The organism is Listeria marthii, from assembly GCF_014227425.1.
GTDB classification, from domain to species: Bacteria; Bacillota; Bacilli; order Lactobacillales; family Listeriaceae; genus Listeria; species Listeria marthii.
The window spans coordinates 57,672-115,074 of the sequence record NZ_JAASWB010000004.1 but is presented as its reverse complement, the minus strand read 5'-3'; the positions used below and the strand labels follow the sequence as shown (position 1 = coordinate 115,074).

Here is a 57,403-nt window from a genome sequence, read left to right as displayed (position 1 = left end):
AGAACCATCACCCATTATCCAAGCGAAAACAAAGTCGTTATTGATTTTAAACAAGAAAATTACTATGGTATAGTAGAAACCATTTTTGCGGTTAAATATAAAGTGCCAGCTGGAACCCCGGTTGGGACCTATACGGCGCCTAAAGTCCCGCATGCGGTTATCACAACATATGATGACCAAGTATTTGAAACAGATGCATTAACTAATGATTCCAACGATACAACAACTCTAGCTGCGAAAGATACGTGTAAAGTAGTCGATGGAACAGCAAATAAAATGGTTATGCTACCAAGAAATAACTACATTAATCCAGATAATGAAACTTGGGCAGGTCTTATTCAGATTAACAATAAGCAAACTGCCGGAGTGAAAACAAATCAAGTTTACCAAATTAAATTTGATGAAAACTGGGAAGCATACACGGTTAATTTACCTTTTGATGGTAAGTTAGCTGGTAATCAAGCAACAGATATACAATATAAAACCAATTTAAATTCAGAATATCGAACATATGACGGAACGCTCCCTAAAACAAATGCGAATAAAATGCTTACTCTCGAAGCAACTGCAGTCGGGCTTAAAGAAGGGGAATACTTTACAGAAGTAAAAGCGAATGTAGGGGACTTCTCTACCGGATTTACAAATATTGATACTTCCGCGCCATTCAAAGCGGCCAACAGCGCATCATACGGAATAGTGAAGCCGGGTATCACTTCGGTTCAATTTGATGTCAATATTTGGGATGCTGAAGATGAAGCAAATACCAAAGTTTCCGGTTCATCAACGTACACTACTACAACGGGTGTAAGCACGGCTGCGAATGGAACAGCTTCATTTTATAACAGTGAAGGTGCACTAATTAAGACTGCTCGTGCGGGAGATACAGTAACCACAAAAGCATCATTAATTATGCATGATTACCCATATGGAACAAGAACCGTCCTTAACAATCCAGAAATTTATTTACGTCAATTAGAAGGAACAACGGTTAAACCAGGATCTATTAAACTGACAGATCAAGACGGCAAAGAAGTCGATTTTTCTGTTGAAGCGAAATCAGCTAATAACGGCGATAAAGTATATGTTATCAAAACAACAGATGTTACAGTAGGTGAATATATCGGTTATCCCGCTAAAAAACAATATTTAAATATTAGCTATAACACAACATTCGATATGACTTTAAGTAAGAGTATCCACACAAATATTCAAGAGTTGCTTGCTTGGGGTGGAAGTAATGTTACTTCGGCGCTAGGAGCGAATGTTTTCCCGGATAATGGGCTTGATGTGAACCAAAATGGTAAAGATGCAGAACGACTGCTTTCTACTAATACAAGTACGCTAAGTGTTCCTAAACAAGATACAGTTACAGTAGAAACTTTCTTAAATGTAGCTGGAGAAGGAATCAAAGCGGCTTACGTAGAAGATGATGACAGCACGGTTTCGTATTTCACACCAGGAACTGATGCTGATTATATGGTTAAAATCACGAATACGTCTAGCGGTAGCGCCGAAAGCTTAGATATTTACATCCCAATTCCAAAAACTGGTCAAGACTTTGGCTCGAAATTCCAAAGTGAACCTTTTAAATGGGATATGAAACTAAGCGACGCACTCACAATGACAGACGCGCAAAAAGCTCAATTTGACGTGAGTTATACAGCCGAAGCAACTTCAAGTAACTATACGACAGATGCCATTTACAGTAATACACTGGCAGATTACGGAAAAGCCAACATGGTCCGTATCAAAGTGAAAACGGAAATTGAATCTGGAGAAACGCAAACCATTAAAGTTCCACTAAAAGTAGATGAAACTTTTGATTCCGCTACTGCTGGAAATAAAATTGGTGAACGTGACGTATACAACCCGTACTATGCAGTTACAACGAACACTTACTCAGGATCTATCGCAGGTACTCGAGTAGGGGCAGAATTAGTAATTGTAGAAGTAGCAGGTAAGTTATTTAAAGATAAAAATGCAAATGGTGTATATGAATCGGCGCAAACTGATACACCGCTTGCGAATGAAACAGTTGAATTATATAAATGGAATGAAGCAACCTCAAAGTATGAAGCATTTACTAAAGATGGGGAAAGCGTTACAACGACAACCGATGCTGATGGTGACTATAAATTTGATTACAATTTAGGCATTGGTTACGGAAAATATGCAGTTAAATTCCCTGATAAAGCGGGATACAAATTCACCTTGCAAAATGTTGGTAAAGATAAATCATTGAATAGTGCAACGCCAAATCTAGGCGCTGAGACTGGTTGGGTAAAAGAAATTGATCCAGCACAACCAGATGCACAACATATCAATGCAGGTTATATTTCTTACGTGCCTGAAACAGATTTAAAAGTAAACTTAAATGAAAAACTAGTTCAAGAAGGAAAAAGCTTAAAGATTACTCTGCCAAAAGTAGCTCAAACAACTGGTGAAGCAGCAGAAGACACAATTGAACCAGACTTTTTCCAAAAAATCCAAGCAACAACGGATGGCTATAAGTGGACTACAGCTAATGCGGGAATAGCGACAGCAAGAACCCTAAGCGATGGTTCCGGCGCAATTGTAGGTGTTTCTACTAACGGAAAAACAATTGCAGCTACCGACCTTACAATTGCAATTAAAGACATTTTTGGAACAGAACAGAAGTCTACGGCACCGATTTATGTAACAGCAGCGAGCGGCAATACTGCTCAGAAAGACCAATTAAGAATCGGGGCAACTAACTTCACACTTGAATACAAAGATGCATTAGCACTAACAGAAGCCCAAGCAGTGACAAAAGCAAAAACAGCAGCTTTTGAAGAAGTAAAAAATGGCGTAAATTCAAACGCCCAAGATCGTACAAATGTTGTAAAAGTTGATGAAACACAACTAAAAGCTATTCAAGATGGTCCAAACCAAGGTGGCACATACCCGCTTACCTATACATTGGAACAAGATAGCAAAGAAGTCGAAGTAGTTATTCAAGTAAAAGTTGAAAAAGATTTAACAACAGTAAACGCGCATGACTCTAAGATTTATGTCGGCGATAGTTGGAGTGCAGCTGATAATTTCGATAGCGCGCTTAATAAAGAAGGAGAAACCGTTACTTTTGCGGATATCGTAGTCACTGGTTCCGTTGATACAACAACAGCTGGAACATATCCAGTCTCTTATAAATATAACGACACAGTAACCACTGTTAATGTTACAGTTAAAGACAATGCAACCGAAGTTAATGCCCATGATTCTACCATTTATACTGGTGATACTTGGAGTGCGAAAGATAACTTTGATAGCGCCGCAGATAAAGATGGTAATTCAATCACTTTTGATAAAATTACTGTGACAAATACAGTCAACACTACACAAGCCGGCACATATTCTATTACCTATACGTATGCAGGCGAAGCGAAAACAATCACTGTAACAGTAAAAGAAAACAAAAAAGGAATCAATGCGCACAATGCTACTATTTATGTCGGCGATAGCTGGACTGCTGAAGATAACTTTGATAATGCCGTAGATAAAGATGGTAATCCGGTAGCCTTTTCAGAGGTAAGTGTTACAGAAACTCCAGCAGTAAACACGAATAAAGCAGGCACATATCAAATTAAATACAGCTTTGATGGAGCTACTAAAACAGCGACATTAACAGTGAAAAATATTCAAACAGCTGTAAATGCGCATAACTCCACGATTTATATTGATGAGCCGTGGGATGCGAAAGATAACTTTGATAGTGCGCGCGATAAAGACGGAAATGCTGTCACTTTTGCAGATGTTACAGTAGAAGGAACTGTCGATAATACGCAGGCGGGCACATACCCAATCACCTACAAATACGATGGTTTCTCTAAGACAATTCAAGTCTCCGTGAAAAACCCACAAACAGCCATTTATGCACATGATTCTGTGGTTTATACTGGAGATACTTGGACAGCAAAAGACAATTTTGACCGAGCGATTGATAAAGCCGGGAATGCTGTTGCTTATAAAGATGTTACGGTGGAAGATGCTGCTGACGTCGACTTAGCGACACCGGGCACATATTCCGTGACATATCGTTACGCGGGTATTTCAAAAGTCGTACAAATTACTGTAAAACCAAGACTGACGAAAGTAGAAAGTCACGACAGCACAATTTATGCTGGGGACACTTGGCAAGCGAAAGATAACTTCGACGCAGCTACGAATAAAAAAGGCGACAACGTGAAGTTAGCTGACGTAACAGTTACAGGTCAAGTTGATACACAAACGCCAGGCACATACGAAGTTACCTATCGTTATGATGGTGTGACAAGCATTTCCCATGTAACAGTACTACAAAATCATGCGAAAATCATTGTCCATGATAGTAAGCTACAACTAAATGAAAAATGGGATGCGAAAGATAATTTCGTTAGCGCAATGTCAAGAAATGGCAGCGAAATCCCACTTTCTAATGTAAAAGTCACAGGGAAAGTTAATACTAAAAAAGCTGGCACATACAAAGTCACTTATACAATTGATCCAAATGAAGGCACAGCGGATGCAGGTAAGAAAGAACTATCCGTTGTCGCAAACATTCAAGTAGTAGAGAAAGAAATGGTTGTCAAAGGCGGTGGTGACCCGGCGGAGATAAAACAACGCACAGCAACATACAGAGAAGCAATTCCAAGAACTGGCGATCAAATGAACTTATGGATTGTCTTACTGGGAGTTTGCTTAGTAGGATTAGCGTTATTCTTATGGATCAATAGACAAAGAAGAAGCCATAAATAAACAAAACGGGGAGGTAGGGGGTCTTAAATTAGAGGCTCACCTACCTTTTTCCGCAGAATGAAACAATTTTTTTCCGTGAACAGACAGAGACAGTTCGACCGGTAGCCCAATTTTTTTAAAAGACATGGGAGGAAAGGAAATAGAAAATGACTTTTTTAGAATTTCATAAACTAATCAGTCAAGATTTGCTGATTTATTCATGGATTAGAAAGAATTTTTCTCTTACTCACCAGGAATTGGAGGTAGGTAAGGAACTTAAATTGCAACATGGACAAGTAATTATCATGGAGAAAGGTTTAATGGTTCAAGAGAGTAAAGGAAAGAAGCCTACAATTCAACGAGTATTTGCGGGTGAACGTATTATTTACACAACGGAGACCACACTACTGCTATCCACGTTAGAAAGAACAACCTACAGTATCATTTCGACAGATGAACTATTCGAGAAGCTAGACGAACACAATTTATTATCAAATTTCTTTTTGCAAGTGGCGGAAGATTTTGAGAAGAGCTTAGAATGGCAAAGAGAGCTGATGTCGGCGGAGCCTGAAGAGCGTGTTGGAAAAGTTTTGCTAAGAATTATAAAGTGGTATGAACTAGACCCTGTGCGCAATCATGTATTTCCGCGTTGGTTAAAAATCTATGTCTTAGCAAAATTAGCACGATGCTCCGTCTCAACGACATCCATGATTATAAATGGATTAGCTGACAAAGGAGTAATTAATGTAAAAAAGACACCTTGGATTTTAATACAGGATTCAGACGTATTATGTGTCTCGTAAATATCATAAAAAAACTACTCAAATACAATTTTGGGGTAGTTTTTTTACTTTTTATGGGAATAATGATGAATTAATAGCGCTTTTTTGATATACATAGTTACTTTCATAAATACACTAAATTCTAATTCGAGTTTTTCTGTATCAGCGAATGATACACTAATTAATACCGTAATAATTTAGTAAGCGGAAATATTGATACAACAGTATTTTAAAGGCAATACTATAAAGTTGGCACGGAACTTGCAATAAATAGAGCGGGTAGCAAAATAAATGAATTATATTAGGAGGGAAAAAGATGGTAGGAATTATCCTCGCAACTCACGGTGAATTTGCTGAAGGTATTTTGCAGTCCGGAACAATGATTTTCGGCGAGCAAGAAAACGTTAAAGCAATCACTTTGATGCCAAGCGAAGGTCCAGAAGACATCAAAGCTAAAATGGAAGCTGCAATAGCAACTTTTGATAGCCAAGATGAAGTTTTATTCTTAGTGGATCTTTGGGGAGGCACACCATTCAATCAAGCAAACGGTCTTTATGAACTCAATAAAGATAAGTGGGCAATCGTAGCAGGACTTAACTTGCCGATGTTGATTGAAGCTTTCTCATCACGTTTTACAATGGAAAGCGCACATGAAATCGCAGCAAATATTCTTGCGCCAGCTCAAGAAGGCATCCGCGTTAAACCGGAAGAACTTCAGCCGCAAGTAACAGCTACTGAACAGCCACAAGCAGAAATCGCTGCAGTTGGTGACGGCAAAATTGAATTTGTTCTAGCTCGTGTTGATTCTCGTCTACTGCATGGTCAAGTAGCCACTGCATGGACAAAAGCAACACACCCAACAAGAATTATCGTCGTTTCTGATGCAGTTGCAAAAGACGATCTTCGTAAAAAATTAATCGAGCAAGCAGCACCACCAGGAGTAAAAGCTAACGTTATCCCAGTCCAAAAAATGATTGAGATTTCAAAAGATCCACGTTTCGGCAATACAAAAGCACTTTTATTATTCGAAAATCCTCAAGATGTTTTACGCGCAATTGAAGGTGGCGTAGAAATCGAACAAGTAAACGTTGGTTCCATGGCTCACTCTGTAGGTAAAGTTGTTGTTAGCAAAGTACTTTCCATGGGTAAAGATGATGTTGCCACTTTTGAGAAATTAAAAGAAAAAGGCGTTAAATTCGATGTGCGTAAAGTCCCTAATGACTCAAGCGCAAACATGGATGACATCATTAAAAAAGCAAAAAATGAATTAAAGACACAATAAAAAATTAAAATAGGAGGTTTATTATGTCTGTCATATCAATAATTTTAGTAGTACTTATTGCATTTTTAGCAGGTATTGAAGGAATTCTAGATGAATTTCAGTTCCATCAGCCATTAATTGCATGTACATTAATTGGTCTCGTAACAGGTAACTTAACAGCTTGTATCATCCTTGGCGGAACTCTACAAATGATCGCACTTGGATGGGCAAACATCGGAGCAGCCGTAGCACCAGATGCCGCGCTTGCCTCAGTAGCTTCAGCAATTATATTAGTATTAGGTGGACAAGGGGTAGCAGGTATTCCGTCCGCAATCGCAATTGCAATTCCACTTGCAGTAGCAGGTCTTTTCTTAACAATGATCGTTCGTACATTGGCAGTTCCAATTGTTCACTTGATGGACAGAGCCGCTGAAAAAGGGAATATTCGCAGCGTAGAGTGGTTACATATTTCAGCAATTTGTATGCAAGGTATTCGTATCGCGATTCCAGCAGCAGCACTTTTATTCATTCCAGCAGACAGCGTTCAATCTTTCTTAGAAGCAATGCCAGCTTGGTTAACAGATGGTATGGCTATCGGTGGAGGAATGGTAGTTGCCGTTGGTTATGCACTAGTTATCAACATGATGGCTACTAAAGAAGTATGGCCGTTCTTCGTTATCGGTTTCGTAGTAGCTGCAATTTCTCAACTTACACTTATCGCAATTGGTGCTCTAGGTGTTGCACTTGCTCTTATTTACCTTAACCTATCTAAAATGGGTGGCGGTAACTCAAACGGCGGTGGAGGCGGAAACTCTCGCGATCCACTGGGCGATATATTAAACGACTATTAATAAAAAAAGGAGGAGAATAGAATGGCAGAAAAAATCGAATTATCAAAGAGAGACCGTCTACGCGTAGCATGGCGCTCTACGTTCATTCAAGGTTCATGGAACTACGAACGTATGCAAAATGGTGGCTGGGCATTCTCTATGATTCCCGCTATTAAAAAATTATATAAAACTAAAGAAGATCGTTCGCAAGCTCTAAAACGTCACTTAGAATTCTTTAATACACATCCATATATTGCATCTCCAATTCTTGGGGTAACACTTGCACTTGAAGAAGAACGTGCAAATGGTGCAGAAGTTGATGATGTAGCAATTCAAGGGGTTAAAGTTGGTATGATGGGACCTCTAGCTGGTGTTGGTGATCCAGTATTCTGGTTTACAATTCGTCCAATGTTAGGAGCATTAGGTGCTTCTCTTGCCTTGAGTGGAAACATTCTTGGACCAATTTTATTCTTCGTTGCTTGGAACGTAATTCGTTGGGGCTTCATGTGGTATACACAAGAATTCGGCTACAAAGCTGGTTCGAAAATTACTGATGACCTTTCTGGTGGATTACTACAAGACATTACAAAAGGTGCTTCGATACTCGGGATGTTCGTCCTCGCCGCCTTGGTGCAGAGATGGGTAAATATCCAGTTTGCGCCAATTATCTCGAAAGTTAAACTTGATGAAGGTGCGTATATTGATTGGAGTCATCTTCCACAAGGCGCTCAAGGTATCAAAACTGCTTTAGAACAACAACAAGCAGGTTTAGCTCTTTCTGAAATTAAAGTAACAACCTTGCAAAATAACTTGGATAACTTAATCCCAGGACTTGCAGCAGTAGCTCTTACATTCTTATGTATGTGGTTACTTAAGAAAAAAATCAGCCCAATTATCATCATTCTAGGTCTATTCGTAGTTGGTATAGTTGGTCACTTAATCGGGCTTCTGTAAAAATAAGCTGATCGAAAAGAGGCTGGTGCAATATTCACCGAGCCTCTTTTCGTTTAGATATATGACACAGATAAACGAATACGGTATAATAAACAAAACAAGCGAAAAGAAATGGAGCGAATACAGTTGGTTCAATCGATTAATACAAAGGTAGACTTAACAATAGATGCCACCGCGTATACTGGACTTACAGATTACGGGAAAATTATGATTGGCGACAAAGGTTTTGAATTTTTCAACTCACGTGATGTGCGTAAATTCGTCCAAATTCCTTGGGAAGAAGTAGATCAAGTTATCGTATCTGTTATGCTAAAAGGCAAGTGGATCCCTCGCTACGCCATCAAAACAAAGCGCAACGGCACATATACATTTGCTTCTAAAAAGCCTAAAGAAGTTTTACGTAAAATACGAGTTTATGTCGACCCAGCCAATATGGTGAGTTCGCTCAGTTTCTTTGACGTTATGAAGCGCTCGTTTCGGTCGATATTTAGCAAGAAGAAAAACAAAAATAAATAAGCCGATTTATACCGAAAAGCATCAATGGACCTATTGTCTGTTGATGCTTTTTTTCATACATAATAATTGAACAAACAGCATATTTTGATACAATAGAAAGTATAATTAAAACGCAATCAAAGGAGGAACACCAACATGAAAAAACCAAGAATCTACACAATGTCATTCGCTAGTGTATACCCTCTTTACATACAAAAAGTGGAGAAAAAAGACCGCACCAAAGAAGAAGTGGACGAAATTATTTTCTGGCTAACAGGTTACGACCAAGCTTCCTTACAGCAAGCCATCGATCAAGAAATTGATTTCGAGACCTTTTTCAACCAAGCTCCAAAAATGAACCCCAATGCTTCCTTAATTACCGGAGTTATTTGCGGCTACCGAGTGGAAGAAATTGAAGATAAACTGATGCAACAAATTCGTTATTTGGATAAATTAGTTGATGAACTCGCAAAAGGGAAAAAGATGGAGAAGATTTTACGAAAATAAGCAAAAAGCAGCCGATTTTAATGGGCTGCTTTTTTGATTTATCAGCTTTTGGAGACTTTCTTTTTAACATCTGCCAGTGAATTAACAAATTTTAAGGTCATTTTCACGGATTTTCGATTTAAAGTCCCTTGATAATGTTTAATTTTGTTCGTTAGTTCATTATTTTTATTTGTTGTAAGTTGTAATTTTTGTTCAGTTTGTTTAAGTTCATTTTCTAAGTGTTTATTTTTTTCTTGGTGTTTTTTGTTTTGGTCCGCGGTAGTTTTTCTCAATTGGGTAAGTTGGTTATTAACGGCATTTACTCGGTATTTGGTGCTAAAATCATGCCTTTCTTTTAATAGATTGGCAGAAAATTTCACTCGATTTAGCATCTCAGTTGGATTTAATGTGGAAATGACTTCTGGGCTAGTGGGGAAATTAATGGAATGAATAAGTTCATCCATTGGGGCAGATTTTCTGTTTTTGTCGTGTTTATAGATGTGATTTAGCCCATTTGTATCTAAGAAATCAACATAGTTATCAAAATTTTTCGCTTGAACTTTCTCAGCAGATTTCAGGTCCACTTTGCTTAGTAAATCTTGAATGTTGTTGGTTTGCGCTAGTTCGTCTATTGTGACGTGAGGAAGGGCGTGGTAGGAAGCTAGTTCGCGCATTCGGGCATCTTGTACAAAAGAAATGTTAGGTGTTCCGACGATTGTAGGAATAACGTTGCCATGCAAGCGAGAACCAATACTAAAATCAATATTTTTCACAAAATCATACCAACTAGGCATGCTAGTAAAATATTTTACACGACCTTCTTGATAATATTTATGTTCGATATTTGTTGGATAACCTTTGATATCGCTAGTAATATCTGGACCACCAGCGTACATTAAATGAAATTCGTCTAAGTGTTGTGGGATAAAGTGATAGTCTTTGTATGTAGTAATCAGATTGTTTAAGAATTGAATAGCAGTTTCTGATGAGGTTGGAGATGCGTTAATCGCGATGGAGGATTGATCTGTTAAGTGTAAATCTCTTATTTTTAATTCTCGGCCGAATGTATAGAGCGAGGGACAACCAATTACTCGAAAGTCGAGGTCATCGTTAAAGCCTAGTTTTTTTAAATAATCGGCTGTGATTTGTCCGCGAACACCAATTTGAGCAGATTTTTCTAGGACAGCTTTTACAAAATTAGTAACATCTTCATCAAAGGGAAAACCTTCATTTATTTGGGGCTCGTAATTTGCTCTTAAGCCGACCCCTGTTACGACAACTGGGATTTTCAATTTGTGAATAAGCTGAGTGTAATTGCGAAGTATAGGTCTGAAGTCATCTCGGAATGCGTCTGCTAAAGGCATAACATAGAGATCGTAATTTTCATTGATTTTTTCTGCTAAATTAGGGTTAGATGAAAGCCCGTCTGCATGTATTTCCACGTCGTCGTTCCATAAGGCTCGATAAATACTGTATTGATAAGCAAGGTTGCCATTGTTAAAACCTGTCCGATCTTTTAAATAGAGGTCTTCCGGCATGTATACATTCGTGGGTCGCATGCCTGACCTAATTAATATTCTCTTCACTAAAAAACCACATCCTTAAGTAAGTTGATATTTAAATTATATCAAAATGTTAATAAGGTTAATAGTTTTTGGGGTGAAGTTATTGGTGTTTGTTTTTGCACGTATCAAAGAAGTAGCCAATTGCGTCTACTAATTCTTCGTTCACCGAATAAATATGCGTTGTCCCTTCCTTCCTTAAATTAATCAGTTTTGCCTCTTTAAGCAGTTTAATGTGGTGTGACATGGTTGATTTGGAAATATTGTAAGTTGTTCCAGAGAAGCGCTTCTCTTTGCTTTTCAGTAAGCATAGGAAAATATCGAGACGGATTGGGTCGCTTAATGCTTGGAAAATTAATAATAAATCTGATTTTGAGAGCTCATTTAACTTTTTCATATAAATATCATATCATAACTTACATTTTAATTGCGCGGAACTTGCTGCTATGTTATATTATGATAGTTCGAAATTAATCGAACTATAAAATCCGAAAGAAGTTGTTGGAAAATGTTGCATATTGAAGCGCAAATTACGATAAAAAAAGAGCAAGCCGAAGCTTTTTTGCAAGCTGCTAAGGAAGTTATTGCCGCATCACAAAAAGAAGCGGGAAATCACGGTTATGAATTAGTGCAATCGACGGAAAACGAAACAGTTTTTTATATGTTAGAAAAATGGGCAGATATGGATGCTATTCAACAACATAATGAAAGCGAGCATTTCCAAAAATTCCAGAAAGCCGCTGCCAATTTTGTTGCTAAAGAACTTGAAATTTCAGTGTTAACGCCACTTGCGCGATAAGGAGGAGAAAAATATGACTTATTTAAATAATGATTTTGAAGACTTAATGAAAAACCGCCGCTCGATTCGAGAATACGATGAAACGGTGAAAATTAGCCAAGAGGAAATGAAAGCTATTTTAGAGGATGCGGTAACTGCTCCTTCGTCTGTAAACATGCAGCCGTGGCGTTTTGTGGTTGTGGAAAGTGACGCGGGTAAAGAAAAATTAAACTCGTTAGTTCGCTTCAATACTCGTCAAAACGAATCTTCTTCCGCAATGATTTTAGTTTTCGGTGACTTACAAAACTTCGAAAACGGTGAAAAAATCTACGGAGAATCTGTTGAACGAGGCTTGATGCCAGCAGAAGTGAAAGAACAACAAATGGCGAAATTAAGCCAGTATTTTGAAGCGATTCCCCGTTCAGAAGCAGAACGTGTAGTACTTATTGACGGCGGACTTGTAGCGATGCAGTTAATGCTCGTTGCTCGTGCGCACGGTTATGATACAAATCCAATTGGCGGTTTTGAACGCACAGAAGTTGCAGAAGCTTTTAATATGGATCCAGAACGTTATGTTCCAGTTATGATTGTTTCTATTGGGAAAGCTAAAAATTCCGGTTATCAGTCTTATCGATTGCCGATTACTGATGTTACGAGTTTTGCTTAAAATGAGAATGGGGAAATAGTTGATATTTCCTTGTTCTTTTTTTACTTCTTGGTATAATTAAAGTGACATAAAGCCAAGGAGGAGAAGCAACTGTGACAATCAAAATAACTCGTAAAACAGGCATTGGCAGAAGCATTACTCCGGTGAATATTAGAATTGATAATGAAGAGATTGTGAAATTAGATAACTACCAATCGCACTTTTTTATGCCCAAGGTAGAGAAAACGAAGGTTCGGGTAACAAACTGGTTTTATGGAAGCGAAGAAGCGATTTTGGAAAATAGCAGTGATGTGATTGTGCGGATTAATAGTAAGGCACTAATATTAAATTATGCGATGTTTCCGTTTCTTATTTACGGTTTTGTTATGACTAGTTTGGTAGCTACGTTGATTGCGCTTGGTCTTTGCTTAGCATCATTTTTTTATTCGCGAAAGCATTGGTTTGAGTTTGTGAAAATAAAGAGATAATTAATCGATAGTACGGGCCAAGCGCTCGTACTATTTTTTTATCTGTGTAAGTTGACATTCTATCTGTGTAGCTTAAAAATGGTAGTTAAACCGCGTGATGACAGCGCTTTCTTTTGGCATGATAATTGCATGATATACAGATGCTCGGAATGAATCTTTAATCGGGGGGAGGAAATTAGAGAAAAGGGCATTCTGGCAACCACACGAAAAGGGGTACAGAGAGACAAACTTAGAACTACCGAAATGAGGTTTATAAATCAAAAATCGGGGTGAAGAGATGAATAAGAAGATGAAAAAGCTTTTTAGTATTACTTCTGTTGTGTTGTTGGTTTTATCGTTAGTGGTTGTATCAATTGGTGCACAGCCAAAACGGGCGAAAGCGGCTGAAAATGTACCACAGTATCGAAATGTGATGTATTATGGCGATTGGTCGATTTGGGGAGGAGAAGGGAACTTTTATCCGAAAGATATTCCGGCTGATCAATTAACGCATTTGAATTTTGCTTTTCTGGATTTTAATAGCAATGGGGATTTGGTTTTTACTGATAAAGATGCTGCTGTTGGGGCGCCTGTTGGGCAAGAGGGAGTTCAATGGGGCGGAGCGAATGCCGGTGTTTTGAATGCGATTCAAGATTTACGCGCTCAAAATCCGAATTTGAAAATCGGTGTATCGGTTGGAGGCTGGTCTAAGTCGGGAGATTTCTCTACGGTTGCAGCAGATCCAACAAAACGGGCTAACTTTGTGAAAAATGTGATGAAGTTTGTGAAATATACCAATATGGATTTTGTTGATTTGGACTGGGAATATCCTGCTTCGGTGCGGGACGCTGACCTTGTTGATAATAAAAACGATGAAGGCACTCCAAATGCAAAACCTGCGGACAAACAAAACTTTATTACACTTTTACAAGATTTAAGAACGGCTTTGGATAAACAAGGCGTTGATATTAACAAGAAATACGAATTATCGGTTGCTTTACCAGCTGCAAAATCTACATTAGAAAATGGGATTGATGTAGCGAATTTGTTTAAAGTAGTCGATTTTGCGAATGTGATGACGTATGACTTAAATGGTGCTTGGACACCGAATAGTGCGCATCATACAGCGCTTTACGGCAATCCGAAAGACCCAAATTATGATAGTGGTTTTTCCGTGGATCAAACCGTTAAATACTTAAAAGAAAAGGGAGCAGTTTCGAATAAAATTGTTGTTGGGGCAGCATTTTATACTCGGGGCTGGAATAAAGTAGCTGCTGGAACGGATACGGCATTGCCAGGACTTTTCCAAGCTGCTGAAAAAACGAATAAAGATGCGGATGGCTCGCTTACTTATGGGGCAAACAACGAAAACCCAATTAAAACTGGCGATGGGGGCCGTGCTGGCGGAGTTTGGGCGTATAGAAGTATCGATGCGCTGAAAGCTAAAACGCCAACTTTGAAAGAATATTGGGATGATACTGCCAAAGCGCCGTATCTTTATAGTAAGGAAACTGGGGAGTTTTACACATATGACAATCCACGTTCGATTGGCTATAAGGCACAATATGTAAAAGATAATAATCTTGGTGGGATGATTTCTTGGATGCAGTCGCAGGATAAAACCACGACTTCAACTAAGCGCGATGAACTCACAAAGGCGATTAAATCAGGATTATTCGGTGCTAGCGCTATCCCGCAAAATACGATCACTTATGCGAATTTAAATGTGGTAGCGACAGTGAAACCTTATAGCGAAAATGGGGTCGGATACGAAATTACAATTACAAACAATGAAAAAGCGGACGAAACCAATGAAGTTTTGAAATCAACTGAGCTATCGTTTGAAACAGTGAAATTACCTAAGTTTTATATTCCAGTAAAAGCGGGCGAAACGTTAACTGCTGGAGATTATAAAGCGGGTACGGTTACTACTTCGGGTGGCAATACAGTAGTTGATTTAGCTTCTGTATATGATGCACAGCAAATTCCGCAAGGCGCATCTTATACGTTCCGTTTAAAATCGAGTGCATCTAGTGTGGATGTAAATAATATTTCTAAAATTGATTTAACACAACGGATGGTAAAATCAAGTGTCGAATTTGGTAAACAAACTATTTTTGGCGGAGGAACTGTTGTACCTGATCCAAGTGACACAGAAGCTCCAACCGTACCAAAAGCACTCGCATCTTCTAACGTAACTGATAAAGCTGCTACGCTAACGTGGACAGCTTCCTCGGACAATAAAGCGGTGGCTGGATATAAAGTGTACCGAAATGGGACTGAAGTTGGCTCTGTTTCAGGAACTACTTTTACAGATAGTGGCTTAACTGCCAAAACAGCGTACACTTACACAGTAAAAGCGTATGATGCGGCTGGGAATTTCTCGGCGGCAAGCTCGGCCTTAACTGTGACAACGCTTGACGCGGCAACACCACCAGCAACTCCAGCATGGGACACTGCAAAAACGTACAATAAGGGAGATAGGGTTTCTTATAAAGGGAAAACATATGAAGCACAGTGGTGGACACAAGGAAATGAGCCGGGAGCTGAACAGTGGGGCCCGTGGCTTTTGATTAATTAATATACGTTGCAGGACAGGGATTCTTCTTTTAGAGTCCCTGTTTTTATTTGAAAAAGAGGACAAAATCATAGCCAGCGTATTACAATGAATAAAAGACATTAGAGAGGATGCTGGCAGATGTATTTTGTATATGATATCGGTGGAACTTTTATAAAATTTGCGTTGATGGAAAATAATGGAACGATAAAAATGAAAGATAAATTCCCTACTACTGCCAAAAGCGCGGAAGAACTTGTAGAGCAAATGGTAGAAAAATGGCGTCCTTATCAACAAGATGTAACAGGGATTGCAGTGAGTTGTCCTGGGGTGGTCAATACGGAAACTGGCGTGATCTACCAAGGTGGTGCGCTATTATTTATGCATGAAAAAAACTTGGCTGAAATGCTCGCACGTGAATGTCATGTTCCGGTCGTTTTACAAAATGATGCTAAAAGTGCTGCACTTGCAGAATTGTGGTTAGGTGTAGCGAAAGATGTTGAAAGTGCGGCGATTTTAACGCTTGGAAGTGGTGTTGGTGGCGGGATTATTATGAACGGCAAGTTGCAATCTGGTTTTAATTTAATGGCTGGGGAGGTAAGTTTTATTCAGACCTCTTTTGATACGGAAAAATTGCGAGGGAAGTTTTTTGGACAGGCTGGGTCGGCGGTTGAACTAATTAAAAGAATTGCTACCAAGAAAAATCTGGCAGATAAAAAAGACGGCGAGCAAGTTTTTGAGTGGATAAACCAAGGGGATGAGGAAGCTCAAGCTATTTTTGATGATTATATTTATGGGCTAGCCTCGCAGGTTTTGAATATCCAATATTTGATTGATCCAGAAATTATTGCGATTGGCGGCGGAATTAGCGCGCAACCCATTGTTGTTAAACGTTTAAACAAGGCCATTGAAGAAATAAAAGCTGCAAATCCATTCCACGGAGCAAGGCCGAAAATTGTTACCTGTCATTTCCGAAACGATGCTAATTTATATGGTGCGCTTTATAATTTCTTTTTACAAAGTATCGACTAATTGTATATTATTATACTAAATTTTGCGATTAGTACTAAAAATGTATTAGAATAGAGAAGAGAAACGGGAAGGGATGATGGGACTCATGAAATTTCAACTTTTTATTCAACCTAAGTTAGACGTTCTTCAGGGAAATATTGTCGAATATGAAATACTGTTGCGCGATGATAGTAAAGTTCCTAGATTTCCTCTGTCAGAATTAGAGGCAGTACTCGCGGATGAAGAATTATACTTGGCTTTTTCAGAGTGGTTTTGCGATGCTTTTTTCGATGTTTTAGCGAAATATCCAAATGATCGATTTGCTATAAATATCGCTCCACAGCAACTTTTTTATACAGAAACCCTCCACTGGCTAGATAAATTAAAAAGTGAGAGCCACCGTATTACCGTCGAAATGACTGAAGATATTTTCGATGTTCCCGCGCATAAACGCCACCTCAATGCGAATGATAAAGACGCATTTATTTTAAACAAAATTAAAGTGATTCACGGTCTTGGCTATCACATCGCAATAGATGATGTTAGTTGCGGCTTAAACAGCTTAGAGCGAGTAATGAGTTACCTACCCTACATAATAGAAATTAAATTTTCATTAATTCATTTCCAAAATATTCCATTAGAAGATCTACTATTATTTATTAAAGCATGGGCGAATTTTGCTCAAAAAAACAAGCTTGATTTTGTGGTCGAAGGGATTGAAACAAAAGAAACCATGACTCTACTAGAAAGTCATGGCGTGTCTATTTTTCAAGGTTATTTAGTTAATAAGCCGTTCCCTGTTTGAAAACTGTCCACTTGATCTAACAAGTCTTCATGAGAACTAATCATAATAGGTCTTTTAGAGAGTAATAAACCATTTTCTCGTAATGCTTCGAGCGCTTCTGTAATTCGAGCGCGACTAGAACGACAATAATCAGCTAAGAAAGTTTGATTGATATAGGACGGAAGTTTAATTGGCCCATCGGATTGATGCAAATTGAGAAGCTCGACAATTTCCACAAAAATGCGCGTCACTTTTACTATTGGTGGTTGATTGATATTTTTGTAATTTTTCGCTGTAAACAGGTATCGTACAATAACATCATCCAACACAAGATGGAAAAATTGCGGATTCGCATATAAATAATTGAGGAAAAATTCGCGGTCGATGAATAAAGCAGTGCCGTTTTCTAATGCGCGAACGCGGTATTCCGTAAGTTCGGGAGCCGTTTTTGTTTCGAGCAAACTTTCCATTCCAAAAATTGCTTTTTGCGAGATCAAAGCATTTATCATCCAGCGTCCTTCGCTTGTTGGTCCTTCTAAAACAGCAGTTCCTTTTAGAAGCACTCCCATTTGAGGTGGTTTATTTTCATAAGCTCGAAATGAATGAATAATATCGCCTTTTTTAAAAGAGACTTTACTCGAATAATCACTAGAAAAAATAGCTGAAAAATCTATAGTGGAAAGCATAATCAAAACTCCTATACTAAAGTAAAATGTTAATTACTATACTACTGTACTGCTATCTGTCCTAAAAAGATACTAGATTAAAAAAACTTTCGCAATACAGATATGAAAAAGACACTTTTTAGCAACATTTTCGATAATTTCACCACTAAAAACATACTTTTAAAAAAGAGCACAAAAAAGACCCATAAAAATGAGCCTTCTAAAACTTCTTATAAACATCAATGGAATTACCAAAATTAATCAGATAGCCACCATAATCATACATTGGACCGTATTTATCAGCATAATGAGAAACGGTGTGGCGCAAAAATTCTTCTGTTACCTCTAAAAACTCCGCTACTTCAAAATATTCACGTAAACCGAGATAAAAGCACGAGATAATATCATCAAGTGGTATCAATTCTTCGTAGCCTTTACGACGAGCAAAAATTTCTTGTTTTTTATCCATAATTGTTTCTTGTTTGGTAATATTACCTACAGTGTATTTGTAATGCATCAATTCTTCTACTAAAATACAACCTTTTTGAATAGAAGACTGATCTTTACTAATAAAAATCGTCCCGTTTAAATAAAGACCGGGTAGTTTGTAAGGCATTTTTTCTTCTCTGATGGTTACCTCGTCTTGGTATTTATTCACTAATTTTTCGTACAATAAAATCACATCCCGCGATGGAGTTTTTTCTTCATCTCTATATAAGCTAGAATATCCCGCATTTCTTCATCTGTTACATCATCATCTATATGGGCTGCAATTGTCACCAAGCGTTCATCAACAGGCGGTAAACTTCTTTCCGGGAAAAAATCATCTAATCGTTTGTTGAAGATTTTTGCAAGTTCAAATAAAACATCTTGATTTGCTTTTCGATCGCCATTTTCGTAACGGCTAATCGTTTGGCGAGTTGTATGAAGCTTTTCTGCTAAGGCTTCTTGATTTAAACCGCGTTCCTCGCGATACTGTTTTATTTTATTTCCTACAAATTTATTTAACTCCATAATAATTGTCCTCCATATGTTTATGGCTTCAGTATAGCACTTTTAGCACCAAAACGGAACTTTTTCGAACATATTTGTCGGATAAAGTTTACCAGTAACCAAAATGGTGCTATAATATTTGTAGAGCTAGAAAATAAAAGCGGCTGTATTTTACATCAATAGCACCATTTTGGTGACAACGAACTAGCATATTAACTTATGAGATGGAAGTGGGAATGGATGGATAGAAAACTTTTGAAAGAAAAGCAAATCCAACTAATTTTTCAACTAGAACAAGAAGAAAATCGATTTATTCGGAAACGTTTAATAGAAGAGTTGGAGTTTTTTGAAGCACTTGGGGATAGAGAAAAAGGCCTTTTAACGGCGGAGCAAAAGCTACTTATTTTAACACCTGATGAGTACCGTGAATATAAAAAGACTAAATCCGATGTGCAAATTAGCAAGTTGATTGGGGTATCAAGATCGTCACTTGCCGATTGGAAACGAAAAAAAGGATTAAATAGAAAAAAGTCGCAGCCGGTACAGCAGGAAATGATTGAGGTGTTAGCTTTTCATTTAGATAAAACAGAAGAGGAAATTGGTCGCTTGCCGGCAGCTGCAATTGAGTGTCAGTATGAAGCCTATGTCATTAACGAAGCTCATAATTAAGGAGTGATGGGATGCAAGTTTTAATTTTACCGGAGAATAAAGATATCAATTATATAAAGACAGTTCAAGAAGTAAAACGATTTTTTGCGGATTTTCAGCGGTTTCGAGTAATTGCTGGCTTATCGAAAAAACCATTTTTACTTAGAGGCGGATTTTTGGAAGAACCGCATTTTGGCACATTGGGATTTTCTGCTAGACATAATAAGGAAGTAATTATGGAAGCGCGTTGGTTAGTGGAGAAATATACGGCGACGTTAAATCAAATGGACGATTTATATCGAAATATTTTGCTGGAGTGTTATGTGGAACAAAAACAAGATGTGGCGGTAATGATGGATTTGCCATATGAAATAGCCCAGTTTAAACGCATCAAAAAGCGAGCAGTACTGGAACTGGCAACGATTATGGGGCTTTTAGTAAGGAAATGATGATACTTTCATGATATTTTCAAAAACCATTTTACCGTTAATATAAAAGTAAGCTAATTGTCCAGCAAGCGGATGACAATAAAAGCTGCGTCAGAATGAAGGTGCACCGATTTTCTGATAATACATGATGTTTTTACAAGAAATTTGTTTTTATTACTGGATACTAATTCCGTTGACATAAACAAATATTCTATTTTGAAAAGTAACGTTCGGAGGAATAAATTATTAAGAATGGTCTTGACCGGATGTTGCTTTTCGTTTTTAAAGGAGTGAGCGCTTGGTGAAGAGTTTGAGCTTCATGAGAGTTTTGGAAGCAGTCCGAACAATGCTCCAGGAAAAAGGCCAGCTAGATGTTTCTGTCGTAATGCGTGACCAAGTGGAAATACCCACAACGATGCTAGAAATGATCGAGCAAGAGGAAGAAGAAAGCCGCACATCTTGGAGAGAAAAATACCGTTTTGCAGTTCATCATTATACAAATGAAATGGATTTAGCGGGAGTCGAAAAAATTGATACATTAATCCAAACGGGCTTTACTTTGCCTGAAGGATACAAATTAATGGCAGTTCGACATTTTGGAAAACAAAATTTAGTTAAAGAAAATACGTTAATTCATGCAAAAACTAGTTTTGAAATAAGTATTTGTCGTGAATTAAAAGTAAAAATTTAGGGGGAATTATTAATGGCATTTGAAGAAAATTTATATTGTGATTATACACCGGGAGCTGCTAAAGCGGTCGCGGGGAAAGACGTACTTTTAGCGATTTTTAACGCAACAGGAGATAAATTATTAGCGGTGGCTGGCCAACAAGGTCTAACTATCAATCGTTCTAAAGATAGTATTGAAATTACATCTAAAGATACAGTTGGCGGTTGGAAGTCTAAAATCGGCGGAATGAAAGAATGGTCTATTGAAAATGACGGTTTATATGTCGCTGATGCAGAGTCTCATAAAGAATTGGCGAAATATTTTGAAAGTGATAGCCCGGTTTGTGTGAAAGTTATTAACCAAGCATCTAAAAAAGGCCTTTTTGGCGGCTTAGCGATTGTAGCTGACTATAGTTTTGAGGCACCTTTTGATGAAGCAATGACTTATTCTGTAAAACTAGACGGAATGGGCGCGCTTGTTGATTTAACAATTACTGAGGGCGGAGATCAAATGCCCGGCGAAACACCAGTAGCACCAGCAGAATAAAATAGAGAGCCACTGAAATAAGTGGCTTTCCCTTAGGAGGAAATTAAATGTTTGAAGTGAATAATACTAATTATATTTTACGATTTAATAAGCAAAAAGTTAAAACGGTGGAACTAACGTCTGGGATTAGCCTAGTTGCGGCGTTGACTGCGAATAAAGGGATTCTGAGCTATCAAGTGATTGAAACGTTATTTGTTTCTGGTTTAGTGGAAGAAAAAGGCCTAGTGCCTGTAAAACAAAAAGAAGCTTTGGATATTTTCGACAAGTTAGTGGAAGAACAAGGCTTGATTTCGCTTAATGTAGCAGTTATTGAGAAATTACAAGAGGATATGGGTTTTTTGTTCCGTTAAAGCAGATTGAGTTTGAGTATTTTGGAGCAGAAGATGGAGAAGTGAATAGTGAAAGCGATAATGATTTTGATCTCGAAAAACAATTCGCTTTTTTCGTAGTTAATTTTCATATGACAAAACATGATTTTGAGGAATTAACCGAAGTGGAGAAAAATTTCATCATGAAAGAATGGGAAAACAAGGTGATTTTTGAATCTACTATGCTCCGAAATGCTGTTTTAAATGCAGAACAGAATCTCAATCGAAAACGGAATTCACGTTTTATCGAGTTGCATAAAAAACGTCAGAAGAAAGCAGATGTTAATTATACAGTAAATGCACTTCAAGCAATTTCTGAGAATGAGGCGCAGGAAGGCAAAGCGTGGATTGATAGGGTTTATGGTGCAAATGGGTTGCGTAGACCTAAAAATAAAGAAGAAAGGGGGAAAATGGATGGCGGATTCTAAAAAAATAACGTTCGAGTTTAACGAGAGTGTTTTGACAGCGCAAGTTGGTAGGTTAGATGAAATGGCAGCTACTGTTCAGCAACGATTTACAGAACTGAAAATGACAATTGAAGACGTAGGAAATGCTGATCCAGCTTCCAAAATTACGGGGTCTTTGGATGATCTCCAATCTGGACTTGGTAGTATCAGTTCGGCGTTTGGTCAACTGGGTTCTAGTAGCCAAGCGATTACATCGGGATTTGGTACGGCTGTTGGCTCTGTTGGTGGGATCACGGATGCGTTTAAAAACCTAGGGTCAAGTGTCCAGAATGGTACGTTATTTTCAAGTTTGTCAACTGGGGTTGGTGGTTTGAGCACGATGCTTGGCGGAGTATCTGGCGGGGTGCAAGGAATTACGAATCTAGCTAGTGGCTTCATGGAAGTGAAGAAACATTTAGGCGGATTGATGTCTTCTATTGGTAGTGTTGGCGGAATTATGGGTAAGTTAACTTCACCAATGGGATTAGTTATTATCGGGATTGTAGCACTAGTAGCAGCATTTGTGTATTTGATGAGTACTAATGAATCATTTCGTAATACTGTAATGTCGGTAGTGACGCAAGTTGGGCAGCTATTTGGACAATTAATGGCCAGTTTAATGCCGATTATCATGCAAATTGTTACAGCGGTCGGTCAAATTGGCGCTGCTTTAATGCCAATGGTTATGCAATTTATCACCTTTTTCGCTCAGTTAGTGGCTCAATTAATGCCGTTTATTTCGATGCTGGTTTCAATGCTTATGCCAGTTATTATGCAAATTGTTCAAGCTGTAATGTCACTTGTTTCGGCAATTTTACCGAGTGTTATGGTGATTATTCAAGGAATCATGGGAGTTATTCAATTTTTGATTCCGATAATTATGCAGATTGCCACGGTTGTTATCCAGATTGTTATGACGATTATTTCTTATATAAGTAAAATTATGCCGATTGTTATGACGATTATTGGCATTATTATCTCGATTATTACTACAATTATTAGCTATGTTGTCATTATTGCGACAACGATTTCTAATGTTATTGGGAAAATTATTAGCTTTATTGCTAGTGTAATTACAGCAGTTATTGGAATTATCCAGCCGATTATTGCTTTTATTACCAATATTTTTACCACTATCGTTTCTATTATTGGTACAGCATTCGGAGTTGTATTTGCAGTCGCATCTAAAATTTGGAATTCCATTATGTCGACAATTTCAGGAATTATTGATGGTATTAAAGCAGTTATTACAGGTATTTCTGATACTGTTTCATCCGTATTTAATGGTGTGAAGCGCATTATCACAGATGTTTTTGATGGAATTAAAGGTGCTTGGGGTGGACTGACTGATTTTGTTGGCAATATTTTTGATGGAGTTTCCAGTGCAATTCAGACAGTTGTAGACAATGTAAAAGGGTTTGTAAATGTTGTAATTAGCGGAATTAACTCAGCAATTGGTCTGATTAATAAAATTCCGGGTGTTGAAATAAGTAAAATCCCACAATTAATTTCTGGGACAACAAACTTCCAAGGTGGCTTTGCTCGAATGAATGAAGGTGGCCGAGGAGAAATGGTTGTTTTACCATCTGGTTCTCAAGTCATTCCGCATGATGCAACGATGAAATACGCAAGAGAAAGCGCACGTGGTAATAAGTCCATGCTATATACAAATCAAGGAACTGATTTAGCTAGGGTGGAAAATCTTTTAGAACGTTTACTACAAAAAAATCCAGTTATCAAGATGGATGATAAAGTTGTGTCTGAAGTAGTTAGCCGTAATCAAGCTAACTCATTTGATCAATATAATTATGCAATGGGAGGTGCGGCTTATTAATGAGTGATTTGTATTTAGAACTAAATGGAAAAATTCATTCGCTTAGTGAAACGTTTCCGGGGCTTTCGGTTCAAGAAGTAGCAAGACAAAGTCCGCAATTAAGTATGGAAATTGCTGAAATTAGTGGAACTGACGGAGTAATTCCAGGAACAATTCAATTTAAACCTTTTGTTTTCAGTGCAAAATGTAATATACAGGCACTTGATATACCAGATTACCATTTAGCTGTGAGAGAAATTTATGAGTTTTTATTTCAGCGGGATAGTTATTATATTTGGAGCGATCAAATGCCGGGAATTCGGTATGAGGTACATCCAAAGCCCTTTGACTTTAGCCGAGAATCTGATCGTGTAGGAACATTAACCATTGAATTTGATGTATTTAAAGGATATGCGGAGTCGCGAGGTACATGCCTTAATCCGATGACTTTTGAGGAAGATTTATGGCAGATGGGGATGAACTTATCGAACCGAGATGATTTATTCTACGTTTTTAAAGAGAATATATTCCGTGTATATAATGCGGGAAGTGACCGAGTGAATCCATTGATGCGCCACGAATTAGATATTGCGTTGACGGCAAATGGAAAACCGACAATTAACAACCTTACGACTGGAGAATCTTTTGAGTATCGTCAGGAAATTAAGAAAACAGATGTCCTCCTATTAAACAATATCTATCCACTAGTTAATAATAAGCGGGTAGGAAAAGATACAAACCACGGGATTATCACACTAGAAAAAGGCTGGAACGATTTTGAAATTAAGGGTGTAACGGATGTAACGATCGCTTTTAATTTTCCGTTCATTTATCGGTAGGTGATAGGTATGGATTATTTAATTATTCAAAGTATGGATAAAGAAATAGAAGAGATATTAACGGATATTGATTATGGTTCATTTTCGTACGATTATGAAAAAAATACGAGCCGCTCCATCTCCTTTACAGTCAATAAAACGAAACAGAATGCTAGTACCTTTGATTTAGTAGGAAATGAAGCGATTTTGACTTATCAGGGTCAACAATTTGTCATAAAAAAATGTGCGCCAAAAGTTATTGGGAATACCATTTCTAAGCAAGTAACAGCTCAGCATATAAGTTATACGGTACAGGATCATGTTCAGTATAATGTGAAAGCTGGTCTGAAAAAATATTCGATTCAAACTGTGATGGAATTTGCGTTGGAAGGTAATGAACTTGGTTTTTCATATGAGATACAAGGACGTTTTCCGTTAGTTGAGTTAGAAGACTTAGGAAATAAAAATGGCTTAGAACTAGTGAATTTATGTTTAGAAGAGTTTGGGGCGATATTATTTGCGGATAATAAAAAACTGTATTTCTATGATGAGGCAAGCTGGTATACGAAGACAGAGAAGCAATTTCGCTATTTATATAATACAGAAGAAGTTTCCGTCGATACGAACACAGATAATTTGAAAACGCAGATAAAATGTTACGGAAAGCAAAAAGAAAATGCAGATAAACTAACTGGAGATAATAAGTATATGGCTGTTGTTACGTATACTTCGCCAAATGAGACTATTTATGGAAAGCGGATGGCGAATGCAAAGAGCGATGACAAAATTACAAACAATAACGACTTATTAGAGTTTGCAAAAAAACAAATTCTAGATGTTCCTGAAACATCTTTAAATATTACCTATAAAGGAACTGAGACAGTAACAGAGCGCGATGTTTGGTATTTTATCCATGAGCCAATGGGATTTGAAACAGAAGTGAAAGTTACGAGAATTAAATCGGGACATCCGTGGAGTAAGAAATTTCAAGATGTTGGCTTTAGTAATTCGCGCCGGGATATGGTAAGGATTCAAACACAAATCGCGAATCAAGTGAAAAAAGCTAAAGTGGAATCAAATAAAATTAATTCGTTTTCGAGCATCGCAATGAATGCTTTTGATTCGCGGATTTTAACAGAAGTAGTAGGTGTTGTAGATGGCAACTGAAATTAGAGTTTTAAAAAATACAGATGATACAGTTTTTTATCCTAAGACACATTTAAATGCTATAGACGGTCTAGGCATAGTTACTACCAGTGCTTCAGGGCTAATGGCGCCCGGTGATAAGACGAAATTAAATGGAATAGAAGAAAACGCAGAAAAAAACAATGTGACTGCAAATGATATTTCAAACTGGAATAAAAAACAGGATGCAATTTTAGTATCGGAAAATGGAGCTAATTTTAAAATAACGGTGACAAATACAGGTGAGCTAAAGGCGACTAGAGTGGAATAGGGAGGAGGTTGCATATGAAGTTGGATTTATGGAAATGGGAAATGCTTCTTCAAGGTCGAGAATTTAGAAATAAAACTAATGATAATTGGCAGAAATTAATGGATTGGTCCAGTTTTATTTCGACGGGTTTAAATGAAATTTACGTCTATGTAAACAAAGCAGATTCAATTTTAAATAAGAAAATTGATACAGTGGACAAAGCAGTTAATGCCCGAGTAAATGAACTGATTAGTGGCTCAGAACAGCTAAGTGAAGTTGTGGATTCCAGAGTAGACGCAGAGGGCACAAGGTACCCAGTTTTAAGAGAACGATTGAACCAAGAGCAGCTCATTTTTAGTAATAAAAGTACAGTGCAGTTTGATGTGGAAAATATTATAAACATGCAGAAACAAGATATCGGATTGTTAACGAGTAAAACAATTTCGGAGGCGCAAACGGTATGTTTTTCAAATGTTTCTAGTTTTAATGAAGGCGCGGATATTGTTCTTGAAAAAACCGGTGAAACGAGCTTTTCTGAAAAGTTAACTAGTTTAGTCTTTGCGAAAATAGGGGCAAACGAACGATATCAAATGGAGTCAATTGGCGCGTGAAGGAGGAGTGAATAATGACTGAAATTAAGCGAATGCTGCAAACAAAGGAAGATAATTCAAAAGAGCAATTTTATCCAGAAACGCATGTGGAAGGAATTGTTGGATTAACAGAATACGTTTCAGGGCAGCTTCCGACAGGTGTGGTCAGTGTGAATGGGAAGGCTGGAAGGGTTTTGCTAGAAGCAGATGATGTTTATGCTGCGAAAAAAAATCACGGCCATGATTTAGCCACTTATACGACTGATGGCTTTATGAGTTCATTTGATAAGCAAAAGATAGATGAATTAGTATCACCGGAAGCTGGCGTTGTCAGTGTGAATGGCAGAACTGGAATAGTCGATTTATTTGCATCAGATGTGGAGGCGGCTGATATAAACCATAGCCATCCTGATGCCACGGCAACAGAAAGCGGATTTTTATCAAGTAATGACAAAGAAAAATTAGATGCGATGCAAGTGATCGCGCTTGAAACTATTAAGGAGGTAACAGAATGACTAAAATTGTAAAAATGTCAGAGAAAAATGAACATGGAACGTTAGAGCAATTCTATCCAGAAACACATGCAGAGGCTGTTAAAGGATTGGTATCTGTTTCAGAGGAAGAGAAAACAACTTGGAATGATAAAGAAACTACTGCGGGTGCAGAACAAAAAGCAAATACTGCATTAAATAGTGCGAAGGATTATGTAGATACAATTGGCTCAGGAATTGTCATTTTTAAAGGAGCTAACCTTATGGGTGCGGGTCAGTCGTACAGATGGGATTCTGCTAAATTGAAATTTGGGATGACGCTATTATTTAGCCGTTATGACTCAACAAATAATACACCACAAGATTATTATTATCATTCTGTTTTCTTATCTAGAGCACAATTGTTGGAGATTGCAGGCGGTGGTGTTTTAATTCAAATGCCTTCAGGAACTTATGGAGATAAAAAATATTTCTATGTTTCTACAACGGGTATTTCAGGACATGCAGATAATTCGAATTATAAAGCATGGGCGCTACGCCAAATAACAATTATGTAATCAAAAAGGAGGTTTTCCATGGAAGTCGTACTAAAAATTGGGATTTTGGGATTTGGCGCGGTGTTTGGATACTTGTTTGGGGAAGTGGATATATTGGTAAAAGTGCTAGTGTGCTTTATTGTAGCTGACTATGTTTCAGGGCTACTCGCTTCAGGGTATCTAGGGGAACTTAGCAGCAAAATGGGTTTCAAAGGAATCGCGAAAAAAATTGCTATCTTAATTTTAGTGGCTATTGCGCATCAAATAGATTTGATTCTGGGAACGCATAATACGACGCGGGATGCGGTTATCTTTTTCTATTTGGCGAATGAGCTGATTTCCATCTTGGAAAATTTCGTTCGAATGGGAATGAAGGTCCCGGAAGTATTGAAAAATTTAATTTTGATTTTTGATGCGAAATCAGGGGATGAGGAGGAAAAGCATGACAAAAATATGGATTGATGCTGGCCATGGTGGCAAAGATTCTGGCGCGACTGGTAATGGCTTAGTTGAAAAAAATTGGGTGCTAGCTATCGCAAAACAGCTGCAAACGGAACTAGTGAACGCTGGTTTTGAAGTGGGGATGACACGAACAAATGATACGTTTTTAGAATTAAGTGAACGGGCGAAAAAAGCGAATCATTTTAAAGCCGATTTGTTCCTTTCGATTCATTTTAATGCAGGTGGCGGTAAGGGTTATGAAGATTATATTTATACATCGACCCCAGCTAAAACAGCAGAAATACAAAAAACAATTCACAAAAATGTCATTGCTAGAATCACTAAACATGATATGCGTGATCGAGGTATGAAGAAAGCTAATTTTGCTGTTTTACGTGAAACTGCGATGGATGCCATTTTAGTAGAAGCGGGTTTTTGTGATACGACTGATGCGACTATTTTGAAAGCAAAAACGTATCAAGATGATTTTTGCTTAGGTATTGTGGCAGGCGTGAAAGAGATTTTTGAATCAGCAGCAACAAAATACCGAGCAGGAAAATATTCGACTAGTAATGATGCGATTTCCGGTAAAAATATTAAGGGATATTTGGCGGCTGGAACAAAGGTTTCTGTTTATAAGGAAACGGAAAAAACGCTGAATTTAACTACTAATAAAGGGATTCCGGGAAGCTGGGTTCTAAAAACAGAAGTGAACACAGGGAAAAGATAGAAAAAGGAGCGGCTAACTTAGCCGCTCCTTTTTAAAATTAACTTCTCTTACGCAACACATAAAGCGCAGTAGTTGTTAAAATAATCCCAAACACAGTTGCAAATCCTGCAGTATCACCAGTTGTTGGTAAGTTTGCATTGGAGGAAGTTCCTGGTTTAGTTGTATTCGGTGTAGATGTAGTCGGATCTTCGGTAGTAGTAGTTCCGCCATTTGTGCCGGAGCCGTTACCGTTATTTGTTCCGCCATTCCCATCTGTTCCACCGTTATTGCCGTTTCCATTCCCATTGTCCGTACCGCCGTTTCCATTATCTGGAGGAGTCGTTGCGGCAGCTTGAACAGTTGCTTGGAAAGTGGTGCTGTATCCGTTCGGGTCAGTGATAGTTGTGGTGATTTGGTCGCCTTTTTTAAGATTTAAAGATGTTACATCTACGGAAAACTTGCCGTTTGCGTCTGCTGTTGCGTTAGGTCCAGCAGCGAGTGCCATTCTTGCATTAGTAGCAGCTTTTTGAACGGAAACTGTTGCGCCTGGTAAAGTAGTTCCGGTTAATGTTTTGTCTTTTTCGGCGAATTTGTTGATTTTTGTTGCGTCTTTGATTGCTTTGATGGCCGCATCTTCGGTTTCTTTGTCGATTTCAGCTTTGGATTTGTAGACTTTGCGTCCTTCTTTTTGGACTGTAATGACTTTTCCGGCAGCTTTTTGGTCTTTAATGTAGTTGATGAATGTTTCTGTGTCTGGGTCGATTGCGGTTACTAGATTTGCTTTTTTGAAGGCAGAGAATCCATCGCCGCCACCAAATAGGAAGTCATTGATTACGACTTTGTATTTTTGGTCAGCTTTTAAAGGAGTTCCGTCTTCGGTTGTAACGCTTGCCACTTTGTACGCGTGATCTAAGTCATCTGTATCTGTGAAAGTGTATTTTAGGCCAGAAATTTGTAGGAAATAAGTTTGGTTGCTTAAATATTGTTGGTTTAGTGCTTCAAGAATATCAGCACCAGTCATTTCCACTACTTGCAAAATGTTACCAAATGGTTGAACAGCTTGAGCCGCGCCCCATGTGATTTCGTTTTGACCATTTGCAAGGCGAGTAGTAAGATCGGAACGAATTCCGCCGTTATTTGTCATCGCAAAGTCGACATCGGCGCCGGCTTTGTTTGCCATGTAACGTTGCGCATCCGTAATCATGTTACCAAGCTCGGATTCTTTATCATCGATTGCTTTATTGTCTGAATTTGTGTCACGAGAAATGACGTCTTTATTTGCCAGCCCGATAGTTTCGTTGATAACTCCTTCAATGCGGCTTTTCGCATCTTCAGTTACGGCTGTAATATCGGCATTTGGTGTGACGCTTCTCGTGTTGTATGTAATTTTAGCGTCGGGTGGTGAAACGAAGTCGCCGGTAGTTTTATCAAGTTCGCCAGTTACGTCTGAAAAAGCTTTGCCATTGTTGTAACTTTGGACGATACGAGTTTTGCCAACTAATCCGTTTGTGTATTGGTGATTGTGACCAGCAAGGACTAAATCGACCGAGTTATTTGGGTCTAATTCGTTTGCTTTTGTGATCATATTAGCAGCTTCACCAGCTACATCTTGTTTTGTTCCAGTATTTGGATTTCCAGTGGAAAGTGCCGGAACGTGAGATAAAACAACGATTGCGTTAACGCCTTGGCCTCTAAGTTCAGCAGAGTATTTTACGATTGTTTCTGCTTCATCAAGGAAATCGTAGTCTTTAATATGATTCGCAAGAACTAAGTTAGGAATTTCTGTAGTAACGATACCGATGAAGCCAACTTTGACGCCATCAATTTCTTTTACATAGTATGGTAAAAAGCCTTCTGCGACTGTGTTTGTTCCTTTGTTGACAACGTTAGCTGCGACGATTTTCATGTCACTTTTAACGCGTGGATAAGCTTCTACGATTGGTCCGAATTTGTTTGTAGAAACCCCATCCAAAATTCGTTTGTATTCAGGTAATCCTTCATCAAATTCATGGTTACCTAATGTGCCGACTTCGAAATTCATTTTTTGGAGAACTTTCATCGTTGGCTCGTCTTGAAGTAAACCTGATACTGCTGGGCTTGCGCCGACCATATCACCCGCTTGAACACGAATGGCGTTATCAGCTGTAGCTCCTGGATTTGCCTGTAAAAATGAAGTAGTGGCGTTATCCAAATTGGTAGCTAAGTAATCTGCGCCGCCGATTGGTGAGCCGGATGCATCTTTGGAGGCTGTTTCAAGCGCTCCGTGGAAATCATTTATTCCCAAAATCTGAATGGGAACCGTATCTGCTGCTGCTTGTGCTGTTGTCCCGGTGAATGGTGCTGTAAGTCCGATTGTGAGCCCTGCTACGAGTAAAACATGTGTAGTTTTTTTGAAAAATTTGTTCACTTTCACACTCTCCCTTTTTTCGCCAGTGGCAATTTTGTAAGCGCTAACTCATAGGTGCCTAGCTATAATTGTAGCAAAGAGAAATCCCCCTAGCAATAGGTAATATGGATTTTGTGTAAATGTAATGATAATATTTGGCTATATTTTCATTTCGATTGAAAAAAGGGTAAACTATAGAAAAAGGAGGGATAAGATGGATATCTCTAGCACGGAAATTTGGGATGCGATTAGGAGAAATAGTTACTTGCTTTATTATCAGCCAAAAGTAGATGCGAAAACGAATAAAATTATCGGTTTTGAAGGTTTGGTTCGACTAAAAACAGCGACGGCAATTTTGACTCCAATTGATTTCTTTGAAGATATTGTCCTTTTAAATGCAACGCGGGAAATGCAAGATTTTGTTGCCGAAACAGCGATAGAACAACTCAACCAACTAGGTGGCCGTTTTTCGATTTCGATTAATATTCCGGCGCATTATGTGGTAAGCAGTAATTATATGGCTCATTTACACGATTATGTGAAAGAACATTTAAAGTATCCGGAATGCTTAGAAATAGAAATTATCGAACGGGGCGAAATTACGGAGCTTGCTGTTGCGAACAAAAACTTACTAAAAATAAAAAATCTTGGTGTCAAAGTGAGCATGGATGATTTTGGAAAGGGTTATAGTTCGCTTGCGTATTTGCGGAGCTTGCCGATTGATATTGTCAAAACGGATATGTCGTTTATTGCGCTTTTAAAAACGGATCGCAGACAGCAAATTATTATTCGCGCGATTGTGAATTTATGCCATGATTTAGGCGGAAAAGTAGTAACAGAAGGCGTAGAGGACATTGAGCAAGTCGAAAAATTACGGGAAATGAAAGTCGACTATTTCCAAGGTTATTATTTTAGCCGTCCGCTCCCAATGGAAGAAATTAAACAAAAGTATTCTATTGTGTGAAATAGAAAAATTGGTTGGTGTGAGAATGGTAATTTACCAAATTCACACCAACCAATTTTATTTTTATTTGATTAAATTGTTAGAAGCATCTTTTACAACAACGTCATGTGCGCCGCCTTCTACGATAGAAGTGGACGAAACGAGTGTGATTTTTGCTTTTTGTTGTAATTCAGGGATATTGAGCGCGCCGCAGTTACACATCGTAGAGCGGACTTTACTAAGGCTGATTGCGACATTGTCTTTCAAGGATCCAGCATAAGGAACATAAGAATCTACGCCTTCTTCAAAGGATAATTTTTTGTCGCCGCCAAGGTCATAACGTTGCCAGTTACGCGCGCGGTTAGCTCCTTCGCCCCAATATTCTTTCATATACGTGCCATTTAAATTCACTTTGTTAGTAGGGCTTTCGTCAAAACGGGAGAAGTAACGACCAAGCATGATGAAGTCAGCACCCATTGCTAGAGCTAGCGTCATATGGTAGTCATACACAATTCCACCGTCAGAACAAATCGGAATATACACACCAGTTTCTTCAAAATATTCATCGCGGGCTTTAGCAACGTCAATTAAGGCAGTTGCTTGGCCGCGGCCGATACCTTTTTGTTCACGAGTGATACAGATTGAACCACCACCAACGCCGACTTTAACGAAATCAGCGCCAGCTTCGGCAAGATAACGGAAACCATCGCGGTCAACGACATTTCCTGCGCCAACTTTGACCGTATCGCCGTATCTGCCTCGAACATAGTCAAGTGTGCGTTTTTGCCATTCGGAGTAACCTTCCGAGGAATCGATACAAAGAATGTCTGCGCCAGCTTCTACTAGAGCGGGAACACGTTCTTCATAGTCACGCGTGTTAATACCAGCTCCAACAACGTAACGTTTCGAGGAATCAAGTAGTTCTAATTTGTTTTCTTTATTGGAGTCATAGTCTTTGCGGAATACCATATGGACTAAGTTTTTATTGTCGTCTACAAGTGGTAAGGCATTTAATTTGTTGTCCCAAATAATGTTGTTAGCTTCTTTTAAAGTGGTCGATTTGTTAGCAGTAACTAATTTTTCGAAAGGAGTCATGAAATCAGCAACTTTTTCGTCTGGGCTCATGCGCGTTACGCGGTAGTCGCGACTTGTCACGATTCCTAGTAATTTACCGTGCGCCGTGCCGTCTTCTGTAACTGCAACTGTGGAATGACCAGTTTTTTCTTTTAAATCAAGAATGTCTTGAAGGGTTTTGTCTGGGCTGATGTTGGAATCGCTAATAACGAAACCAGCTTTATGATTTTTCACGCGAGAAACCATTGCCGCTTCACTTTCGATGGACTGGGAGCCGAAGATGAATGATACGCCACCTTCTGTAGCAAGAGCGATACCCATATTATCGTCGGAAACAGCTTGCATAATTGCGGAAACAAGCGGAATGTTCATTGTGATAGCAGATTCTTCACCCTTTTTAAATTTTACGATTGGTGTTTTTAAGCTAACGTTTGTTGGAACACATTCAGCGGATGAGTAGCCTGGAACAAGTAAAAATTCACTAAATGTGCGGGACGGTTCTTCAAAATAAAATGCCATTATTTCCACTCCTTCTTCTATTTTTAAATGAATTTATAAAATATCTTTATTATTTCAATAACTGGCAGGAAAGTCAATGATTGGGGGAGCTTTTTTAGGAATGTTTCTGGACGTTTTCTTTTGGGTGATGAGTGGAATAGATGAAAGGTAGAGAAACTTTGGCGAAGGAGGTAATCAGATGGACGAGGAAACGCTGCTTGAACGAGGCTACCGTAAGTATCGCGGGGCGGATATAGATATTTATTTTAATACAAATGTTTGCGAGCATTCGGGTAATTGTGTAAAAGGTAACGCAGAACTTTTTAATTTGGACCGAAAACCGTGGATTATGCCGGATAATGTATCGAAAGAAGAGGCGAAGCGGGTGATTCATACTTGCCCAAGTGGAGCGCTTCAATATATCGAGAAATAGGAGGAGATTAAATGGAATATAAAAATGGTGAAAATAGAATTTATGCTGTAAATGATGAAGGCGTAGAGGTTGGCGAAGTGACTTTTGTGCCAACTGGGGAAGATATGTTTATTATTGACCATACTGGCGTGGATGATGCGGCTCGAGGTCAAGGAATAGCCCAAGAACTGGTGAAACGCGCGGTTGAAAAAGCAAAATCAGAAGGGAAGAAAATTATTCCGCTTTGTCCATTTGCAAAAGCTGAGTTTTCTAAGAAGCCGGAATATCAAGAAGTAGAAGCATCTAAATAACAAGCGTAGACTGGGTTTTCTGCCCGGTCTATTTTTTTATAAAATAATTTTTGGGATTTCAGTTTTCTCTTCTTGACATCTGCTTTGTTTCAGTGTATCTTTAATTCACAGTAAACTTATAGGAATAATAGTATTACGTTTTCTTATCAAGAGTGGTGGAGGGAATCGGCCCAGTGAAACCCAGCAGCGGAGCGCAAGTTCTATGCTAATTCCGATCAGAAGTAATATTCTGGCAGATAAGTAGTAGCTTTTAATGAGGCGCTTCGATTCTGACCAAAAAACAGAGGAAGCGTTATTTTTTAGCGCTTAAAGAGGGGAGTTTTTGTTAGATGAAGAAATTTTTATTAGTAGCGGTTATCTCGGTTTTTGCCTTGGTGTTAACGGCTTGCGGAGGTTCTGGCGCTAGTTCAGACAAAGCAAACGGTTCAGGCAAAGCGAAAGACGGCGGCTCTCTTATTATCGGAGTTACAGGAGATCCAGAAGTTATCAATCCTAACTACGCTTCTGACCGTGTAACATTAACGATTCAACAAGCTGTATACGCACCGCTATTTTGGGAAGTTGACGGGAAACCGGCACTTGCAAAAAGCTTAGATATTTCAGATGACAACTTAACTTACACTGTGAAACTAAAAGATGGTTTAACTTGGCACGACGGCAAACCTTTAACTGCAGACGATGTAGTATTTACTGTTAATTCTATTTTAGATACAAAACAAAACAGCCCGAACCGCGGCAACTTTGTTTTTGACGATAAACCTGTAAAAGTAGAAGCAGTAGACGACACAACGGTGAAATTCACATTACCAACTGTTGCTCCAGCCTTTGAAAATACAATTAAAACTTTCTTCCCAATTCCAAAACACATTTTTGAAGGGGTAGAAAACATCGAGAAAAGTGATAAAAACAAAAATCCAATCGGCTCAGGTCCGTACAAATTTGTTGAATACAAAACAGGGGAATACGTTTCCTTAGAAAGATTCAACGACTACTTTGACGGCAAACCGAAATTGGATAAAGTTACTTTCCGAATCACAAAAGACCAAAACGCAGCTAATTTAGCACTGCAAAATGGTGAAATTAACTTAAAATCTATTCAACCTTCTGATAGAAACAAAGTAGAGAAAGCGAGCGCGGTAAACATTATCACTTACCCGGAAAATCGCTTAAGCTATGCGACATTCAACGAAAACCAACCAGCACTTAAATCAAAAGAACTTCGCCAAGCCCTTTCTTATGCGCTTGACCGTGAAGAAATCATTGATGCGGCTTACGGTTCAGATGAATACGCAAAACCAGCTTCCTCATTCCTAACAGAAAACACGAAATATTTCACTGATAAAGTAGAAACATACGACCAAGACATTGCCAAAGCGAAAAAATTAGTAAAAGAAAGTGGTTTTGATACAAGTCAAAAACTAACTGTTTACTATTTAAACAACAGTAAATCACAAGAAAGTATCGCGCTTTACTTGCAACAACAATACAAAGAAATCGGCGTGACACTGGACTTGAAACCAACAGATCCAAATGCACTTAGCAACATCACACTTGACCGTAAAAACGCAGATTACTCGATCGCGCTAAATGGTTATATCATGGGGAACGATCCGGATGCATATAAATCCCTATACCTAAGCGATGCGCCTTACAACTACTCAAACTACCACAACAAAGACCTAGACGCACTTTGGGAAAAAGGTGCTGTAACTGCTGACGACAAAGAACGTCAAGAAATCTATGAAAAAATCCAAAAAACAATTGCTGATGACGCTGTAATTTATCCAATTTCTTATGATAATGCAGTGCTAGCTCTTGATAGCCGTTACGGTGGACAAAAAGCTGCAACACCACAACCAGTAACAATGTTCCGTGATCTTTCTAAATTATATTTAACGGAATAATAATTAAAAATCATTCGTGAAAAATCTGACCTGCCATGCTTGTTTTTTGGCAGGTTCAGATTTTTACTTGTCATTTTTAGTGTTTTAGATAGGAGATAAATTATGCTAAAAACAATCATAAAACGCGTATTGCAAATTATTCCGATGCTATTTATTATTTCGATTATTTCGTTTGCCCTTATCAAATTAGCGCCCGGGGATCCCGTGAATTCCTTTGTTACGCCTGATATGAATCCTGATGATGTGGAGCGGATTAGACAGAGCTTAGGACTTGATCAACCGATTTATGTGCAGTACTTTATTTGGCTTGGAAACTTGTTGCAAGGGAATCTTGGTTATTCGATTGTGAACAGCCAGCCAGTTTTACAACAAATTTTAGAGAGAATTCCGGCGACACTTGGTTTGGTGGGAACTTCGCTTGTACTAACGCTACTATTATCAATTCCACTTGGTTTGGTTGCGGCGAATTATGAAAATACGTGGATTGATAAAGTGTTAAATGGGATTTCTTATATAGGGATTTCGATTCCGATTTTTTGGTTTGGGATGATTTTAATAGATGTATTTTCGATTCAGCTAGGTTGGCTTCCGAGTTTAGGAATGCGAACGATTGGGGTCGACTCTTTTTGGGATATGGCGGAGCATGCAATTTTGCCGGTTATAACGCTGACTTTCCAAGGGTGCGCGGCATACTATCGCTACGTCCGTTCGAATACCATTAACCAATTAAAAGAAGAATATGTTTTATTCGGTTATGCAAAAGGGCTGTCAAAAGTACAAATTATGGGGCATCACGTTTTGAAAAATTCCTTGTTGCCAGTCATAACGCTACTTGGGATGTCACTTCCGCAAGTCATTACAGGCGCTTTTATTACCGAAAGTATTTTTTCATGGCCGGGAATGGGTTCGCTTGGAATTAACGCGATTTTCCAACTAGATTATCCAGTTATTATGGCGATTACACTATTTTCAGCGCTGTTATTAATTATCGGAAACTTGCTGGCCGATTTAGCTTATATGATTGTCGATCCGCGGATTAGGGAAATGGGGTGAGGAGTTCATGATGCGATTAGATTTTTCGAAAAAAACAATGCAAGATTTCGAGCGGGATGCAGAAGTGGTTCACGCAACACGAGAGCGTAGTTTTTGGCGCTTTATGCTTGCTGACCGCCGCGCTGTTTTTGCGACGAGTGTGCTGATACTTATCACGGTGGCTTGTATTTTTGCGTTCCTTTCGCCTTATGACCCTAATGCTCTTTCCGTTCAGGACAAACTGATGCCACCAAATTCGTCGCACTGGTTTGGGACGGATGACCATGGTCGGGATTACTTGACGCGTGTCTTGTACGGTGGCCGGGTTTCGCTACTTGTTGGTGTGTTTGCGATGATGATTGCCGTTGTCGTTGGGACGCTCGCTGGGACAGTTAGTGGATACTTTGGTGGCTTCGTTGACAATATGGTGATGCGTTTTCTCGATATTTTCATGTCGATTCCGTCATTTTTCCTACTAATGATTTTAAATGCGTACTTAAAACCGGGAATTTCGAACATTATTATCATTATCGGATTGCTTTCTTGGATGGAAGTGGCGCGGATAGTCCGGGCAGAAACCCTGACACTAAAAGAACGTGAATTCATTTTGTACTCCAAGTCATCGGGTGGCGGATTTTTCCACATTATGTTCAAGCATATTATTCCAAACGCGATGCCATCCATCGTCGTTGCAGCTTCATTAAACGTCGCTACAGCCATTTTAACCGAGTCAGCACTAAGTTTCCTTGGCCTCGGCGTTCAACAACCTAACGCTTCGTGGGGCAGCATGCTGAACAATGCGCAAGGTTACGTCGGCGAAGCAACTTACTTGGCGCTTTTCCCAGGATTATTAATTTTAATGACGATTCTTTCATTTAACGTACTTGGCGACGTGCTGAGAAAAGGTTTGTCACGTAGATATTAAATTTGAAAGCACTTTGATTTTTAGTCAAAGTGTTTTTTTGTTTTTTTAAGAAAATGTACTTAAAGTAGAAGCGTAAAAAACGTGTTTCAGCCAATTTTCAAAGGATAAATTCACAAAACGCTCACAAAATAAGAATGCGTGCGATGCTATAATTAAGGGATAAGGTTTCATTATTATAGACAGAGATGAGGCGCAGAAATGAGTGAAATAAAAGTTAAAGAAGCAACATTAACAAAGTACGCAACAAAGTTAGAGTCTAAAGGGAAATCAGCCGAATATTTACCGATGAAAGGTGGCAATATGGCCTATAGCCAAGCCAATTCCATCAACCATTTTCGAACAGCATTGTTTGACTTGGTAGACGCCGTGGACAATTTTCAAAATGTGGTAGGAACGGATACCAAAAGATTGAAAGAATTAGGCGCATCATTTACTCGTAAAGACCAAGAGCTTGAACGGAGCATGGGATTGGGGGGTAAATAAATGGATGCAAAGAGCCAGCAAGCGGAGGCGCAATTGCAACTGCTGAAAAAAGAACAATCCGCGGCCGAAGATTTTTTGCAAGATTTACAACGACAACAAAATGAACAAGAGTGGTTAGCGGAAGATGTTGCGCGTGTTCACCAAGAAGAACGGGAGTCGCTGGAACTTTTGCGCGAAGTTTGGCAAGGTGCAGAATCGAGAAGTTTCGGCTACTATTTGGCAGATTTACTGGAAGAAGAGAAACAGATGTGGCATAAAAAAATCCAAGCAAATGAAGAGGAATGCCAACAAAAAATCACCGCTTGCCGAAAAAGTATTTACCAATTAGAAAATCAACAACAAGGTCTGCGAAAGGAGTTGTCACAGTGAGCCGAATTGACATCGGAGAAATACAAACCTTCGCGTACCAACTACATACAGCCAATGAAGCAGCGAGAAAAAGCATTAAAGACATCAAAAATGCCGTGAAAAACTATACCGAAGATGGCAGTTTAAAAGGAAAAGCAATTGACGCATCGAAAAATTATTACCAAATGACCTATTTCCCATTATGCGATGCGATAATCGAAGCCATGAACGAAAGTGAAGAAAGATTAGCGCAATATATAGCCGATTTTCACGCCCAAGTGGATGGTTCGGCTGATGCAAGAATTGATGCGGACGGTTTATATGAACTCGGGAAGATGATTGATTGTATTGAAGCGAAAAAAGAAGCACTAGCCCAGCGAATGAACACAGGAACGGAAGGACAGATGCAGAGCTATCGTTCCCAGCTAAGCATCGCCTACAAACAGGAAAATATCTTAGAGAAATACTTGGCTTTTGAACAAAGTCATGGCGGCTTTTTTGATAATTTAACAGATTTAGTCCAAGGAATTCAGCAAACCATTCGCGAACTCCAGTCGAACATTCAATTTAACAGTAAAACCGGCACCTATGATATGAGCAAACTGAATTTCACCACCGTGAGCCGGATGCAAAACGCCTTAGGAAAAGCATTAAACGACAACGCAAAAACATTTAATTTTGACGAATATCAAAAAACGTACCGCGGTCAAATGTGGGTGTTAATGAAAAATGGTATAGTAGATGTAGAAGCAACGAACGCTTACAATGCCGCCGTGCTTAACGGAGAATTACCACATGATGGGAATGCCCCAGAACAAGATGCGGAACAATTAAAGGCAGTACTAGAATCACTGAAAAACAAAAAAGATCCTATTACTGGAGTAGATATAAGTAGCGTACACGTTATATCTATTCTGAGTGGACTAGCATTTACATATACTGCTGGTAGATACAGAGGAAAGAAAATCAGTATTTCTAATCACGATTTATGGGAAATTAGAAACAAAAACGGCACTCAAAAAGTAATATATAGTGCTAATGGTAAACCTTATCTAAGAGCATTAAGAAGAACTCAATTTGATGAAGTTTTAAAAAACGGTTTCCCTAATGGAACAAAGTTCAATCAACATGCTTATAATTCACTTTTCAAATCTGGTAGAAAAGATATTATGCCTGATGATATCATTGAAGCACTAAGTAATAAACCAGTGCCATCAGAACCTGGAAGCGTAAAATATGTAAATGAAAAAACTGGAACTTCTGTATTTGTTAACCCTGAAACAAATACAGTTGTTGGAATATGGCCTCAAAAATTTAAACAGTAAGGAGTATAATTTTGAAAATAAAAAAAATATTACCACAAACAATAAAAAGTGAAGTTTATTTTATAGATGAAATTAAAAATTTTGATATTGTAACTGAAAAAATGAATGACAATTTCTACACCTACAGATTAGGAAGTAACGTTATGATGTGGTTGAATGATGAAGGGGTAATCGGGGAGATAGAGTGCATTTTTCCCGCACAAACAGATAATTTAATCACCTTATGGGAAGAAAAAAATACTGTAGTACAAAATGGATTTCCGATGATTGATACTGATATTATTGAGAACGAAGCTTTTATTCCAAAAGTAAGAGTTTTTAACCATGGTGATTATTTTATACTATATTTTAGTAATATGTATAAATACGATAAAGAAATTATTTCTGAAAAACTTACTTTTTATGTTAATGATACAGAATTAATTGCAATTAAAGCGGAAATAACTTGATGTTGAAAAATTATTATACAGGTTTCGAAGGGTATCCAGAAATTGACTTTTATACTTATATAAATGGTGAAAAAACAGGTATAGAAATGTGGGAAGGCTACTTTGATAATATTATGAATGAATTTAGTCCAGTTGATGGTAGATGGGCTTCCTTAGCATATTATTATCATTTATATGAAGGTTGGTATGATGAAAGCCCTTGGGTGATTCCAAACAACAAAAAAGCCTTGGAACAATTTGGAACAATCGATATAAAAGTATTGGACAATGTGACACAAGAGATTATGATGAAACTAATTAAGTTATTAAAAGATAACTTAGATGGCGAAATTTTTATAGAGTATTCTTAATAAAACAAAGGGAACCTTTAGTTTATATAAAGGTTCCCTTTGTTTTATTCAATACTTTTTGACATTTAAAGTTAACTCATTCCAATCATTCTCCATACTGTGGCCAAATGTGGGTGTTAATGAAAAATGGTATAGTAGACGTAGAAGCAACGAACGCGTATAATTCTGCTGTGCTCGGTGGGGAAATGCCGCATGAAAGCAATGAAGCACAGGAAGAAGCAGAGTTGTTGCAGGCGGTTATTCAATCGGTGAAAGAAGGGGTAGGCCCGGTTACTGGGCAAGAGATAAGTAAGGCGCAAGGGTTTAGTATTATAAGTGGCGTTATCTTTTACTACGCTGGTGGTGGGTATAAAGGGAAGAAGATTAAGATTCCTAAGAAGTGGTTGGATAGAAGAAGGAATGTCAATAGAATTGATTTTCTGCAGAGTGTTAATATTAAAGACTTTGTAGTTAAAGACAAGCATTTACGTAATTCTACGGCAAAGCGTGCAAGAAAGTTTGATGCAGAAACCTCAGAAGAGGCTAATTTGATAGTACAAGATGCATTGAAAAATGGTAAAGTCAAAAAAATTGAAGATAATGGCCTAGGAAGTCAAAGGCAAAAATCTTATTCTGCAATAATAGATACGGAAAAAAATGTTGGAACAAAAGGCGAGTCGCATATTAAAATTGTATATGATGAATTAAATAATGTGTGGACTGTATATCCAGTTCCGGCACCATGAAGAAGGTGGAGATTAATATGAATAATATAGATAGTATTATGTCTAAATACAACAAACAACAAGTTAGTAAAATTAAAGATTTTCTATTATCTGAAATAGATTCAGACAATATAGAAGAAACCATTGATTTTGTAAAAAGTAACAATCAAGAGAAAATGGGTAAATTTCAAGATATTCTGTATGATGGTGGAATTTATTCAGGTTTATTTATAGAAGGAAATCAATATTTGATTTCTAGTTCTAATCGTAAAGTCTTAATAATTGACGCAGTTAGCGAAGAAAATGGAGTGGATAAAGAGCTTACTCGAATAGAATGTTCGCTTGAAGACTTTACTTTTTTACTGAGGAATATAAAAGATGTCCTGAGATATGAGGAGTTTTAGACTTAGAATCAATGAACACGTATAGTGCAGCCCTCTTAGCTCGAGATTATCGCAGAAGTGCTAGTGTCTAATATTTTGAGTGGCATATTCTTTACTGATGATTATGGAGGTATACAAAATTGGATCAAAAAATAAAGGATATCTATCATATAGATGACTCTTTTTCTATTGATAATGAAAAATACAATAAGTGGCTAAAATCATTGTTGAATAAAACTAGAGGCGAAATTACTGAAAATGATGTATATACGATGCTTTTGCAACAAGAACTAGAGGATTTAGCTATAGAAAAAGCGATTGAATTCATTAAAATAGACCCATTAGCTGGAGAAATGTGGGATGGACAATTTTTAGAACAGCTAGCAGGAATCTCGGTCGATAAATTGGTAGCTTACAAAGAGGAGTTGCAAAAATTAATACCTTATATGGATAATCAAATTAACGAAATCTTGTGGGATTTTGAAACTGAAAAAGAGGAATTCCTATTTAGATATGCGAAGTTTAAAGATAAAGTAGCTAATTTATGAAAAGAAATAAAAACCCAGCAATTACATAATTGCTGGGTTTTTCCAAACTGCTAATCAGTCCTCTATTTCTCCACCCGAATAAACTTATAACTATAAGGCGAACCAAAAGCATGTTTCTGCACGCCCGTAATATCCGTACGTTGCAACACCGCTGTTTGATGTTGATAAAGTGGTAAAATCGCCGCGTCATCATCAAGCAGAACTTTCTCGGAAGCTACAAAAGCATTCCAACGTTCTTCTGGCTTCGTCGCAAGTGTTGTATCCGTCGATTTTACAAGCTTATCATAAGCGGGACTGTTGTAGCTCATATGGTTATTAAAGTAATCAGATAAGAATAAACTACTATACGTCCACGGATCCTTAAAGTCAGGCATCCAAGCAGCCAGTGACAAGTCATAATTACCATCAGAAGTTAGCTGTGTCGCGCTCTTCGAAGGCATATTTTTCACTTTAATTGTCACGCCTGGTAAATTATCTTCAAACTGCGCTTTCAAATAAGCGAAAATGGTTTTCGTTGTTTCTTGGTCATCGCCGAGCAGTTCAATCGTTACTTTGTCAGTGCCAAGTTCTTTTTGTGCTTGTTTCCAATATTTTAAAGCTTCTTCTTTATTATAAACTAAATGGTCGCCGCTATCTGTGCGGAAATCAGCGCCTGTTGTTGGGTTTTGGACGAAATCTTTTGGAAGAAGTCCGTTTGCTGGGAAGGAACCATCGCCGAGAATTCGGTCAGTTAATTGCTGTTTATCGACGGCTAAATTAAGTGCGTGACGCAAGGAATTGTTCGCAAGCGGAGTCGTTTTACCGTCACGTTTTTGGTTCATACGCAAATAACTTATCAGCGCATCTTTCTCAGTTAGGAAATCTTTTTTATCTTTATATTGTTTAGCGAAATCGCCTGAAAGTGGCGCGCGGTCGGCACCGTTCGTATTATAAAGGTTCACGCCGGCGTTAATATCTTTCGCGACTTGCACGTCAATTTCATTTACTTTGACATTATCTTTGTCCCAATATTGGTCGTTTTTTGCGTAAGTCCATTTATTCGTAATGTTACCGCCCCAATCCTTCATGACAAAAGGGCCATTGTATAAAGTATGCGCACTATCTGTACCATATTTATCGCCTTGTTTTTTCACATAACTTTCTTTTTGTGGGAAAAATGTTTCAAAAGAAAGGAGTGAAATGAAGTATGGAACTGGTTTTTTAAGTGTGATTTCTAGCGTCGTTGGATCTGTTGCAACGACACCAAGATCAGTTACAGGTAATTTGCCTTCATTAATTTCAGTGGCGTTTTTAATCGAATCTTTGAAAAGCGCGGAGTAGCCCGGTGCGGTTTTTGGATCAACGGCACGGCGCCACGCATAGACGAAATCATCAGCGGTTACTTGGGAACCATCAGACCATTTCGCGTTTTTCTTTAATTTAATGGTATATTTCGTTTGGTCAGCGCTGATTTCTGGCATTCCATCAGCAACCCCAGGAACAAAGTTATCTTTTTGATCAAGTGTGTATAATCCCTCGAAGACTTGGTTTTGTGCGGTAAAGCTAGCAAAGTCTTCCTCAGCTGTCGTATTTAAAGTCAGTAATTCACTGGTTTCAAGAAATTTAATTTTGTCCGGGGAAGTTTTTGTCGTAGATTTTTCATTGTCATTTCCGCATGCTGTGAGTAAAAGTACTGTCAAAATGGCAAAAATAGGCAATGTTTTCTTTAAAAAATGCATGATTTTCTCCCCTTCTATCTGTGTATTTATCGTTATTATAAGTATTCCGATAAGATAAGTCAAATTAATAGTTTGACAAAAAAACAGCTTGACGCAAAAAAAATCTCATGATAAGATATTGCTTGCAAATAAGAATGGTTACGTTTTACGATGCGTAATCAAATTTTACATAGCGCGGTTTTAGATTTTAAATCGTAATCATTACGAAAAAGGAGAGATTGTATGAAGAAATGGTCGTTTTTAGTTGTAACAGTGTTGGCGTTCGTTTTCGTTTTGGCGGGATGTGGCGCTGGTAGCGATAAAGTAAGTGGGGATAAGGATAAACTCAAAGTAGTGACAACTTTTTACCCGATGTATGATTTTACCAAAAATGTGGCTGGAGATAATGCTTCGATTGAAATGCTGATTGACGCCAGAACAGAACCGCATGATTACGAGCCGAGTGCGAAAGATATTGCTAAAATCGAAGCGGCAGATGTGTTCGTGTATAACAGCGAAGACATGGAAACATGGGTGCCGAGCGTACTTAAAAGCCTAGACTCGAAAAAAATAACCGTGATTGATGCTAGTAAGGGAATTGAGCTCGCGGAAGGTACGGAAGAAGAGGAAGACCACGATCATGACCACGAAGAAGGCCACCATCACGAGCATGATCCACACGTATGGTTAAGCCCAGTCCTAGCACAACAAGAAGTGGCTAACATCCAGAACGGTCTAGCAAAAGCGGATAAAACAAATGCAGATACATACAAAAAGAACGCAGAAAACTATACTGACAAATTAAAAACACTCGATAATAAGTTTAAAACAGCTTTTGAAGGCGCGAAACAACGCGATTTCGTAACTCAACACGCAGCATTCCAATATTTAGCAAAAGAATATGACTTACATCAAGTCGCAATTGCCGGTCTTTCACCTGACCAAGAGCCGAGTCCAGCGCGATTAGCCGAACTGCAAAAATACGTAAAAGAAAACAACATCAGTACCATTTATTTTGAAGAAGTAGCATCACCAAAAGTAGCAGAAACCCTCGCTAACGAAACTGGCGCAAAACTAGAAGTACTAAGTCCAATCGAAGGAATCACCGATAAAGAACAGAAAAAAGGCATGGATTACATTGCTTATATGGAACAAAATTTACAAGCTTTGCAAAAAACAATTAAATAAGGAAGCGATCAAATGAAATATATCGATATAGCCAATATTGGTTTTAAATATGAATCCGAGCCAGTGCTTGAAAATATTTCATTTCAAGTGAGTGCGGGAGAATTCATCATACTAACAGGAGAAAACGGAGCAGCTAAATCAACACTGCTCCGTATTATTTTGGGAATTTTGCATCCGGATAAAGGTTCAGTTACTTTTGCGAAAAAGAATGCAGATGGCGGGCGACTTTTAACAGGTTATGTACCACAGCAAATTGCATCATTTAATGCTGGTTTTCCAAGTACGGTTCTAGAATTAGTGAGATCCGGGCGCTTTCCAAATGATAAATGGTTCAAACGGCTGACTGCAAAAGACCATGCGCATGTCGAAAAAGCACTGAAATCTGTAGAAATGTGGGATTTCCGTCATAAACGTATCGGCGAGCTATCTGGCGGTCAAAAGCAGCGGATTTGTTTGGCGCGAATGTTCGCAACTGACCCGGATATCTTGATTTTGGATGAACCGCAAACTGCGATGGATAAAAATAGTAAAATTCGCTTTTATGATTTATTGAAGCATGAAGCGCAAGTTCATAATAAAGCGATTTTGATGGTAACACATGATAGCGAAGAAATGGAAGATTATGTTGATAAGCATATTCGCCTGATTAGAAAGGAGGATGTATCATGGAAATGTTTCTCTATGGATTTATGCAAAGAGCCTTCCAAGCATCAATGATTATTGCTATTATTGCACCTCTTTTAGGCGTTTTCTTAATTATACGCAGACAGTCACTTATGGCTGACACGTTGTCGCATGTATCGCTTGCGGGCGTTGCTTTTGGGTTGATTTTAAATGTGAATCCAAGTATCACGACGCTGATTGTAGTTGTGATTGCGGCGCTTGGAATTGAGTATTTGCGAGGGGTTTATGCAACTTATTCGGAGTTATCGATTGCGATATTAATGGCTGGGGGACTTGCTGTCGCGCTTGTTCTGATGAGTTTGGATCAAGGTGGAATGACAACGAGTGTGCAACAATACTTATTTGGCTCGATTGTGACAATAAGTAAGGCGCAAGTGCAGTTGTTGGTCATTTTAGGAGTGGCTATTGTAGTGTTGTTCTTAGTGTTTAAACGGTTTATGTTTGTGCTTACTTTCAGTGAAGATGTGGCGGTTGCAGAAGGAGTTCCGGTGCGTTTGATTTCGCTGTTATTCAGTGTAGTGACTGGGATTGCGATTGCGGTCATTATGCCAATAGCCGGAGCCTTACTAGTATCAGCGCTCATTATACTGCCAGCTGCAATCGGTATGCGCATTTCAAAAGGGTTCCTGATGTGTGTCATTAGTGCTATTCTAATTGGTTTAGTTGGAATGTTTTCGGGTCTTGTTTCCTCTTACCAATTAGGAACCCCACCAGGCGCAACGATTACACTCATGTTTATTGTGCTTTTCGTTATTTCAACACTTGTTTTAAAAGTGGTGCGCAAATGATTTTTAGATAGATTGTAGCAATAGTGTATACAATTCTTTACTACGAATAACCCAATTCTTATCTTTCTTTTCAATCTGATTTGTTAGTTTGAGATGTTGTAAATCCTTGTAAAAACAGCTTTTCGAAAGGTTGCTATAAGAAAGTAAATGGCTTGTTTTAATTGCTTGAGGCAGTACAACGGTCCCATCTTCTTGAGGAAAACCATGAAGCAAACCCATATTCGAAAAAGTGATTTTAAGTTTTTCAGAAGCCGGACTACTTGCCATTAAACTTTTAAAGTAAACATGGGTAGTCTGGTTTTTCATTATGAAAAATTGAAATCCGAAATTCTCAGGGAACATCGAAAGAAAATAAGACATATCTGCTTTGGAATACTTATAAAGCGAGCATTTAGCGAGCGTTTTAAAATTAAAGCGATTATTACTTTGATCCAGTAACGTAAAATAATTTAAAAATGTTCCTTTGCCTTGAATAGAATAAATTTTCGAGTGCTCTTTACCATCATTCAAAAGCAAAGCAACGTATCCATCAACTATAAGATAAATGTAATTATCCACGTCATCTTTGTCGGTTAACAAGCTGGCGTTTTTTGGTACCTCTACTTTTTCATATGCAATTTTTCCTTCATGGGACAGACGAATGAATTCTTGGTAATTATATAAAGTCTTTGGCATGACGTTTCTCCAATCTTGTTCAAGTCTTTTGTAAACATAATTGTATCAGAATGCTGAAGAGGCGTTGTATGCAGTATAGTAGTGTTTTACGGATAAATGTTTCCAAAATGTGAATTTTTTCAACATATAGAAGTCTATTTTTAAGAAAAAAGTAGCATTTGACCACTGGAGTATAGGGGTTAAACTGTTTTGTTGAAAAAGTCCAAAAATAGTATTTTATATCGAATTGATACGAATGTACGTTCTGTGTTATAATTCAACTGGATTGAAAGGGAGGCTTATTGATGGAAAAAGTGCAGATTTCAGTGAGGCGTTTAGTCGAGTTTGTTCAGAGAAGTGGTAGCATTGACAGCCGAATGACCAGTTCAGACCGCGCCTTGGAAGGAACCAAAATTCATCAATTACTCCAAAAAGAAGCGGGAGAAGAATACGTTGCAGAAGTGCGGTTAAGCATTGACAGGGAAGTGGACGGGGTTACATTTTCGCTTGATGGTCGTGCGGACGGCATTATTAACGAACAAATGATAGATGAAATTAAAACTACCGAAACACCAATGGAAGAAATTACTGAAGATTTTCGCCCACTCCATTGGGCACAGCTGATTTGTTACGGTTTTATGCTCGCTGAAAAGTCGGATTTGCCAGAAGTTACGCTGCAATTAACGTATTATCAAGTGACTGATAAAGAAGTAAAACAATTTCAACGCGTGATGAGCCGCGCGGAAATGACTGATTTTGTAGATGACTTACTTTCCAAATATGCGGTTTGGGCAAAGGCGGCGGCAGCTTGGGAAATGAAGCGAAATAAAACGATTCAAGAATTAACTTTTCCATATGACAGCTATAGAAGTGGGCAAAGAGAGCTAGCGATTGCGGTGTACCGGACCGTCTCCTCGGAAGAAGGTTTGTTTTGTGAAGCTCCCACCGGCATTGGCAAAACGATGTCGACTTTGTTTCCAGGTGTCAAAGCAATGGGTGAAGGGAAGACCGATAAACTTTTCTACTTCACTGCAAAAACAATTACACGGCAAGTTGCCGAAGATGCGCTTGATGAAATGCGACGTAAAGGTTTGGCTGCCAGAAGCGTGACGATTACTGCGAAAGATAAGATATGCTTTTTAGATGAACGAAAATGTGAGCCGGACCATTGCCAATTTGCGCGAGGTTATTATGATCGTTTGAATGAAGGTTTATTTGATATGTTGCAGTCCGAAGAAGCGATTACTCGGACAGTTGTAGAGGAATACGCCCGAAAATATACACTTTGTCCATTTGAATTATCGCTGGATGTGGCACTTTTTTGTGATGTAATTGTTTGCGATTATAATTATTTATTTGACCCGGTCGTTTATTTGAAACGCTTTTTTGCGGAAGGGCCGGGGAAGTACACATTTCTAGTAGATGAGGTGCACAACTTAGTAGACCGTGCTCGCTCGATGTACTCTGCCACACTGCGAAAATCAATGGTGCTACAAGTGAAACGTGGCTTGGATAAAAAAGCAAATAAACGACTACTAAACGCCATAAACGCGATGAATAAAGAGCTGATTGCACTCAATAAAAAACTAACAGAATTAGGCGAAACCATTTACGTCGAAAAAGAAAAGTTGGCAGATTGGAACGATGCCGTAGTGAAATTCACGTTTGTAGCGAAAGAATGGCTACCGCAAAATACCCAGTCAGAGTCGCAAGCGGATGTGTTAGAACTGTACTTTGAAAGCTTGAGATATATAGCGATTGCGGAATTTTATGATGAGCGTTACGTGACACAAGTGACAAGAAGTCGTGGTGATTTAGAAGTAAAACAGCTATGTTTGGACCCGTCGTTCTTATTATCAGAAAAGCTAAAACTAGGCAGTAGCTCGGTGCTCTTTTCAGCGACACTTCGGCCAATCGATTACTATACGAATGTGCTCGGCGGGGAAAAAGATACGAGCCGAATGATGTTCGCTTCCCCTTTTAAACAAAAAAATATGCACTTGCTTGTGGCTAATTATATAAGCACAAAATATCAAATGCGCGAAGCTAGTCTAGAGGCTGTTGTCGATGCTCTATATGCTCTAGCTGCTGGGAAAACAGGAAACTACTTATTTTTCTTCCCATCATTTCTATATCTCGAAAATGTATACGACTTATTTAAAGAGAAATATCCAAATATCCGCTTGCAAAAACAAGAAAACTCAATGGATGAAGCGCAACGAGAGCATTTTTTGGAAGGGTTTCAAGCTGGAAATGAAGAAACTTTAATTGGTTTTTGCGTGTTAGGCGGCGTTTTTTCAGAGGGTATCGACCTTCGGGGTGAGCGGCTAGTTGGCGCGGCGATTGTTGGCGTAGGTCTAGCACAACTGAATCATGAATCTGATTTGATTAAAGACTATTATAATAAAACGCTTGGTCGGGGATTTGATTACGCCTACCAAATACCGGGAATGAATAAAGTGCTTCAAGCGGTTGGGCGAGTCATTCGCGGAGAATCGGACCGCGGGGTTGTGTTACTCATAGAAGAACGTTTTTCCGCCGACCGATATAGAGCACTATTTCCAGCGCACTGGAATCATGCGAAAACAGTGAAGAGCACGACCGAGATTTCCCAAGAAGTGAATGGATTTTGGCGGAATAGCTGATTTTCTAGTAGAATAGAAGTAATTAGTCATTTTTGGGAGGAAATTATGTATAAAATTATTGCGATAGATATTGATGGCACATTATTAAATGACGCGCACGAAATCACACCAGCAGTGCGTGATTCTATTAAAGCAGCAAAAGAAAAAGGAGTAAAAGTTGTATTATGTACAGGTCGTCCGCTCGCGGGAATTAAAAAAAGCTTAATCGAACTAGATCTTTTAGATGCCGGCGACTACGCGATCACATTTAACGGCGCGGTTGTTTTAGAAACAGCCTCCGAAAAAACGTTAGCTGATATTACCTTAAATAAAACAGAGCTAGAAGAAATTTATGCATTTTGCCACGCAGAAAATGTGAATGTGACTTATTTTGATGATAAAAATATGTATGTTCCTAGCCGCAAAATTACAGAAATCACTTGTCAGGACTCGTTATTATTACAAACGCCACTGTATCATTTGCCAGTTGAAGAGGCGCCTGATTCTATCCACGTCTCAAAAGTAATGTTGCTAGATTCACCTGAAAAAATTACCGATGTCATCCAAAAATTACCAGCGACAATTAAAGACAAATTTTATGTAGTTCGTAGTGTCCCTTATAATCTGGAATTCTTGCAAAAAGGCGTGAATAAAGGGTCAGCACTCGCAAGTTTAGCTGATAAATTGGGTGTGGATCAAAGTGAAGTCATGAGTATCGGCGACCAAGAAAACGATATTACGATGATTGAATACGCAGGAATGGGCGTTGCGATGGGAAATGCGACAGAGCATATTAAAGAAATTGCCAACTATACAACAACGACCAATAACGAAGATGGCGTAGCGCAAGCGATTCAAATGCTCGTGCTCAACCGCTAGAAAACAGTAGTAAAAATAGAATTTCGTCATACAGCATAAATGACGATTAACACAGAGCCTAAAGATTGCAATAAAAAGCCAAAATTTCCTATAAAGGAGTTTTGGTTTTTTTGTCTAATTAAGTACTTAATAACATATCTTCCTTTTAAATTGTCACTGAAAGTTCATAAAGAAAACGATTTATAAGCGATACTTCCGAAAAGCGATATAGCTTGGAGTTACTCAACTGTCATATGATGTGTGATAATAACAAAACTTCATTAGTAAAGGATGAATTTTTAATGGGTAAAAATGGAAACTTTCTCAAAAAAGTAGGGTTAGCATTACTAAGTATTTTAATCGTTGCTAGCACTATCTTCCAGACGACAATTGTAAAAGCAGCAACAAGTTATGGCTCACAATTTTTAAACACAGTAGAACTTTTAGATAAAGATGGTGTGCCACAAACGAATTTTGGTTACTACGACAATATGGACGTACATTACACATGGTCTATTCCTAATTCGAAAGACGTAAAAGCAGGCGACACAATGGATTTCACTTTGCCAAGTCAATTAGCTCTGGCAACTGATCTCGCTTTTGACGTGAAAGATAATAAGGGACAAGTAGTTGGAACGGCCACTGTAAAAAGAGAAACCAATCAAGTAACGCTCGTTTTCAGTGATTATGTAGAAAAACATTCTGATATTAAAGGGGAGCTAGATTTCTGGACCGCTTTTAACCAAAAAATAATTACTGGAAATGAAACGATTAATTTGGAGTTTCCTCTTGGATATGGAACAACCGGAATAGACGTGGGAATTGGCGAGAAGAAAACAGTTAGCCCAACAGAAACGCTATTCAAATACGGTTGGGTCGACGCTAGTAATCCAAGTTTAATTCATTGGGTTGTTCGAGTGAACTACGCCAAAGCGAACATTCCAAGTGCCTTTCTTATGGATACCATCGGCGCCAAGCAAATATTAAATTTTGACTCTATCAAAGCGTTTCACGGAACTTATTCAGCAGACGGAGTATTTACAGCAGGCACGCCGATTTCCAGCACCAATTTTTCTGCAACGAGCGATGGATTCAGAGTAGATTTCGGAACTCTAACTGATTCCGTCCAAATTTCTTATACAACAACCGCGACAGATGGCGGGAAGTCCACTCAGTACGATAATACCGCCACATTAATGGGAATCGATTTTGCCACGAAACAAACATCGACTTGGACACCAGCATCAGGAGGCGGCGGTGACGCGGACGGCAAAACTGGTTCCGTCACACTTACGAAAAAAGATGCGAAAACAAAGGCAACTCTTACAGGTGCAGAGTTCAAACTGGTAGATTCAAAAGGTACTATTTTACAAGAAAACATTGCAACGGATGCAAACGGGCAACTTACAATTACCAACCTGAAATTTGATACTTACCAATTAATCGAAACAAAAGCCCCGGATGGCTACAAACTTGATGCGACACCAGTAGAATTCACTATTGGCGAAAATAACAATGCGATTACCGTAACAAAAGAAAACACGCTCAACACCGGATCCGTAGAACTAACAAAATTAGATGCTACAACAAAAGCAACCCTAGCAGGAGCGACATTCGAATTACAAGATAAAGACGGAAATACATTACAAACCGGCTTAACTACGGATGAAAATGGCGTCCTAACAGTAACAGATTTAGTACCAGGAACTTACCAATTTGTAGAAACCAACGCCCCAATTGGTTATGAAATCGATACTAGCCCAGTCATTTTCGAAATCGTAGCTAGCGAGACCGACCAACCAGTAAAAGTAACAAAAGAAAACACACCAGAGACACCAACACCACCAATTCCAGTGCCACCAGTACCAAATGAACCGACTATACCACCAGCAAAACCAGAAGTACCAGTCACACCTAACAAACCAGAGCCTAGCAAAAAAAGCCCAATATCAACCAAAGTAAGCACAACCATAAAACTTCCAAAAACCGGCGATACACCACTTGTTAATGGATGGGGAATACTACTCGTAGCCATTTCAGCGAGCGGACTAATTGCCCTTAGAAGAAAATAACAAAAAACCGGAAGCACTATAATAAAGTGCTTCCGGTTTTTTACATTAAATTATTTTTTGAAGTAAAAAAGGTAATAAATCCAACGATAGCAGAAATGGTTATCAAAACAGAGCATATGATGCTGATGATAGAAAGCACTTTGGTTGTTTTATTAACAGATGTAACTTCTATTCGAATGGAACGGTTACTATAGAGAAGAGTTAGAATAGCGATAATTAATCCAAATGGTACAACAAATGAGATGATTGAAAAAACAAGAGCAAGTATGTCTTTATTTTTTTTCGTAGTTGGCATGGTGTCCTCCCGTTTGATTCACTAGTTTTCTTTTATTGTATAATTCTTAATAGTATAGTGCAAGTATGGATTTATCGTATTTTTATGCTTTGAAAATAACAAAAAACCGGAAGCACACTTTTACAGTGCTTCCGGTTTTTTCATATTGTTCTAGTCTGATCTTGCAAAACAGCCTTCAACGAATGATATGCTGTTATAGATAGGTTTAAGTCAACACGATTAATCTGTTGTGCCATCTGTGGTTGAATACCAGAAATGAACGCCTCAACACCAAGCAGTTTGAGCACGGTTACCAAATTGTTGAGCATTTCTCCAAGCGCATCGTCAAAAGATGTAATTCCCGACAAATCGATACAAAGCTGTTCCACGCCAAGTTGGACGCATTTGTTTGCTGTGATTTCGGATAATTTGTCTGCTCTATCACGGTCCACTCGTCCCATTAAAGGAAGTATCGCCAATTTGTCAGTAATTGAAATGACTGGTGTGCTAATTTCTTCAATTAAGCGGTGTTGTTGTTCTAAATGTTTAACGATGTCATTGTAGTACATTGCCGAGAAGGCCTCGTTGATTCGGTCAAATCCGTGGTTAACCATCGCCATGCTTGATGAAAAATCGCATTTAGATACTTCATCATTATGAATACAAAAGTCGCCAACCGCAGCTACAAATTCCCGGCGTAGTTTATCTAAGGTAGTAATAACTTCAGGTAAAGGCACTTCATTTTCCATGCGACGCGCGTACATGTTATCAAGCCATTTATCCAGTTTTTCAAAGAAAGCTTTTTTACCAGTGAAATAAGAAATGATTAGGTCGGCAGTTTGTTCACTATCAGCGCGCAGTTCATCTTTGTATCGCGGCGAGTAAACAAAGCTAGTATACGTATTTTCATTTTCATAAATTTTTGATAACCAATTGTTAATAATTTCTTCGGTATGAGCCCTTAAATACAGTTCCATACTTCCGTTCGATTCATTCATACCAGACAACCCCTTCAAGTCTAAGTATAATAACTACTTTTCTTATATTCTATGCTCAAAAAGGTGTACTGTCCATTTAAATTTTGGAAAAAAAGTTAATTTATTGAAATTGTAATATTAGTTAACAAAATCATCGTTATTTTTTTGTTAAAATTCCGAAGCTATTTAGGCTTGGTCATGGTATAATATTACAATATGGATAGAAAGGAAGTTTTTTGTGGGATTACAGGATGAACTTACAGTGATGCAACCAGTGGTCATGAAGATTTTTTCAAAAAGTGTCCGCGAAAATCGATTATCTCACGGCTATTTATTCGAAGGATCAAGTGGTACAGGGAAGAAACGCACAGCACTTTGGTTAGCTCAGAGCCTTTTTTGTTTAGAAAGCACTGAAACCGAGCTTGCATGTGGAAAATGTGCCAATTGTACGAGAATAGCGAGTCATAATCATCCGGATGTTCATTTGCTAGAGCCAGATGGAGCTAGTATTAAGATTGATCAGGTTCGCGCGCTAAAACAAGAATTAAGTAAACGCGGGATGGAATCAGATCAAAAGGTAGTTATCATTTACGATGCAGATAAAATGACTGTTCAATCAGCCAATAGCCTGCTGAAATTTATAGAAGAACCAGAAGGCGGTTTGTTATTATTATTTTTAACAACAAATCCCGGGCAAATTTTGCCAACGATTCAATCAAGACTGCAACCTGTCACATTTAAATCACTGACTTTTGATAGTCTACTCGCTTCGCTAACAGCAGCAGGCATTTCCGAACAAAAAGCGCGGATTTATGCTAGCATTACTGGAAGTGTAGAAGAAGCGAAGGCGTTTGAAGAGAGTGAGTGGTTTGGTGAGGCAAGAAATGTAGTCATCAAGTTGTACGAAGGAATTCACCATCAAGGGACCAGCCCATTAATTATCATTCAAGAATCATGGACGCCACTTTTTAAAGAGAAAGACAAGATGGCGCTTGGACTCGAATTGTTGTTACTGCTGTACCGCGACCGGCTACACCTTACGCTTGATGAGAACTACGAACCAATTTGTACTGCGCAAAAAGAAATGCTCGGACAAGATGCACTGCGCAAATCACTGTCCGAAACCACAGGGGAAATCGAGAAGATTCTCGCTGCGAAATCAAAACTGGATTCCAATATGAACACGCAACTTCTAATGGAGCAGTTAGTTCTGGAAATCCAAGGGAGGTAATCGCTATGCTTAAAATTGTAGGCGTCCGTTTTAAAGACGTTGGTAAAATATATTATTTCTCACCTGGCGAACTGGAAATAACAGAAAACCAAGGTGTTATCGTTGAAAATGCACAAGGAATTGAATTTGGTAAAGCAGTCATTGAGCCGCGCTATGTGGACGAAGAAGATGTTGTTTTACCACTTAAAAAAGTACTTCGTGTTGCAACCGAGGCGGATTATAAGTGCGTTGCTGAAAATGGCGATTCTTGTCAGAAAGCCTTTTTATTATGTGATGAAAAAATCCGTGAACGCGAACTTGAAATGAGTTTGGTTGATGTCGATTACACATTTGACCGTAATAAAATCATTTTCTACTTTACAGCAGAAGGTCGCGTCGATTTCCGGGAGCTCGTAAAAGATTTAGCATCCGTTTTCCGGACTCGCATCGAACTACGCCAAATCGGTGTGCGTGACGAAGCGAAATTACTTGGCGGGATTGGCCCATGTGGTCGTATGCTTTGTTGTTCCACTTTCCTAGGTGATTTCGAACCCGTTTCCATCAAAATGGCGAAAGACCAAAACCTATCCCTTAATCCAACGAAAATTTCTGGTTTATGTGGACGTTTAATGTGCTGTTTGAAATATGAAAACGATGAATATGAGCAAGCAAAACGTGAAATGCCTGATGTTGGTGTGAAAGTAAAAACTCCAGAAGGCGCAGAAGCACGTGTTTCGGGAATCAACTTGCTTTCTAGAATCTTACAAGTGAGTTTGCCCGAAGAAGAGACGGTTATAGAATACGAATTGGACGAGTTGCGCCCATTCAACGAATTTCTAAAACAACCGGCAAAGTCTTGAGGTGAAAAAATTGGATAAAAAAGCTATTTTTGACTCAGTCAGTAATATGGAGGAGCGAATTGGCGAATTGTATCAGCAACTTGGAGATCTAAAGACAAACTTAGGCGAAATGTTGGAAGAAAATAACCGATTAAACCTTGAAAACGAACATTTGCGACGCAGACTTTCTTTAACGGATGAAGCCGCACCAGAACCTAAAGCCGAAACAGAGGCAGAGCATGGTGTGATGGCGCCCAACCGCAAAGAAGCAATGCAGCAAATGATTGAACTTGGGGAAGGTTATGACAATCTTGTCCAACTTTACAAGGAAGGGTTTCATGTTTGCAATGTACATTTCGGCAGCCCGCGCGGCAATGATGAAGATTGTTTGTTTTGCTTATCCTTGCTCAATAAAAAATAACATGACGGGCCTTTCTCGATTCAGGAGAAGGGCTTTTTGCTAGAAAAGGTGAATCATTTGGAAAAACTCAAATTAATAGGCGATGAACGACTAGATTA

At 38.5% G+C, this 57,403-nt stretch carries 62 protein-coding genes, 1 pseudogene and 1 riboswitch (2 of these 64 only partly in view); of the genes and pseudogenes, 52 read left to right on the top strand and 11 right to left on the bottom strand.

All coding sequences use genetic code 11. From position 1 onward, the window contains the following. The 7 genes from lcp to HCJ55_RS08240 form a co-directional block, all read left to right on the top strand. Nucleotides 1-4,755, top strand: the 3' portion of a protein-coding gene (lcp, locus tag HCJ55_RS08270; RefSeq protein WP_185517724.1) for a putative cellulose-binding protein LCP. It extends 1,182 nt beyond the left edge of the window; only the last 4,755 of its 5,937 coding nucleotides appear in the window; the start codon falls outside the window, past its left edge; the stop codon is at nt 4,753-4,755. Nucleotides 4,756-4,901: 146 nt separating this feature from the next. Then, nucleotides 4,902-5,537: a mpt operon Crp-Fnr family transcription regulator gene (locus HCJ55_RS08265; RefSeq protein ID WP_185517722.1), complete on the top strand. Its 636-nt coding sequence runs from the start codon at nt 4,902-4,904 to the stop codon at nt 5,535-5,537. A 295-nt stretch (nt 5,538-5,832) separates the two neighbouring features. Continuing rightward, nucleotides 5,833-6,798, top strand: coding sequence for a mannose/fructose/sorbose PTS transporter subunit IIA (locus HCJ55_RS08260; RefSeq protein ID WP_185502737.1), 966 nt, complete (start codon nt 5,833-5,835; stop codon nt 6,796-6,798). Between the two features lie 23 nt (nt 6,799-6,821). Then, nucleotides 6,822-7,628: a PTS mannose/fructose/sorbose transporter subunit IIC gene (locus tag HCJ55_RS08255; protein ID WP_003724931.1), complete on the top strand. Its 807-nt coding sequence runs from the start codon at nt 6,822-6,824 to the stop codon at nt 7,626-7,628. Between the two features lie 21 nt (nt 7,629-7,649). Further along, nucleotides 7,650-8,561: a PTS system mannose/fructose/sorbose family transporter subunit IID gene (locus tag HCJ55_RS08250; RefSeq protein ID WP_003721724.1), complete on the top strand. Its 912-nt coding sequence runs from the start codon at nt 7,650-7,652 to the stop codon at nt 8,559-8,561. 126 nt (nt 8,562-8,687) lie between these two features. Further along, nucleotides 8,688-9,077, top strand: coding sequence for a DUF956 family protein (locus HCJ55_RS08245; RefSeq protein ID WP_003728941.1), 390 nt, complete (start codon nt 8,688-8,690; stop codon nt 9,075-9,077). A 135-nt stretch (nt 9,078-9,212) separates the two neighbouring features. Further along, on the top strand, nt 9,213-9,563 hold the full coding sequence (locus tag HCJ55_RS08240; protein ID WP_185391687.1) for a DUF2200 domain-containing protein: 351 nt from the start codon (nt 9,213-9,215) through the stop codon (nt 9,561-9,563). A 41-nt stretch (nt 9,564-9,604) separates the two neighbouring features. Here HCJ55_RS08240 and HCJ55_RS08235 read toward each other — a convergent pair whose 3' ends face one another. Next, nucleotides 9,605-11,101 carry a polysaccharide pyruvyl transferase family protein gene (locus HCJ55_RS08235; protein ID WP_185518005.1) on the bottom strand — a complete coding sequence of 499 codons (1,497 nt, stop codon included), beginning with the start codon at nt 11,099-11,101 and terminating at the stop codon, nt 9,605-9,607. Nucleotides 11,102-11,207: 106 nt separating this feature from the next. Beyond that, nucleotides 11,208-11,501, bottom strand: a complete 294-nt coding sequence (locus HCJ55_RS08230; protein ID WP_185504192.1) for an ArsR/SmtB family transcription factor — start codon at nt 11,499-11,501, stop codon at nt 11,208-11,210. Nucleotides 11,502-11,612: 111 nt separating this feature from the next. Between HCJ55_RS08230 and HCJ55_RS08225 the strand changes: the two genes are divergently transcribed. From HCJ55_RS08225 to HCJ55_RS08200, 6 genes are all read left to right on the top strand, one after another. Beyond that, complete coding sequence (locus HCJ55_RS08225) at nt 11,613-11,903, top strand: putative quinol monooxygenase (RefSeq protein WP_185517720.1); 291 nt, start codon at nt 11,613-11,615, stop codon at nt 11,901-11,903. A 13-nt stretch (nt 11,904-11,916) separates the two neighbouring features. Next, nucleotides 11,917-12,549 (top strand): nitroreductase family protein, encoded by a 633-nt coding sequence (locus HCJ55_RS08220; RefSeq protein ID WP_185391683.1) that lies wholly within the window; start codon nt 11,917-11,919, stop codon nt 12,547-12,549. Nucleotides 12,550-12,641: 92 nt separating this feature from the next. Next, nucleotides 12,642-13,016, top strand: coding sequence for a hypothetical protein (locus HCJ55_RS08215; RefSeq protein WP_185517718.1), 375 nt, complete (start codon nt 12,642-12,644; stop codon nt 13,014-13,016). Between the two features lie 289 nt (nt 13,017-13,305). Beyond that, a complete protein-coding gene (gene chiB, locus HCJ55_RS08210; protein ID WP_185518003.1) occupies nt 13,306-15,576 on the top strand; it encodes a chitinase ChiB in 2,271 nt (756 codons plus the stop codon). A gap of 117 nt (nt 15,577-15,693) precedes the next feature. Continuing rightward, nucleotides 15,694-16,584: an ROK family protein gene (locus tag HCJ55_RS08205; RefSeq protein ID WP_008946524.1), complete on the top strand. Its 891-nt coding sequence runs from the start codon at nt 15,694-15,696 to the stop codon at nt 16,582-16,584. A 76-nt stretch (nt 16,585-16,660) separates the two neighbouring features. Next, on the top strand, nt 16,661-17,368 hold the full coding sequence (locus HCJ55_RS08200; RefSeq protein ID WP_008946525.1) for an EAL domain-containing protein: 708 nt from the start codon (nt 16,661-16,663) through the stop codon (nt 17,366-17,368). Here the strand turns inward: HCJ55_RS08200 and HCJ55_RS08195 are convergent. From HCJ55_RS08195 to HCJ55_RS08185, 3 genes are all read right to left on the bottom strand, one after another. Beyond that, nucleotides 17,338-18,033 carry a Crp/Fnr family transcriptional regulator gene (locus tag HCJ55_RS08195; RefSeq protein WP_185504183.1) on the bottom strand — a complete coding sequence of 232 codons (696 nt, stop codon included), beginning with the start codon at nt 18,031-18,033 and terminating at the stop codon, nt 17,338-17,340. The two genes, HCJ55_RS08200 and HCJ55_RS08195, sit on opposite strands and share 31 nt — an antisense overlap. 199 nt (nt 18,034-18,232) lie before the next feature. After that, a complete protein-coding gene (locus HCJ55_RS08190; RefSeq protein WP_008946527.1) occupies nt 18,233-18,685 on the bottom strand; it encodes an ImmA/IrrE family metallo-endopeptidase in 453 nt (150 codons plus the stop codon). A 5-nt stretch (nt 18,686-18,690) separates the two neighbouring features. Continuing rightward, entirely contained in the window at nt 18,691-19,026 is a 336-nt protein-coding gene (locus tag HCJ55_RS08185; protein ID WP_008946528.1) for a helix-turn-helix transcriptional regulator, read from the bottom strand. Nucleotides 19,027-19,245: 219 nt separating this feature from the next. On the opposite strand from HCJ55_RS08185, the gene lmaD reads away from it, so the two are divergent. The 15 genes from lmaD (at nt 19,246) to HCJ55_RS08110 (ending at nt 28,965) form a co-directional block, all read left to right on the top strand. Next, nucleotides 19,246-19,674: a protein LmaD gene (gene lmaD, locus HCJ55_RS08180; protein WP_008946529.1), complete on the top strand. Its 429-nt coding sequence runs from the start codon at nt 19,246-19,248 to the stop codon at nt 19,672-19,674. A gap of 11 nt (nt 19,675-19,685) precedes the next feature. Further along, the gene (locus HCJ55_RS08175) at nt 19,686-20,102 is read left to right on the top strand and encodes an ArpU family phage packaging/lysis transcriptional regulator (RefSeq protein ID WP_008946530.1); all 417 of its coding nucleotides are present in this window, start codon (nt 19,686-19,688) and stop codon (nt 20,100-20,102) included. Between the two features lie 280 nt (nt 20,103-20,382). Then, a complete protein-coding gene (locus HCJ55_RS08170) occupies nt 20,383-20,772 on the top strand; it encodes a DUF5072 family protein (RefSeq protein WP_185517716.1) in 390 nt (129 codons plus the stop codon). Nucleotides 20,773-20,784: 12 nt separating this feature from the next. Next, nucleotides 20,785-21,297, top strand: coding sequence for a protein LmaA (gene lmaA, locus HCJ55_RS08165; RefSeq protein WP_185391671.1), 513 nt, complete (start codon nt 20,785-20,787; stop codon nt 21,295-21,297). Between the two features lie 47 nt (nt 21,298-21,344). Then, complete coding sequence (locus HCJ55_RS08160) at nt 21,345-21,647, top strand: segregation and condensation protein B (protein ID WP_185502728.1); 303 nt, start codon at nt 21,345-21,347, stop codon at nt 21,645-21,647. 110 nt (nt 21,648-21,757) lie between these two features. Then, nucleotides 21,758-22,093, top strand: a complete 336-nt coding sequence (locus HCJ55_RS08155; RefSeq protein WP_221643260.1) for a phenylalanine racemase — start codon at nt 21,758-21,760, stop codon at nt 22,091-22,093. Beyond that, complete coding sequence (locus HCJ55_RS08150; RefSeq protein WP_185502726.1) at nt 22,080-23,945, top strand: phage tail protein; 1,866 nt, start codon at nt 22,080-22,082, stop codon at nt 23,943-23,945. The genes HCJ55_RS08155 and HCJ55_RS08150 overlap by 14 nt, the downstream gene beginning before the upstream one ends. After that, entirely contained in the window at nt 23,945-24,763 is an 819-nt protein-coding gene (locus tag HCJ55_RS08145; protein ID WP_185517714.1) for a phage tail family protein, read from the top strand. The genes HCJ55_RS08150 and HCJ55_RS08145 overlap by 1 nt, the downstream gene beginning before the upstream one ends. Before the next feature lie 9 nt (nt 24,764-24,772). Beyond that, a complete protein-coding gene (locus HCJ55_RS08140; protein WP_185504180.1) occupies nt 24,773-25,909 on the top strand; it encodes a phage tail protein in 1,137 nt (378 codons plus the stop codon). Continuing rightward, nucleotides 25,899-26,198: a CCA-adding enzyme gene (locus HCJ55_RS08135; protein ID WP_185504179.1), complete on the top strand. Its 300-nt coding sequence runs from the start codon at nt 25,899-25,901 to the stop codon at nt 26,196-26,198. The genes HCJ55_RS08140 and HCJ55_RS08135 overlap by 11 nt, the downstream gene beginning before the upstream one ends. Nucleotides 26,199-26,212: 14 nt before the next feature. Next, nucleotides 26,213-26,788 (top strand): alpha-amylase, encoded by a 576-nt coding sequence (locus HCJ55_RS08130; protein ID WP_185517712.1) that lies wholly within the window; start codon nt 26,213-26,215, stop codon nt 26,786-26,788. Nucleotides 26,789-26,802: 14 nt separating this feature from the next. Next, on the top strand, nt 26,803-27,282 hold the full coding sequence (locus HCJ55_RS08125; RefSeq protein WP_185502721.1) for a hypothetical protein: 480 nt from the start codon (nt 26,803-26,805) through the stop codon (nt 27,280-27,282). After that, a complete protein-coding gene (locus HCJ55_RS08120) occupies nt 27,279-27,815 on the top strand; it encodes a hypothetical protein (RefSeq protein WP_185502720.1) in 537 nt (178 codons plus the stop codon). Before HCJ55_RS08125 ends, HCJ55_RS08120 begins: the two co-directional genes overlap by 4 nt. Nucleotides 27,816-27,833: 18 nt before the next feature. After that, entirely contained in the window at nt 27,834-28,256 is a 423-nt protein-coding gene (locus HCJ55_RS08115; protein ID WP_008946531.1) for a phage holin family protein, read from the top strand. Next, on the top strand, nt 28,237-28,965 hold the full coding sequence (locus HCJ55_RS08110) for an N-acetylmuramoyl-L-alanine amidase (protein WP_185502719.1): 729 nt from the start codon (nt 28,237-28,239) through the stop codon (nt 28,963-28,965). Before HCJ55_RS08115 ends, HCJ55_RS08110 begins: the two co-directional genes overlap by 20 nt. Before the next feature lie 37 nt (nt 28,966-29,002). On the opposite strand, the gene HCJ55_RS08105 is transcribed toward HCJ55_RS08110, so the two are convergent. After that, nucleotides 29,003-31,357: a bifunctional metallophosphatase/5'-nucleotidase gene (locus tag HCJ55_RS08105; RefSeq protein ID WP_185517710.1), complete on the bottom strand. Its 2,355-nt coding sequence runs from the start codon at nt 31,355-31,357 to the stop codon at nt 29,003-29,005. Between the two features lie 187 nt (nt 31,358-31,544). On the opposite strand from HCJ55_RS08105, the gene HCJ55_RS08100 reads away from it, so the two are divergent. Continuing rightward, nucleotides 31,545-32,294 (top strand): EAL domain-containing protein, encoded by a 750-nt coding sequence (locus HCJ55_RS08100; protein WP_185506536.1) that lies wholly within the window; start codon nt 31,545-31,547, stop codon nt 32,292-32,294. A 63-nt stretch (nt 32,295-32,357) separates the two neighbouring features. Here the strand turns inward: HCJ55_RS08100 and HCJ55_RS08095 are convergent, their stop codons facing one another. Continuing rightward, entirely contained in the window at nt 32,358-33,866 is a 1,509-nt protein-coding gene (locus HCJ55_RS08095) for an IMP dehydrogenase (protein ID WP_185517709.1), read from the bottom strand. Nucleotides 33,867-34,044: 178 nt separating this feature from the next. Here HCJ55_RS08095 and HCJ55_RS08090 point away from each other — a divergent pair, with 178 nt between their 5' ends. From HCJ55_RS08090 to HCJ55_RS08030, 13 genes and pseudogenes are all read left to right on the top strand, one after another. Next, nucleotides 34,045-34,278: a (4Fe-4S)-binding protein gene (locus HCJ55_RS08090; protein WP_149174566.1), complete on the top strand. Its 234-nt coding sequence runs from the start codon at nt 34,045-34,047 to the stop codon at nt 34,276-34,278. Between the two features lie 11 nt (nt 34,279-34,289). Then, nucleotides 34,290-34,568 carry a GNAT family N-acetyltransferase gene (locus HCJ55_RS08085; RefSeq protein WP_185504175.1) on the top strand — a complete coding sequence of 93 codons (279 nt, stop codon included), beginning with the start codon at nt 34,290-34,292 and terminating at the stop codon, nt 34,566-34,568. Nucleotides 34,569-34,708: 140 nt separating this feature from the next. Next, nucleotides 34,709-34,811: riboswitch (SAM riboswitch) on the top strand. Nucleotides 34,812-34,897: 86 nt separating this feature from the next. Next, nucleotides 34,898-36,472: an ABC transporter substrate-binding protein gene (locus tag HCJ55_RS08080; protein ID WP_185504174.1), complete on the top strand. Its 1,575-nt coding sequence runs from the start codon at nt 34,898-34,900 to the stop codon at nt 36,470-36,472. Nucleotides 36,473-36,574: 102 nt separating this feature from the next. Next, the gene (locus tag HCJ55_RS08075; protein ID WP_003724034.1) at nt 36,575-37,525 is read left to right on the top strand and encodes an ABC transporter permease; all 951 of its coding nucleotides are present in this window, start codon (nt 36,575-36,577) and stop codon (nt 37,523-37,525) included. A gap of 10 nt (nt 37,526-37,535) precedes the next feature. Further along, entirely contained in the window at nt 37,536-38,429 is an 894-nt protein-coding gene (locus HCJ55_RS08070; protein ID WP_008946540.1) for an ABC transporter permease, read from the top strand. Nucleotides 38,430-38,627: 198 nt separating this feature from the next. Beyond that, nucleotides 38,628-38,912, top strand: a complete 285-nt coding sequence (locus tag HCJ55_RS08065) for a DUF3130 domain-containing protein (protein WP_185517708.1) — start codon at nt 38,628-38,630, stop codon at nt 38,910-38,912. Then, on the top strand, nt 38,913-39,281 hold the full coding sequence (locus HCJ55_RS08060) for a DNA double-strand break repair Rad50 ATPase (protein ID WP_185517707.1): 369 nt from the start codon (nt 38,913-38,915) through the stop codon (nt 39,279-39,281). Beyond that, nucleotides 39,278-40,585 carry a T7SS effector LXG polymorphic toxin gene (locus HCJ55_RS08055; protein ID WP_185517706.1) on the top strand — a complete coding sequence of 436 codons (1,308 nt, stop codon included), beginning with the start codon at nt 39,278-39,280 and terminating at the stop codon, nt 40,583-40,585. The genes HCJ55_RS08060 and HCJ55_RS08055 overlap by 4 nt, the downstream gene beginning before the upstream one ends. A gap of 11 nt (nt 40,586-40,596) precedes the next feature. Further along, a complete protein-coding gene (locus HCJ55_RS08050) occupies nt 40,597-41,034 on the top strand; it encodes a hypothetical protein (RefSeq protein WP_014931075.1) in 438 nt (145 codons plus the stop codon). After that, nucleotides 41,034-41,384 carry a dihydroorotate dehydrogenase (quinone) gene (locus HCJ55_RS08045; protein ID WP_185517705.1) on the top strand — a complete coding sequence of 117 codons (351 nt, stop codon included), beginning with the start codon at nt 41,034-41,036 and terminating at the stop codon, nt 41,382-41,384. Before HCJ55_RS08050 ends, HCJ55_RS08045 begins: the two co-directional genes overlap by 1 nt. A gap of 95 nt (nt 41,385-41,479) precedes the next feature. Then, a pseudogene (locus HCJ55_RS13915) lies at nt 41,480-41,800 on the top strand (T7SS effector LXG polymorphic toxin); the annotation flags it as partial. Nucleotides 41,801-42,126: 326 nt separating this feature from the next. Next, nucleotides 42,127-42,492: a hypothetical protein gene (locus tag HCJ55_RS08035; protein ID WP_008946553.1), complete on the top strand. Its 366-nt coding sequence runs from the start codon at nt 42,127-42,129 to the stop codon at nt 42,490-42,492. A 119-nt stretch (nt 42,493-42,611) separates the two neighbouring features. Further along, a complete protein-coding gene (locus HCJ55_RS08030) occupies nt 42,612-43,019 on the top strand; it encodes a contact-dependent growth inhibition system immunity protein (RefSeq protein ID WP_008946554.1) in 408 nt (135 codons plus the stop codon). A gap of 62 nt (nt 43,020-43,081) precedes the next feature. On the opposite strand, the gene HCJ55_RS08025 is transcribed toward HCJ55_RS08030, so the two are convergent. Continuing rightward, nucleotides 43,082-44,737, bottom strand: coding sequence for a peptide ABC transporter substrate-binding protein (locus tag HCJ55_RS08025; protein WP_185517704.1), 1,656 nt, complete (start codon nt 44,735-44,737; stop codon nt 43,082-43,084). Between the two features lie 222 nt (nt 44,738-44,959). Between HCJ55_RS08025 and HCJ55_RS08020 the strand changes: the two genes are divergently transcribed. The 3 genes from HCJ55_RS08020 to HCJ55_RS08010 are packed head-to-tail and all read left to right on the top strand — an operon-like array spanning nt 44,960 to nt 47,376. Continuing rightward, nucleotides 44,960-45,904 (top strand): metal ABC transporter substrate-binding protein, encoded by a 945-nt coding sequence (locus HCJ55_RS08020; protein WP_185517703.1) that lies wholly within the window; start codon nt 44,960-44,962, stop codon nt 45,902-45,904. Between the two features lie 12 nt (nt 45,905-45,916). After that, nucleotides 45,917-46,621 carry a metal ABC transporter ATP-binding protein gene (locus tag HCJ55_RS08015; protein ID WP_008946558.1) on the top strand — a complete coding sequence of 235 codons (705 nt, stop codon included), beginning with the start codon at nt 45,917-45,919 and terminating at the stop codon, nt 46,619-46,621. Continuing rightward, nucleotides 46,570-47,376, top strand: a complete 807-nt coding sequence (locus HCJ55_RS08010; protein WP_185517702.1) for a metal ABC transporter permease — start codon at nt 46,570-46,572, stop codon at nt 47,374-47,376. The genes HCJ55_RS08015 and HCJ55_RS08010 overlap by 52 nt, the downstream gene beginning before the upstream one ends. Nucleotides 47,377-47,379: 3 nt before the next feature. On the opposite strand, the gene HCJ55_RS08005 is transcribed toward HCJ55_RS08010, so the two are convergent. Next, complete coding sequence (locus HCJ55_RS08005; RefSeq protein WP_185504164.1) at nt 47,380-48,051, bottom strand: Crp/Fnr family transcriptional regulator; 672 nt, start codon at nt 48,049-48,051, stop codon at nt 47,380-47,382. Nucleotides 48,052-48,335: 284 nt separating this feature from the next. Here HCJ55_RS08005 and HCJ55_RS08000 point away from each other — a divergent pair, with 284 nt between their 5' ends. The 3 genes from HCJ55_RS08000 (at nt 48,336) to HCJ55_RS07990 (ending at nt 53,584) form a co-directional block, all read left to right on the top strand. Next, nucleotides 48,336-50,675 (top strand): ATP-dependent DNA helicase, encoded by a 2,340-nt coding sequence (locus HCJ55_RS08000; RefSeq protein WP_185517701.1) that lies wholly within the window; start codon nt 48,336-48,338, stop codon nt 50,673-50,675. A 45-nt stretch (nt 50,676-50,720) separates the two neighbouring features. Next, nucleotides 50,721-51,533, top strand: a complete 813-nt coding sequence (yidA, locus tag HCJ55_RS07995; RefSeq protein ID WP_185517700.1) for a sugar-phosphatase — start codon at nt 50,721-50,723, stop codon at nt 51,531-51,533. Between the two features lie 281 nt (nt 51,534-51,814). After that, complete coding sequence (locus HCJ55_RS07990) at nt 51,815-53,584, top strand: SpaA isopeptide-forming pilin-related protein (protein ID WP_185517699.1); 1,770 nt, start codon at nt 51,815-51,817, stop codon at nt 53,582-53,584. Nucleotides 53,585-53,624: 40 nt separating this feature from the next. Here the strand turns inward: HCJ55_RS07990 and HCJ55_RS07985 are convergent, their stop codons facing one another. Continuing rightward, nucleotides 53,625-53,879 (bottom strand): hypothetical protein, encoded by a 255-nt coding sequence (locus tag HCJ55_RS07985; protein ID WP_185502704.1) that lies wholly within the window; start codon nt 53,877-53,879, stop codon nt 53,625-53,627. Between the two features lie 140 nt (nt 53,880-54,019). Continuing rightward, on the bottom strand, nt 54,020-54,856 hold the full coding sequence (locus HCJ55_RS07980; RefSeq protein ID WP_185517697.1) for an STAS domain-containing protein: 837 nt from the start codon (nt 54,854-54,856) through the stop codon (nt 54,020-54,022). Nucleotides 54,857-55,073: 217 nt separating this feature from the next. On the opposite strand from HCJ55_RS07980, the gene holB reads away from it, so the two are divergent. The 4 genes in view from holB to HCJ55_RS07960 are tightly spaced (at most 57 nt apart) and all read left to right on the top strand, a layout consistent with a single transcriptional unit that may run on beyond the window. Beyond that, nucleotides 55,074-56,066 (top strand): DNA polymerase III subunit delta', encoded by a 993-nt coding sequence (gene holB / locus HCJ55_RS07975; RefSeq protein WP_185517695.1) that lies wholly within the window; start codon nt 55,074-55,076, stop codon nt 56,064-56,066. Between the two features lie 5 nt (nt 56,067-56,071). Further along, nucleotides 56,072-56,905 (top strand): PSP1 domain-containing protein, encoded by an 834-nt coding sequence (locus HCJ55_RS07970; protein ID WP_008946566.1) that lies wholly within the window; start codon nt 56,072-56,074, stop codon nt 56,903-56,905. A 10-nt stretch (nt 56,906-56,915) separates the two neighbouring features. Then, entirely contained in the window at nt 56,916-57,305 is a 390-nt protein-coding gene (gene yabA / locus HCJ55_RS07965; protein ID WP_070759419.1) for a DNA replication initiation control protein YabA, read from the top strand. A 57-nt stretch (nt 57,306-57,362) separates the two neighbouring features. Further along, nucleotides 57,363-57,403, top strand: the 5' end (the start) of a protein-coding gene (locus tag HCJ55_RS07960; protein WP_185502945.1) for a tRNA1(Val) (adenine(37)-N6)-methyltransferase. It continues 712 nt past the right edge of the window; only the first 41 of its 753 coding nucleotides appear in the window; its start codon is at nt 57,363-57,365; the stop codon falls past the right edge of the window.

Excerpts from the sequence above, each read along its gene's own strand:
- HCJ55_RS08155 (WP_221643260.1), top strand. The coding sequence starts at position 21,758 with ATGACAAAACATGATTTTGAGGAATTAACCGAAGTGGAGAAAAATTTC.
- yidA (WP_185517700.1), top strand. The coding sequence starts at position 50,721 with ATGTATAAAATTATTGCGATAGATATTGATGGCACATTATTAAATGAC.
- HCJ55_RS07990 (WP_185517699.1), top strand. The coding sequence starts at position 51,815 with ATGGGTAAAAATGGAAACTTTCTCAAAAAAGTAGGGTTAGCATTACTA.
- HCJ55_RS08140 (WP_185504180.1), top strand. The coding sequence starts at position 24,773 with ATGGATTATTTAATTATTCAAAGTATGGATAAAGAAATAGAAGAGATA.
- HCJ55_RS08130 (WP_185517712.1), top strand. The coding sequence starts at position 26,213 with ATGAAGTTGGATTTATGGAAATGGGAAATGCTTCTTCAAGGTCGAGAA.
- HCJ55_RS08125 (WP_185502721.1), top strand. The coding sequence starts at position 26,803 with ATGACTGAAATTAAGCGAATGCTGCAAACAAAGGAAGATAATTCAAAA.
- HCJ55_RS08025 (WP_185517704.1), bottom strand. The coding sequence starts at position 44,737 with ATGCATTTTTTAAAGAAAACATTGCCTATTTTTGCCATTTTGACAGTA.
- HCJ55_RS08150 (WP_185502726.1), top strand. The coding sequence starts at position 22,080 with ATGGCGGATTCTAAAAAAATAACGTTCGAGTTTAACGAGAGTGTTTTG.
- HCJ55_RS08045 (WP_185517705.1), top strand. The coding sequence starts at position 41,034 with ATGTTGAAAAATTATTATACAGGTTTCGAAGGGTATCCAGAAATTGAC.
- HCJ55_RS07985 (WP_185502704.1), bottom strand. The coding sequence starts at position 53,879 with ATGCCAACTACGAAAAAAAATAAAGACATACTTGCTCTTGTTTTTTCA.
- HCJ55_RS08080 (WP_185504174.1), top strand. The coding sequence starts at position 34,898 with ATGAAGAAATTTTTATTAGTAGCGGTTATCTCGGTTTTTGCCTTGGTG.
- HCJ55_RS08015 (WP_008946558.1), top strand. The coding sequence starts at position 45,917 with ATGAAATATATCGATATAGCCAATATTGGTTTTAAATATGAATCCGAG.
- HCJ55_RS08220 (WP_185391683.1), top strand. The coding sequence starts at position 11,917 with ATGACTTATTTAAATAATGATTTTGAAGACTTAATGAAAAACCGCCGC.
- HCJ55_RS08000 (WP_185517701.1), top strand. The coding sequence starts at position 48,336 with ATGGAAAAAGTGCAGATTTCAGTGAGGCGTTTAGTCGAGTTTGTTCAG.
- HCJ55_RS07970 (WP_008946566.1), top strand. The coding sequence starts at position 56,072 with ATGCTTAAAATTGTAGGCGTCCGTTTTAAAGACGTTGGTAAAATATAT.
- HCJ55_RS08070 (WP_008946540.1), top strand. The coding sequence starts at position 37,536 with ATGCGATTAGATTTTTCGAAAAAAACAATGCAAGATTTCGAGCGGGAT.
- HCJ55_RS08260 (WP_185502737.1), top strand. The coding sequence starts at position 5,833 with ATGGTAGGAATTATCCTCGCAACTCACGGTGAATTTGCTGAAGGTATT.
- HCJ55_RS08135 (WP_185504179.1), top strand. The coding sequence starts at position 25,899 with ATGGCAACTGAAATTAGAGTTTTAAAAAATACAGATGATACAGTTTTT.
- HCJ55_RS07980 (WP_185517697.1), bottom strand. The coding sequence starts at position 54,856 with ATGAATGAATCGAACGGAAGTATGGAACTGTATTTAAGGGCTCATACC.
- HCJ55_RS08255 (WP_003724931.1), top strand. The coding sequence starts at position 6,822 with ATGTCTGTCATATCAATAATTTTAGTAGTACTTATTGCATTTTTAGCA.
- HCJ55_RS08265 (WP_185517722.1), top strand. The coding sequence starts at position 4,902 with ATGACTTTTTTAGAATTTCATAAACTAATCAGTCAAGATTTGCTGATT.
- HCJ55_RS08060 (WP_185517707.1), top strand. The coding sequence starts at position 38,913 with ATGGATGCAAAGAGCCAGCAAGCGGAGGCGCAATTGCAACTGCTGAAA.
- HCJ55_RS08100 (WP_185506536.1), top strand. The coding sequence starts at position 31,545 with ATGGATATCTCTAGCACGGAAATTTGGGATGCGATTAGGAGAAATAGT.
- HCJ55_RS08120 (WP_185502720.1), top strand. The coding sequence starts at position 27,279 with ATGACTAAAATTGTAAAAATGTCAGAGAAAAATGAACATGGAACGTTA.
- HCJ55_RS08115 (WP_008946531.1), top strand. The coding sequence starts at position 27,834 with ATGGAAGTCGTACTAAAAATTGGGATTTTGGGATTTGGCGCGGTGTTT.
- HCJ55_RS08075 (WP_003724034.1), top strand. The coding sequence starts at position 36,575 with ATGCTAAAAACAATCATAAAACGCGTATTGCAAATTATTCCGATGCTA.
- HCJ55_RS08160 (WP_185502728.1), top strand. The coding sequence starts at position 21,345 with ATGTTTGAAGTGAATAATACTAATTATATTTTACGATTTAATAAGCAA.
- HCJ55_RS08175 (WP_008946530.1), top strand. The coding sequence starts at position 19,686 with ATGCAAGTTTTAATTTTACCGGAGAATAAAGATATCAATTATATAAAG.
- chiB (WP_185518003.1), top strand. The coding sequence starts at position 13,306 with ATGAAAAAGCTTTTTAGTATTACTTCTGTTGTGTTGTTGGTTTTATCG.
- lmaA (WP_185391671.1), top strand. The coding sequence starts at position 20,785 with ATGGCATTTGAAGAAAATTTATATTGTGATTATACACCGGGAGCTGCT.
- HCJ55_RS08145 (WP_185517714.1), top strand. The coding sequence starts at position 23,945 with ATGAGTGATTTGTATTTAGAACTAAATGGAAAAATTCATTCGCTTAGT.
- HCJ55_RS08065 (WP_185517708.1), top strand. The coding sequence starts at position 38,628 with ATGAGTGAAATAAAAGTTAAAGAAGCAACATTAACAAAGTACGCAACA.
- HCJ55_RS08005 (WP_185504164.1), bottom strand. The coding sequence starts at position 48,051 with ATGCCAAAGACTTTATATAATTACCAAGAATTCATTCGTCTGTCCCAT.
- HCJ55_RS08225 (WP_185517720.1), top strand. The coding sequence starts at position 11,613 with ATGTTGCATATTGAAGCGCAAATTACGATAAAAAAAGAGCAAGCCGAA.
- HCJ55_RS08020 (WP_185517703.1), top strand. The coding sequence starts at position 44,960 with ATGAAGAAATGGTCGTTTTTAGTTGTAACAGTGTTGGCGTTCGTTTTC.
- lmaD (WP_008946529.1), top strand. The coding sequence starts at position 19,246 with ATGGATAGAAAACTTTTGAAAGAAAAGCAAATCCAACTAATTTTTCAA.
- HCJ55_RS08035 (WP_008946553.1), top strand. The coding sequence starts at position 42,127 with ATGAATAATATAGATAGTATTATGTCTAAATACAACAAACAACAAGTT.
- HCJ55_RS08095 (WP_185517709.1), bottom strand. The coding sequence starts at position 33,866 with ATGGCATTTTATTTTGAAGAACCGTCCCGCACATTTAGTGAATTTTTA.
- HCJ55_RS08250 (WP_003721724.1), top strand. The coding sequence starts at position 7,650 with ATGGCAGAAAAAATCGAATTATCAAAGAGAGACCGTCTACGCGTAGCA.
- HCJ55_RS08085 (WP_185504175.1), top strand. The coding sequence starts at position 34,290 with ATGGAATATAAAAATGGTGAAAATAGAATTTATGCTGTAAATGATGAA.
- HCJ55_RS08235 (WP_185518005.1), bottom strand. The coding sequence starts at position 11,101 with ATGCGACCCACGAATGTATACATGCCGGAAGACCTCTATTTAAAAGAT.
- HCJ55_RS08090 (WP_149174566.1), top strand. The coding sequence starts at position 34,045 with ATGGACGAGGAAACGCTGCTTGAACGAGGCTACCGTAAGTATCGCGGG.
- HCJ55_RS08230 (WP_185504192.1), bottom strand. The coding sequence starts at position 11,501 with ATGAAAAAGTTAAATGAGCTCTCAAAATCAGATTTATTATTAATTTTC.
- HCJ55_RS08110 (WP_185502719.1), top strand. The coding sequence starts at position 28,237 with ATGACAAAAATATGGATTGATGCTGGCCATGGTGGCAAAGATTCTGGC.
- HCJ55_RS08010 (WP_185517702.1), top strand. The coding sequence starts at position 46,570 with ATGGAAATGTTTCTCTATGGATTTATGCAAAGAGCCTTCCAAGCATCA.
- HCJ55_RS08240 (WP_185391687.1), top strand. The coding sequence starts at position 9,213 with ATGAAAAAACCAAGAATCTACACAATGTCATTCGCTAGTGTATACCCT.
- HCJ55_RS08185 (WP_008946528.1), bottom strand. The coding sequence starts at position 19,026 with ATGGAGTTAAATAAATTTGTAGGAAATAAAATAAAACAGTATCGCGAG.
- HCJ55_RS08205 (WP_008946524.1), top strand. The coding sequence starts at position 15,694 with ATGTATTTTGTATATGATATCGGTGGAACTTTTATAAAATTTGCGTTG.
- HCJ55_RS08200 (WP_008946525.1), top strand. The coding sequence starts at position 16,661 with ATGGGACTCATGAAATTTCAACTTTTTATTCAACCTAAGTTAGACGTT.
- HCJ55_RS08195 (WP_185504183.1), bottom strand. The coding sequence starts at position 18,033 with ATGCTTTCCACTATAGATTTTTCAGCTATTTTTTCTAGTGATTATTCG.